Annotated in this window: 50 protein-coding genes, 3 tRNA genes and 5 pseudogenes (2 of these 58 running past the window's edge); 23 read left to right on the forward strand and 35 right to left on the reverse strand. The window is 71.1% G+C overall.

Going from position 1 to position 55,294, the window contains the following annotated elements; translation table 11 throughout:
* On the forward strand, positions 1–534 hold the 3' portion of the coding sequence (locus ACZ58V_RS23220) for a YceI family protein (RefSeq protein ID WP_471291945.1). 288 nt of this gene lie to the left of the window's left edge; 534 of the gene's 822 nt are visible here — the last part of the coding sequence; its start codon lies beyond the left edge, outside the window; the stop codon is at positions 532–534.
* Here ACZ58V_RS23220 and ACZ58V_RS23225 read toward each other — a convergent pair.
* Both ACZ58V_RS23225 and ACZ58V_RS23230 read right to left on the reverse strand, forming a co-directional pair.
* Positions 517–1,227, reverse strand: coding sequence for an ANTAR domain-containing protein (locus tag ACZ58V_RS23225; RefSeq protein ID WP_468196794.1), 711 nt, complete (start codon positions 1,225–1,227; stop codon positions 517–519). The genes ACZ58V_RS23220 and ACZ58V_RS23225 overlap by 18 nt on opposite strands.
* A 58-nt stretch (positions 1,228–1,285) precedes the next feature.
* Complete coding sequence (locus ACZ58V_RS23230; protein ID WP_468196796.1) at positions 1,286–2,008, reverse strand: ANTAR domain-containing protein; 723 nt, start codon at positions 2,006–2,008, stop codon at positions 1,286–1,288.
* Positions 2,009–2,224: 216 nt separating this feature from the next.
* Here ACZ58V_RS23230 and ACZ58V_RS23235 point away from each other — a divergent pair, with 216 nt between their 5' ends.
* Together ACZ58V_RS23235 and ACZ58V_RS23240 are read left to right on the forward strand one after the other, a co-directional pair.
* Positions 2,225–2,578: an STAS domain-containing protein gene (locus ACZ58V_RS23235; protein ID WP_372498763.1), complete on the forward strand. Its 354-nt coding sequence runs from the start codon at positions 2,225–2,227 to the stop codon at positions 2,576–2,578.
* 10 nt (positions 2,579–2,588) lie between these two features.
* Complete coding sequence (locus ACZ58V_RS23240) at positions 2,589–3,059, forward strand: PPOX class F420-dependent oxidoreductase (RefSeq protein ID WP_468196798.1); 471 nt, start codon at positions 2,589–2,591, stop codon at positions 3,057–3,059.
* Here ACZ58V_RS23240 and ACZ58V_RS23245 read toward each other — a convergent pair.
* The 8 genes from ACZ58V_RS23245 to ACZ58V_RS23280 all read right to left on the reverse strand — a co-directional run bounded on the left by ACZ58V_RS23245 (position 3,056) and on the right by ACZ58V_RS23280 (position 13,288).
* Entirely contained in the window at positions 3,056–3,820 is a 765-nt protein-coding gene (locus tag ACZ58V_RS23245; RefSeq protein WP_468196800.1) for a TetR/AcrR family transcriptional regulator, read from the reverse strand. The two genes, ACZ58V_RS23240 and ACZ58V_RS23245, sit on opposite strands and share 4 nt — an antisense overlap.
* Before the next feature lie 150 nt (positions 3,821–3,970).
* Positions 3,971–5,467: an MFS transporter gene (locus ACZ58V_RS23250; protein WP_468196802.1), complete on the reverse strand. Its 1,497-nt coding sequence runs from the start codon at positions 5,465–5,467 to the stop codon at positions 3,971–3,973.
* A 108-nt stretch (positions 5,468–5,575) separates the two neighbouring features.
* A complete protein-coding gene (locus ACZ58V_RS23255) occupies positions 5,576–7,759 on the reverse strand; it encodes an ArnT family glycosyltransferase (protein ID WP_471291950.1) in 2,184 nt (727 codons plus the stop codon).
* Positions 7,756–9,201 carry a bifunctional glycosyltransferase family 2/GtrA family protein gene (locus ACZ58V_RS23260; RefSeq protein ID WP_471291952.1) on the reverse strand — a complete coding sequence of 482 codons (1,446 nt, stop codon included), beginning with the start codon at positions 9,199–9,201 and terminating at the stop codon, positions 7,756–7,758. The genes ACZ58V_RS23255 and ACZ58V_RS23260 overlap by 4 nt, the downstream gene beginning before the upstream one ends.
* 14 nt (positions 9,202–9,215) lie before the next feature.
* Positions 9,216–10,931, reverse strand: a complete 1,716-nt coding sequence (locus tag ACZ58V_RS23265; protein ID WP_471291955.1) for an ATP-binding protein — start codon at positions 10,929–10,931, stop codon at positions 9,216–9,218.
* On the reverse strand, positions 10,928–11,668 hold the full coding sequence (locus ACZ58V_RS23270) for a response regulator transcription factor (RefSeq protein WP_468196813.1): 741 nt from the start codon (positions 11,666–11,668) through the stop codon (positions 10,928–10,930). Before ACZ58V_RS23270 ends, ACZ58V_RS23265 begins: the two co-directional genes overlap by 4 nt.
* 176 nt (positions 11,669–11,844) lie before the next feature.
* Positions 11,845–12,717 (reverse strand): DUF2797 domain-containing protein, encoded by an 873-nt coding sequence (locus tag ACZ58V_RS23275; RefSeq protein WP_471291958.1) that lies wholly within the window; start codon positions 12,715–12,717, stop codon positions 11,845–11,847.
* Positions 12,718–12,901: 184 nt separating this feature from the next.
* Positions 12,902–13,288, reverse strand: a complete 387-nt coding sequence (locus ACZ58V_RS23280; protein ID WP_468196817.1) for an HGxxPAAW family protein — start codon at positions 13,286–13,288, stop codon at positions 12,902–12,904.
* A gap of 104 nt (positions 13,289–13,392) precedes the next feature.
* Here ACZ58V_RS23280 and ACZ58V_RS23285 point away from each other — a divergent pair, with 104 nt between their 5' ends.
* Complete coding sequence (locus ACZ58V_RS23285) at positions 13,393–13,869, forward strand: MarR family winged helix-turn-helix transcriptional regulator (protein WP_471291961.1); 477 nt, start codon at positions 13,393–13,395, stop codon at positions 13,867–13,869.
* On the opposite strand, the gene ACZ58V_RS23290 is transcribed toward ACZ58V_RS23285, so the two are convergent.
* The 4 genes and pseudogenes from ACZ58V_RS23290 to ACZ58V_RS23305 all read right to left on the reverse strand — a co-directional run.
* Positions 13,839–14,363 carry an NUDIX hydrolase gene (locus tag ACZ58V_RS23290; protein ID WP_471291963.1) on the reverse strand — a complete coding sequence of 175 codons (525 nt, stop codon included), beginning with the start codon at positions 14,361–14,363 and terminating at the stop codon, positions 13,839–13,841. The genes ACZ58V_RS23285 and ACZ58V_RS23290 overlap by 31 nt on opposite strands.
* 107 nt (positions 14,364–14,470) lie before the next feature.
* Positions 14,471–14,737, reverse strand: a complete 267-nt coding sequence (locus tag ACZ58V_RS23295) for a hypothetical protein (protein ID WP_468196825.1) — start codon at positions 14,735–14,737, stop codon at positions 14,471–14,473.
* A gap of 99 nt (positions 14,738–14,836) precedes the next feature.
* Positions 14,837–15,097 carry a hypothetical protein gene (locus ACZ58V_RS23300; RefSeq protein WP_471291965.1) on the reverse strand — a complete coding sequence of 87 codons (261 nt, stop codon included), beginning with the start codon at positions 15,095–15,097 and terminating at the stop codon, positions 14,837–14,839.
* Between the two features lie 34 nt (positions 15,098–15,131).
* A pseudogene (locus ACZ58V_RS23305) lies at positions 15,132–15,257 on the reverse strand (IS5/IS1182 family transposase); the annotation flags it as partial.
* A 258-nt stretch (positions 15,258–15,515) separates the two neighbouring features.
* Between ACZ58V_RS23305 and ACZ58V_RS23310 the strand changes: the two are divergent.
* Positions 15,516–15,815, forward strand: coding sequence for a hypothetical protein (locus ACZ58V_RS23310; RefSeq protein ID WP_031102606.1), 300 nt, complete (start codon positions 15,516–15,518; stop codon positions 15,813–15,815).
* A gap of 155 nt (positions 15,816–15,970) precedes the next feature.
* Here the strand turns inward: ACZ58V_RS23310 and ACZ58V_RS23315 are convergent.
* Together ACZ58V_RS23315 and ACZ58V_RS23320 are read right to left on the reverse strand one after the other, a co-directional pair.
* Positions 15,971–16,043, reverse strand: a tRNA-Arg gene (locus tag ACZ58V_RS23315).
* A 184-nt stretch (positions 16,044–16,227) separates the two neighbouring features.
* A tRNA-Ser gene (locus tag ACZ58V_RS23320) sits at positions 16,228–16,318 on the reverse strand.
* Between the two features lie 164 nt (positions 16,319–16,482).
* On the opposite strand from ACZ58V_RS23320, the gene ACZ58V_RS23325 reads away from it, so the two are divergent.
* Positions 16,483–17,004 carry an SSI family serine proteinase inhibitor gene (locus ACZ58V_RS23325; RefSeq protein ID WP_471291968.1) on the forward strand — a complete coding sequence of 174 codons (522 nt, stop codon included), beginning with the start codon at positions 16,483–16,485 and terminating at the stop codon, positions 17,002–17,004.
* Positions 17,005–17,372: 368 nt separating this feature from the next.
* Positions 17,373–22,025, forward strand: coding sequence for a hybrid sensor histidine kinase/response regulator (locus ACZ58V_RS23330; RefSeq protein WP_471291971.1), 4,653 nt, complete (start codon positions 17,373–17,375; stop codon positions 22,023–22,025).
* A gap of 42 nt (positions 22,026–22,067) precedes the next feature.
* Here ACZ58V_RS23330 and ACZ58V_RS23335 read toward each other — a convergent pair.
* Positions 22,068–22,187 (reverse strand): annotated as a pseudogene (locus tag ACZ58V_RS23335) (TetR/AcrR family transcriptional regulator); the annotation flags it as partial.
* 2 nt (positions 22,188–22,189) lie between these two features.
* Between ACZ58V_RS23335 and ACZ58V_RS23340 the strand changes: the two are divergent.
* Positions 22,190–22,372, forward strand: a pseudogene (locus tag ACZ58V_RS23340) (hypothetical protein); the annotation flags it as partial.
* Positions 22,373–22,573: 201 nt separating this feature from the next.
* Here ACZ58V_RS23340 and ACZ58V_RS23345 read toward each other — a convergent pair.
* Positions 22,574–23,251, reverse strand: a complete 678-nt coding sequence (locus ACZ58V_RS23345; RefSeq protein WP_468196835.1) for an HdeD family acid-resistance protein — start codon at positions 23,249–23,251, stop codon at positions 22,574–22,576.
* A 96-nt stretch (positions 23,252–23,347) separates the two neighbouring features.
* Positions 23,348–24,475 carry an AI-2E family transporter gene (locus tag ACZ58V_RS23350; RefSeq protein ID WP_468196837.1) on the reverse strand — a complete coding sequence of 376 codons (1,128 nt, stop codon included), beginning with the start codon at positions 24,473–24,475 and terminating at the stop codon, positions 23,348–23,350.
* A gap of 503 nt (positions 24,476–24,978) precedes the next feature.
* Here ACZ58V_RS23350 and ACZ58V_RS23355 point away from each other — a divergent pair.
* Complete coding sequence (locus ACZ58V_RS23355) at positions 24,979–25,404, forward strand: hypothetical protein (RefSeq protein ID WP_468196840.1); 426 nt, start codon at positions 24,979–24,981, stop codon at positions 25,402–25,404.
* A gap of 291 nt (positions 25,405–25,695) precedes the next feature.
* On the forward strand, positions 25,696–26,241 hold the full coding sequence (locus ACZ58V_RS23360) for a GNAT family N-acetyltransferase (protein ID WP_471291974.1): 546 nt from the start codon (positions 25,696–25,698) through the stop codon (positions 26,239–26,241).
* Positions 26,242–26,285: 44 nt separating this feature from the next.
* On the opposite strand, the gene ACZ58V_RS23365 is transcribed toward ACZ58V_RS23360, so the two are convergent.
* From ACZ58V_RS23365 to ACZ58V_RS23390, 6 genes are all read right to left on the reverse strand, one after another.
* Complete coding sequence (locus ACZ58V_RS23365) at positions 26,286–27,965, reverse strand: long-chain fatty acid--CoA ligase (protein ID WP_471291976.1); 1,680 nt, start codon at positions 27,963–27,965, stop codon at positions 26,286–26,288.
* A 137-nt stretch (positions 27,966–28,102) separates the two neighbouring features.
* The gene (locus ACZ58V_RS23370) at positions 28,103–28,663 is read right to left on the reverse strand and encodes a SigE family RNA polymerase sigma factor (RefSeq protein WP_471291979.1); all 561 of its coding nucleotides are present in this window, start codon (positions 28,661–28,663) and stop codon (positions 28,103–28,105) included.
* A gap of 96 nt (positions 28,664–28,759) precedes the next feature.
* Positions 28,760–29,968 (reverse strand): lipid-transfer protein, encoded by a 1,209-nt coding sequence (locus tag ACZ58V_RS23375; RefSeq protein WP_471291981.1) that lies wholly within the window; start codon positions 29,966–29,968, stop codon positions 28,760–28,762.
* Between the two features lie 235 nt (positions 29,969–30,203).
* Positions 30,204–30,623, reverse strand: a complete 420-nt coding sequence (locus ACZ58V_RS23380) for a MaoC family dehydratase (protein ID WP_471291984.1) — start codon at positions 30,621–30,623, stop codon at positions 30,204–30,206.
* Positions 30,620–31,561, reverse strand: coding sequence for a bifunctional MaoC family dehydratase N-terminal/OB-fold nucleic acid binding domain-containing protein (locus ACZ58V_RS23385; protein WP_471291986.1), 942 nt, complete (start codon positions 31,559–31,561; stop codon positions 30,620–30,622). The genes ACZ58V_RS23380 and ACZ58V_RS23385 overlap by 4 nt, the downstream gene beginning before the upstream one ends.
* A 167-nt stretch (positions 31,562–31,728) precedes the next feature.
* Positions 31,729–32,055, reverse strand: a complete 327-nt coding sequence (locus ACZ58V_RS23390; RefSeq protein WP_215120397.1) for a hypothetical protein — start codon at positions 32,053–32,055, stop codon at positions 31,729–31,731.
* A 359-nt stretch (positions 32,056–32,414) separates the two neighbouring features.
* On the opposite strand from ACZ58V_RS23390, the gene ACZ58V_RS23395 reads away from it, so the two are divergent.
* The 3 genes from ACZ58V_RS23395 to ACZ58V_RS23405 are packed head-to-tail and all read left to right on the forward strand — an operon-like array spanning position 32,415 to position 34,362.
* Entirely contained in the window at positions 32,415–33,281 is an 867-nt protein-coding gene (locus ACZ58V_RS23395) for a bifunctional DNA primase/polymerase (protein WP_468196857.1), read from the forward strand.
* A 34-nt stretch (positions 33,282–33,315) separates the two neighbouring features.
* A complete protein-coding gene (locus tag ACZ58V_RS23400) occupies positions 33,316–33,801 on the forward strand; it encodes a hypothetical protein (RefSeq protein ID WP_468196859.1) in 486 nt (161 codons plus the stop codon).
* Between the two features lie 9 nt (positions 33,802–33,810).
* Positions 33,811–34,362 carry a DinB family protein gene (locus ACZ58V_RS23405; protein ID WP_471291989.1) on the forward strand — a complete coding sequence of 184 codons (552 nt, stop codon included), beginning with the start codon at positions 33,811–33,813 and terminating at the stop codon, positions 34,360–34,362.
* On the opposite strand, the gene ACZ58V_RS23410 is transcribed toward ACZ58V_RS23405, so the two are convergent.
* Positions 34,347–34,781 (reverse strand): GNAT family N-acetyltransferase, encoded by a 435-nt coding sequence (locus tag ACZ58V_RS23410; protein WP_471291991.1) that lies wholly within the window; start codon positions 34,779–34,781, stop codon positions 34,347–34,349. The two genes, ACZ58V_RS23405 and ACZ58V_RS23410, sit on opposite strands and share 16 nt — an antisense overlap.
* Positions 34,782–34,865: 84 nt before the next feature.
* On the opposite strand from ACZ58V_RS23410, the gene ACZ58V_RS23415 reads away from it, so the two are divergent.
* Positions 34,866–35,438: a GNAT family N-acetyltransferase gene (locus ACZ58V_RS23415; protein WP_468196865.1), complete on the forward strand. Its 573-nt coding sequence runs from the start codon at positions 34,866–34,868 to the stop codon at positions 35,436–35,438.
* Positions 35,439–35,617: 179 nt separating this feature from the next.
* Here ACZ58V_RS23415 and ACZ58V_RS23420 read toward each other — a convergent pair whose 3' ends face one another.
* Positions 35,618–39,742, reverse strand: a complete 4,125-nt coding sequence (locus ACZ58V_RS23420; RefSeq protein ID WP_471291994.1) for a WD40 repeat domain-containing protein — start codon at positions 39,740–39,742, stop codon at positions 35,618–35,620.
* Positions 39,743–40,145: 403 nt separating this feature from the next.
* On the opposite strand from ACZ58V_RS23420, the gene ACZ58V_RS23425 reads away from it, so the two are divergent.
* From ACZ58V_RS23425 to ACZ58V_RS23435, 3 genes are read left to right on the forward strand one after another with little or no spacing between them, the layout of a single operon-like run.
* Positions 40,146–40,616 carry a hypothetical protein gene (locus tag ACZ58V_RS23425; RefSeq protein ID WP_468196870.1) on the forward strand — a complete coding sequence of 157 codons (471 nt, stop codon included), beginning with the start codon at positions 40,146–40,148 and terminating at the stop codon, positions 40,614–40,616.
* Positions 40,617–40,659: 43 nt separating this feature from the next.
* A complete protein-coding gene (locus ACZ58V_RS23430; RefSeq protein ID WP_468196873.1) occupies positions 40,660–40,872 on the forward strand; it encodes a ferredoxin in 213 nt (70 codons plus the stop codon).
* Between the two features lie 15 nt (positions 40,873–40,887).
* Positions 40,888–41,655: a PIG-L deacetylase family protein gene (locus ACZ58V_RS23435; RefSeq protein WP_471291998.1), complete on the forward strand. Its 768-nt coding sequence runs from the start codon at positions 40,888–40,890 to the stop codon at positions 41,653–41,655.
* Positions 41,656–41,674: 19 nt separating this feature from the next.
* Here the strand turns inward: ACZ58V_RS23435 and ACZ58V_RS23440 are convergent.
* From ACZ58V_RS23440 to ACZ58V_RS23455, 4 genes and pseudogenes are all read right to left on the reverse strand, one after another.
* Positions 41,675–42,016 (reverse strand): annotated as a pseudogene (locus ACZ58V_RS23440) (glycosyltransferase family 2 protein); the annotation flags it as partial.
* 201 nt (positions 42,017–42,217) lie between these two features.
* A complete protein-coding gene (locus ACZ58V_RS23445; RefSeq protein ID WP_468196877.1) occupies positions 42,218–42,517 on the reverse strand; it encodes a hypothetical protein in 300 nt (99 codons plus the stop codon).
* Positions 42,518–43,139: 622 nt separating this feature from the next.
* Positions 43,140–43,484, reverse strand: a complete 345-nt coding sequence (locus ACZ58V_RS23450) for a hypothetical protein (protein WP_471292718.1) — start codon at positions 43,482–43,484, stop codon at positions 43,140–43,142.
* Positions 43,485–43,555: 71 nt separating this feature from the next.
* A pseudogene (locus ACZ58V_RS23455) lies at positions 43,556–44,287 on the reverse strand (ice-binding family protein); the annotation flags it as partial.
* 613 nt (positions 44,288–44,900) lie between these two features.
* Here ACZ58V_RS23455 and ACZ58V_RS23460 point away from each other — a divergent pair.
* A complete protein-coding gene (locus ACZ58V_RS23460; RefSeq protein WP_471291999.1) occupies positions 44,901–45,125 on the forward strand; it encodes a hypothetical protein in 225 nt (74 codons plus the stop codon).
* 530 nt (positions 45,126–45,655) lie between these two features.
* Here the strand turns inward: ACZ58V_RS23460 and ACZ58V_RS23465 are convergent.
* Positions 45,656–45,742 (reverse strand) — tRNA-Ser (locus tag ACZ58V_RS23465).
* 63 nt (positions 45,743–45,805) lie between these two features.
* Entirely contained in the window at positions 45,806–47,248 is a 1,443-nt protein-coding gene (locus tag ACZ58V_RS23470; RefSeq protein WP_468196882.1) for a S1C family serine protease, read from the reverse strand.
* A 288-nt stretch (positions 47,249–47,536) separates the two neighbouring features.
* Between ACZ58V_RS23470 and ACZ58V_RS23475 the strand changes: the two genes are divergently transcribed.
* From ACZ58V_RS23475 to ACZ58V_RS23485, 3 genes are all read left to right on the forward strand, one after another.
* Positions 47,537–48,364, forward strand: a complete 828-nt coding sequence (locus ACZ58V_RS23475; RefSeq protein ID WP_468196884.1) for a glycerophosphodiester phosphodiesterase — start codon at positions 47,537–47,539, stop codon at positions 48,362–48,364.
* 153 nt (positions 48,365–48,517) lie between these two features.
* Positions 48,518–49,156 (forward strand): ATP-binding protein, encoded by a 639-nt coding sequence (locus ACZ58V_RS23480; RefSeq protein WP_359891353.1) that lies wholly within the window; start codon positions 48,518–48,520, stop codon positions 49,154–49,156.
* Positions 49,157–49,292: 136 nt separating this feature from the next.
* Positions 49,293–50,258, forward strand: coding sequence for a DUF5926 family protein (locus ACZ58V_RS23485; RefSeq protein ID WP_468196888.1), 966 nt, complete (start codon positions 49,293–49,295; stop codon positions 50,256–50,258).
* A 243-nt stretch (positions 50,259–50,501) separates the two neighbouring features.
* On the opposite strand, the gene ACZ58V_RS23490 is transcribed toward ACZ58V_RS23485, so the two are convergent.
* Both ACZ58V_RS23490 and ACZ58V_RS23495 read right to left on the reverse strand, forming a co-directional pair.
* Positions 50,502–51,146, reverse strand: coding sequence for a hypothetical protein (locus ACZ58V_RS23490; protein WP_468196890.1), 645 nt, complete (start codon positions 51,144–51,146; stop codon positions 50,502–50,504).
* Positions 51,147–51,201: 55 nt separating this feature from the next.
* Complete coding sequence (locus ACZ58V_RS23495) at positions 51,202–51,867, reverse strand: bifunctional DNA primase/polymerase (protein ID WP_184593751.1); 666 nt, start codon at positions 51,865–51,867, stop codon at positions 51,202–51,204.
* A gap of 503 nt (positions 51,868–52,370) precedes the next feature.
* Between ACZ58V_RS23495 and ACZ58V_RS23500 the strand changes: the two genes are divergently transcribed.
* Together ACZ58V_RS23500 and ACZ58V_RS23505 are read left to right on the forward strand one after the other, a co-directional pair.
* Positions 52,371–53,921, forward strand: coding sequence for a PP2C family protein-serine/threonine phosphatase (locus ACZ58V_RS23500; protein WP_468196893.1), 1,551 nt, complete (start codon positions 52,371–52,373; stop codon positions 53,919–53,921).
* Positions 53,922–54,006: 85 nt separating this feature from the next.
* Positions 54,007–55,294: the 5' portion of an aminopeptidase P family protein gene (locus ACZ58V_RS23505; protein ID WP_471292004.1), read on the forward strand. It continues 173 nt past the right edge of the window; only the first 1,288 of its 1,461 coding nucleotides appear in the window; the start codon lies at positions 54,007–54,009; its stop codon lies beyond the right edge, outside the window.

The raw sequence follows: 55,294 nt of genomic DNA on the forward strand, positions 1-55,294 counted from the left end.
TGGACCGTCGACCCGGTGCACTCCAGCGTGGCCGCCGTGGCCCAGCACCTGGGCATCTCCAGCGTGCACGGCCGGTTCACGGAGTTCTCCGGCTCGATCGAGATCGCCCCGGACGACGTCGCCAAGTCCCGTGTGGAGGCGGTGATCCGGGCCGCGTCCGTCGACACCGGCAACGGCATGCGCGACGGGCACCTGAAGTCGCCGGACTTTCTGGATGTCGAGCGGTTCCCCGAGATCACCTACCGGTCGACCGGGCTGACGGCGGCCGGTTCCGACCGGTGGACGGTCCACGGCGAGCTGGGCATGCACGGTGTCGTACGGCCGGTCGACCTCGATCTGGCCTACCTCGGCACGGGCCCGGACCCCTGGGGCGGCACCCGCGCGGCGTTCCGCGCCACGACCGAGCTGCACCGCGAGGACTTCGCGATGAACTACAACCAGGTCCTCCAGGCGGGCATCGCCGCCATCGGCACGACGCTCAAGGTGGAGCTGGACATCCAGGCCGTGCAGGGCGAGTCACTTCCGGCTGTCTGAGGCCGGGCCGGACGGCCGGGACACTCTGGCCACCAACTGGTCGCACAGGTCGCGGAGTTTGACGTTCCGGTCCTGCGAGACCCGGCGCAGCCGCTCCAGCGCGATGCGTGCGTCGATCCGCTCCCGGGCCATGAGGATGCCGATCGCCTGGTCGATGACGCTGCGGGAGAGCAGCGCGGTGCGCACGTCGGCCGCCGACTGGCGCCGGCGTTCGATCCGCAGCGCCACGTCGATCGCCTCCCCTGCCCGTGCCGCGAAGGCCCGGGCCACCTCCAGGTCCGCGCCCAGCGCCCCGGGCCGCTCGCCGTAGAAGTTGAGCGCCGCGCCCGTCTCGCCCTCGACCTCGATGGGCACGGCCAGCACACAGCGGACGCCCGTGGACAGGGCGTACCGCGTGTACGACGGCCAGCGGGACTCCGCCGACAGATCGGGGGCGTACTGCTCGGCGCCGGTCTCGGCGGCCTCGACGCAGGGACCCGAACCGTTCTCGTACTGGCGCAGGTCCAGGCCGCTCGGCAGGCCTGCGCTGCCGGCCAGGGTGAGCAGCCGCCCGGCCCGGCGCACCGTGATACTGCACGCGGCGGCGCCGGGCACCTCCATCACCGCACGGTCGGTCAGATCGTGCAGCAGGGTGTCGAGACCACTGCTGCGCACCATCGCCTGGTCCAGCGTGTCGGACGTCTCGGAACTCATGACCGTACGTGTATCCCGTCGTCCCGCGCCCACGCCCCCGGACGTAACCGGGCTCATGTCAGGTGCTGTTGTGCGTGCCGACGATCCGGCGGGCGATGTCGCGCAGTTTCACGTTCTCCCGCTGGGAGGCCCGCACCAGGCTCTCGAAGGCCGCGGCCGCGTCGATGCCCTGGCGCTCCATCAGGATGCCCGTGGCCTGGCCGATCAGGTCCCGGGTGTGCATGGCCTCGGTGAGCTGCTCGCGCACGGTCGCGGAGTCCAGGGCGATGCTGACGTGCGCGGTGAACAGCCGGCCGATGCGCGTCGCGTCCTCGTCGAAGACGCCCGGCTTGCGCGCGTAGGCCGTGAGCACGGTCAGCCGGCGGCGGTCGGCGCGCAGCCGCAGCGACAGCGCCGAGCGCAGCCCCAGGGCCGACAGCACGTCCCAGCCGTCGTCCGCCTCGCTGTCCCCTGTCCGCGCGACCGGGCTGTTCCACAACCGCTCCCAGTGCCCGTGCGGTTCGCGGCCGGTGTGCCGGGCCTCGGCGGAGCGCACGACCTCGTCGGTCCAGGCCAGCGTTCGGAGCCGGCTGCCGCGCTCGAGTACGGAGACGCCGGCGTGCTCGGCCCCGGGCATGAGATGCACGGCCAGCCGGACGGCCGTACGCAGGGTGTTGTGGGGCGTGAGCGTCTCGTGCAGTTGCTGAGACGCCACCGTCAGGGCTTCGGCCAGCTCGGAGCCAACCGGAAAACGGGGCAAATCAGGAAACTCGGACGCAGCCACCACGAACCTCTTCGGCATGCACGGCCATGGCCGTGCGCAGGAGAGCTCCGCAGCACATTCCCGACTGCGAGCACAGGACGGACAGCACTCTAGCTGCTCGGTTGCGTCCAGGTGACGTCCGGCCGACGGCCGCGACAGGCGCTTCCGCAGCCGCGCCCCGGCGTGGTGGAATGGGCCCAAGGGTCAGGAAGCGGCCTTACCGGAATCCGGACGAACGTCTGCCAGGTGAGTGCTGTGACTTTCATCCCGAATCCCACCGAACCACGGGACCTGCCCGGCCGTGTCTGCCTCACGATGCCCGCGGAGATCGACTTCTGCAACGCCGCCGAGCTGCTCCCGCTCATCATGTCCGCGGCCCGGGACCGTGGCGACCGGCTGGAACTGCTCGTCCTCGACCTCTCCTGCACGTCCTTCATGGACTCCCAGGGCGTCCGGCTCATCAACGACATCCGCCACCGGCTGCGCCCCGAGGCCCGGGTGCGTCTGGTGGCCCGGCCCGACGGCGTCACGAGCAGCGTCCTGGAGCTGACCGGACTGCGCCGGGACGTCCCCGTGTACGACAACCTCGCGGAGGCCATGGCGTCGTAGGCTGCCGCCCATGGCACCGAACATCGCGACGAACACCCGTGTCTCCCTCAACGAGTTGCTCGACTTCGTACGGCCCCGGCACCACGCGATCCTGCTGACCCGGCGGGCCGACGACGGCCCCCAGGGCTCGCCGCTGACCTGCGGTGTCGACGACTCCGGCCGGATCGTGGTCTCCACGTACCCGGAGCGGGCCAAGACCCGCAACGCCAAGCGGGACCCGCGCGTGAGCCTGATCGTCCTGAGCGACGACTGGAACGGCCCGTGGGTACAGATCGACGGCACCGCCGAGGTCATCGACACCCCCGACTCCATCGAACCGCTCGTGGAGTACTACCGGAACATCGCCGGTGAGCACCCCGACTGGGACGAGTACCGCGCGGCCATGGTCAAGCAGGGCAAGTCGATCATCCGGATCACACCGGAACGGTGGGGTCCGGTGGCGACGGGTGGGTTCCCGGCGCGGCTGGTGGAAGGGGACTAGGAGTTCGCTTCCCGGGCGACGATCGTCTCGATGCCGGCGATCAGCAGTTCCAGCGCGAACTCGAAGTCCCGCTCCAGCATCTCCGCCACCGTGTCGCCGCCGCGGGCCGCCATCATCTCCTGGGAGTCCCGGATGAGGTCGGCGGCCTGCGAGGACTCGGTCGCCGCGCTCATGGCGTCCTGGAAGTACTCGTCCAGGGTCATGCCCGTGGCCGCGGCCCGGGTGGAGAGATGGCCCTCGAGCGTGCCGTACCCGTAGACGAACTGGAAGACCGCCGAGATCGTGCTCGTCAGCCGGTTCGCGGGCAGCCCGGTCCTGCGGACCACGCGCTGCACGGCCCTCGAGTACGCCAGGTTGTTGGGACCGATGTTGAGGTAGGTGCCGACCAGCTGCGACACCCAGGGGTGGCGCACCAGCAGCCCGCGGTACTCCCGGGCGAGGGCACGCACCTGGTCGCGCCAGTCCTCGTCGGCTTCCGCCTCGGGCAGCCGCATCTCGCCCATGGCCTCGTCCAGGGCGAGTTCGAGGAGGTCGTCCTTGGTGTCGACGTACCAGTAGACGGACATCGCGGTGACGTTCAGCTCGCCGGCCAGGCGCCGCATCGAGAACTTGGCCAGCCCCTCGGCGTCGAGCAGCCGCATGGTGACCTCGATGATGCGGGTCCGGTCCAGCCCGGAGGGCTGTCCCCCGCCGCGTCGCCGGTGCGCCTTGCCGTCCAGCCACACACTGCTCCGCGCGGCTTTGTCGGCTGCTTTCGCCATGGCGCACCTTCCTCGACTTGCTGATGCCGATCATGCTAGGCGCCCAGTCTTTGCCTGGGGCGCGGGCTGTGCCGACATGCGGCTCCGCCGCGTGAGCGCGATCAACCGCAGCGGACCCGCACCCGCCCGACCACCCATCGGCCCGAGCTCCTAGGCGGACTCTGCCCGCTCGGCCCGCCGCAACAACGCCGCCGCGACCAAACCACCCAGCAGAACGGCCGCCGCCCCCACCAGCTGACTGCTCTCCAGGCCGGAGGCGAACGCGTCGGATATCCGGGCCTTCTCCTCGGCCGAGTCCGCCGCCGCCAGCGCCGCCGGCAAGGACGCAGCGGACACGGCGACCAGGGACGCGAACCGCGAGTTGAGCACGGCGCCGAGGACCGCGACACCAAGGCCGTTGCCGAACTCCGCGAGCGTCCCGTTGATGCCCGCTCCCACACCCGCCTTCTCGGGCGGAATCGCACTCATGATCGCGTTGGCCATGGCCGGCATGGACAACGCCACACCCCCGCCCATGATGATCAGACCGAGCAGCATCCCGCCGTACCCCTGCCCGCCGAACAGCGCGATCGCCGCCAGCCCCGCGGACACCAGCGTCATCCCGAGCGCGATGGCCGCCGGCGTACCGGCCTTGAGCACCAGCTTCGCCCCGAGCCCGGAGAAGTTGAGCACGACGACGGTCAGCGCCAGCGGCGCGGTCCGCAGCCCGGCGTCCAGCGGCTCGTAGCCGAGGACGAACTGGAGGTGCTGCGTGAGCAGGAACAGCGACCCCGTCATGCCGAACGCCACGAGGATCGTGCCCGCGACCGCGCCGACGAACTTCTGGTTGCGGAAGAAGTGCATGTCGAGCATGGGGTTGTCGACGCGCAGCTCCCACATCACGAACACGCCGAGTACGGCCGCGCCGATCAGCGCGGAGACCAGCACCTGGCCGGACGTCCAGCCGTGCTCGGGCCCGGTGATGATCGCGTACACGCACGCCGTCATGCCGATGGTCGACAGCACCGCGCCGACCAGGTCGGGCCGGTCGCCCTCCTTGTGCTTGGACTCCGGGACGAGCGCGGCGACCGCGACCAGGCCGAGCACGGCGACCGGGATGTTGATCAGGAAGATGGCGCCCCACCAGAAGTGGTTCAGCATCACACCGCCGATCAGCGGCCCGGCCGCGAAGCCGAGCGAACTGACCGTCGACCACAGCGCGATGGCCTTCACCCGCTCCTTGTCGTCGAAGATCTGCATGACGACGGCGAGGATCGTGGTCATCAGCAGCGCGCCGCCGACGCCCATGCCCGCACGGGCCGCGATCAGCTGGGCCGGGCTCTGGGAGAGGCCGGCCGCCAGCGAGCCCACGCCGAAGATCGCGAGGCCCGACATCAGCAGCAGCTTGCGGCCGTAGCGGTCGGCGGCGTTGCCCGCCGTGAGCAGCAGGCCGGACTGGACCAGCGCATACGCGTTCATCATCCACTGGACGTCGGCGGTCGTCGCGTCCATCTCGCGGGTGAGCGAGGGGATCGCCACGTTCAGGATGGTGTTGTCGAGCAGCACGGTGAGCTGCGCGAGGCAGATGACACCGAGGATCAGCCAGCGTTGGGGGTGGCCGCCGGAAGCCGTCCGGGGTGGGGCCTGTTCCTGTGGGGATGTCGTCATGCTGTACACCGTAGAACAGTTCCCATACGGCGTACAACAGAGTTACGGCGAGGGGGGGTGGCACTCGGCCACCGCCCCTCGCCCTACTGGGCCGTACTCAGGTGACTGTCAGCCGCTCGCCTTCTGCGTGAGGTCGTAGAAGGTGGACGAGCCGACCGTGACCTTCTTGAAGGTGGACTCGATCCAGGAAGTGATCTGGGAGGACGTGCCGTCGCTGTTGCCGCCCATGCCGCCGCCGCTGCCCGAGCTGATGAAGTAGTGGATCTTTCCTTCCGCCACGTACTGCTTGAACTGGGCCAGCGTCGGGGACGGGTCCGTGCCGTTGAAGCCGCCGATGGCCATCACCGGGTCTCCGGTGGACAGCTGGTAACTCGCCGCGTTCTGGGCGCCGATGGCCGCCGCGACCCAGGTGTAGTCGTCCGCGTTCTTCTCCAGGAGCGCCTTGGCCTCGGAGCTGACGCTGGCGCCGTTGAGCAGACCGCCCATGCCGCCACCGCCGCCGCCCATGCCGCCCATACGGCCGTCGCCGTTCTGCTGGCCCTGCTGGTTCTGGCGGCCGCCGGGGAAGCCGTTGCCGTTGCCATTGCCGGGCGGCTGGCCCTGGCCTTGGCCTTGGCCCTGCTGACCCTGCTGGTTCTGGCCCTGCTGGTTCCGGCCGCCGCCAGGGAAGCCGCCCCCGCCGGGGCCACCGCCCATGCCGCCACCACCGCCGGGGCCACCACGGCCGCCCGAGACCGCCGGGCCCGCGGTGACGATCGAGCCGGAGTGTCCCTCGTTCAGCGTGGTGAGGGTGTACGCCGCCGGACCGGCCAGCGCGGCGACGAGGCCGAGCCCCGCAGCGCCCAGGGCCAGTCGATGGCCCAGCCGCCCGGCGAAGACCAGGCCGAGGGCCGCGGTCAGACCGCCGACCAGGACGAGCCACTTCAGCCAGGGCAGGTAGTCGGAGGAGCGATTGAGCAGGACGTATCCCCAGGCCGCGGTGGCCGTCATCGCGGCCGCCAGGGTCAGCGACGCCCACGCCTTGTCGCGCTTCTCCCAGAGCAGCGCCGCGCCCATGCCGACGAGCGGGGCGATGTAGGGGGCGAGGGCCACGGTGTAGTACTCGTGGAAGATGCCCTGCATATAGCTGAAGACCACCATGGTGATCAGCAGCGAGCCGCCCCACACCAGGAACGCACCGCGCGTCGCCGAGGTACGGCGGGCCTTGCGTGTCGCCACCAGGCCCGCGACGAGCAGGATCAGCGCGGCCGGGATCAGCCAGGAGATCTGGCCGCCGATGGAGGAGCTGAACATCCGGTCCCAGCCGGTCTCGCCCCAGGCGCCGCCGCCGTTGCCGCCTCCTCCGCCGCCCCCGACGCTGCCGGTCTCCTCGCCGTTGAGGCGGCCCAGGCCGTTGTAGCCGAAGGTCAGTTCCAGGAAGCTGTTGTTCTGCGAGCCGCCGATGTACGGCCGGGACGACGCGGGCCACAGCTCGACGATCGCGACCCACCAGCCGCCGGAGACGACGATCGCGAGCAGGCCCGCCGCGAGCTGGCCGATCCGCTTCCTCACCGTCACCGGGGCGCAGACGCCGTAGACCAGCGCCAGCGCCGGGAGGATCAGGAAGGCCTGGAGGGTCTTGGCGAGGAAGGCGAAGCCGATCGCGGCACCGGCCCAGAGCAGCCACTTCGTCCGGCCGTCCTCCAGGCCCCGGATGACGAAGTAGCAGGCGGCGGCCATCAGCAGCGCCAGCATCGCGTCGGGGTTGTTGAAGCGGAACATCAGCGCGGCGACGGGGGTGAGCGCGAGCGCCGCGCCCGCGATCAGACCGGCCGCGGGGCTGAACCGGCGGCGCACCGCCGCGTACACGACCGCGACCGTGCCGACGCCCATGAGGACCTCGGGGACGAGGATCGCCCAGGAGCTGAGTCCGAACAGCCGCACCGACAGGGCCATCGGCCACAGCGCGGCCGGGGGCTTGTCGACGGTGATGGCGCCCGCCGCGTCCAGCGAGCCGAAGAAGAACGCCTTCCAGGACTGGCTGCCGGCCTGGACGGCCGCCGAGTAGAACGAGTTGGCGTAGCCGGAGGCGCTCAGGTTGTAGAGGTAGAGCGCGGCGGTCACCAGGAGCAGGCCGAGGAAGGCCGGGCGGGCCCAGCGGGGGTCCTCGGGGCGGCCGTGCCACAGGCGTCGTACGAAGGGCTTCTTGGGTTCATCGGCTCCGGGAACGGATGCCGGTGGGGTCGGCGGACGGGTCCAGGCACTCGTACTCGTGTCTCTGTCCGCGGTCTGCTGGTCGTAGTGGATCGTCATCGGGAGTCCCTCGGGTCGGTGTCGTTCGGGCGCACCGGCTGCAGCCGCATGGTGGCGTCCCTCCCCCACTGGGCGGTGTCGTGCGCGTACTGGGGGGTGCGCTGCGGGAGCGGCCCGTACGGGTCGTGGCGCGCGGTGGAAGAGGTCGGCGAGGACAGCGGGTGGACCGGGGTGTGCGAGGCGGCCACCGCCGGGTCGCCGTCGCGCCGGTCCGGGAACACCCACGCCCGGAAGAGCAGGAAACGCAGCACCGTCGCCGCGAGGTTCGCGGCGATGAGCACCGCCAGTTCGGTGGAGTGCGTGGGCTCGGACGTGGCCGCGTTGAGCGCCGCGAGCGAGCCGCTGGTCAGGGCGAGTCCGATGCCGAAGACGACCAGGCCCTGCGCCTGGTGCCGTACGGCCCCGCCGCGTCCGCGCACCCCGAAGGTGAGCCGCCGGTTGGCCGCCGTGTTGGCGATCGCCGAGACCAGCAGGGCGAGCGCGTTGGCGAACTGGGACCCGGTGAAGACGCGGAAGCCGCTGTAGAGGAGCAGGTAGAAGAGGGTGGACAGGGCGCCGACCACGCAGAACCCGACGAGCTGGCGGGCCAGGCCCTTCGGTACGTCCTTGATCTCGCGGTCGCGCGGGTCGTCCCCGAACGGCCTGGCGATGCGGTCCAGCGGCAGCGAGCCGGTGGCCAGGGCCCTGCCGATCCGCCACACGCCCTTGAGGTCGTCGGTCGCGGTCTTGACGATGTGCACGGTCGAGTCGGGGTCGTCGACCCAGTCGACCGGCACCTCGTGGATACGGAGCCCCGCGCGCTCGGCGAGCACCAGCATCTCGGTGTCGAAGAACCAGCCGGTGTCCTCGACGAGGGGCAGCAGCACCTGCGCCACGTCACGGCGGATGGCCTTGAACCCGCACTGGGCGTCCGAGAAGCGGGCCTGGAGCGAGCCGCGCAGGATGAGGTTGTAGGCCCGGCTGATGAACTCCCGCTTGGGGCCGCGCACCACGCGCGAGCTACGGGCGAGCCGGGAGCCGATCGCGAGGTCCGAGTGGCCGGAGATCAGCGGCGCCACCAGCGGGAGCAGCGCGTTGAGGTCGGTGGACAGGTCCACGTCCATATACGCCAGCACCGGGGCGTCGGAGGCCGACCAGACGGCCCGCAGGGCCCGGCCGCGGCCCTTCTGCTCCAGCCGGAAGAGGGTGACCTCGGGGATCTCCGCCGCCAGCCGCGCCGCCACCTGCGGAGTCGTGTCCGTGGAGGCGTTGTCCGCGATCGTGATGCGGAACGCGTACGGGAACGTCCTCTCGAGGTGCTCGTACAGTCTGCGGACGCACGGCTGGAGGTCCTTCTCCTCGTTGTAGACGGGGATCACTACGTCCAGGACAGGCGTACCGGCTGGCGCGGCCGGGAGGTGCTCCCGCGCCGGCAGGGTGCCGGGAGAAGAATCGGTTCGCATGGAACCGACTCTCGTCAGGCGCCCTGTTGTACCGATGTGGTGACGCTGTGGCGTGCCTGTGAGTGCTGTTGCCAGCTCATTTCCGGCTGCGGCTGGGCCGGGAGCTCGGGCAGGTGCACCGTGAAGACGGTCCGCCCGGGCACGCTGTCGACGGTCACGGCACCGCCGTGCGCGGTCGCCACGGCCTGCACGATGGCGAGGCCGAGACCGGTCGATCCGGTGGTGCGGGAACGCGCGGAGTCGCCGCGCGCGAACCGTTCGAAGACATGGGGGAGCAACTCGGCCGGAATGCCCTGCCCGTTGTCCTCCACGTCCACGCACAGCCAGGGCCCGCGCCGCTGCACCCGCGCGGTGACGGTCGTACCGTTCGGGGTGTGATTGCGGGCGTTGCCGAGCAGGTTGACGAGGACCTGTTGCAGCCGGGCCGCGTCCGCAGACACGAGCGCGGGCTCGTCGGGCAGGTCCAGGCGCCAGTTGTGGTCCTGGCCGGCGGCACGGGCGTCGCTGATGGTGTCCACGACGAGCGGTACGAGGTCGGTCTGCTCGAACTGCAGCGGCCGCCCGGCGTCCAGGCGCGCGAGCAGCAGCAGATCCTCCACGAGCAGCGTCATCCGCCCGGCCTCGGACTCGATCCGCCCGAGCGCGTGCCGGGTGTCGGGCCCGACGTCCTCTCTGCCGCGCCTGGTCAGCTCGGCGTACCCGCGAATGGAGGCGAGGGGGGTGCGCAGCTCGTGACTGGCGTCGGCGACGAACTGCCGGACCCGCGTCTCGCTCTGCTGCCGCGCGTGCAGCGCGCCGTGGACGTGATCAAGCATCCGGTTGAGCGCGGCACCGACCTGTCCGACCTCGGTGTGCGGGTCGGTCTCGGAGTCGGGCACGCGCTCGCTGAGGTTCACCTCGCCGGTGTGCAGGGGAAGTTCGGAGACGCGGGTGGCGGTGGCCGCGACCCGTCGGAGGGGGCGGGTGGCGACGCCGATGAGGACGGAGCCGGCGATGGCGGCGGCGACCAGTCCGGCGCCGGTGACGCTCACCTCGACGAGGATGAGGGTGTTGATGGTGGTGGTGACGGATTCGGTGGGCAGGGCGACGTAGTAGCTGCCACTACCGTCGACTTCGGTGACGTACTGCACGCGGTACTCGCCGAGGTCGGGGATGTCGATGGTGTACACGCCGTGCGTCTTCGGCACCTCGGCGAGGGCGGCCTGCTGCTCGTCGCTGAGCTCGACGGGCAGGTTCCGCTGGAAGGGGCCGTTGTCGTTGGAGGTCTCCTTGGCGAAGACCGCCTGGGTGACGCTGCCGTCGGCACCGACCTCGGCGGCGACGGTGCCCGGCTGCGCGGGTCCCTCGGCGAAGCCGGTGATCCTGTCCTTCGATCCGGCGTCCTGCTGTTCCGCGCTCTGCCCGCTTCCGGAGTTCCCGGTCCCGCTGTTCCCGGTCCCGCTATTCCCGGTCCCGCTGTTCCCGGTCCCGTCCTGCCCGTCTCCGTCCTTCCCGCCCCCGAGTTTCATGGGTCCCGACAGCCGCTTGCCGGCGTCGTCGACCTTCGCGTCCAGCTGCTCGTACAGATGCGACCTGAGCGCGAGGGTCGTCACGGTCCCGATCACCGCACACACCACGGCGATCAGCACCACGGACGCGACGACGAGCCGCGTCCGCAGAGTGCGCGGCTTGCCCGCTCGCGCCTGCTTGCCCGCTCTCTGCTGCGTACGCGTCCGTCGTCGTCCGCTCATGACGCCGCGGGCTTGATCAGGTAACCGGCACCACGCCGGGTGTGGATCATCGGCTCGCGCCCGGCGTCGATCTTCCGCCGCAGATACGAGATGTACAGCTCGACGACATTGGCCTGCCCGCCGAAGTCGTACGACCACACGCGGTCCAGGATCTGCGCCTTGCTGAGCACGCGCCGCGGGTTGCGCATCAGGAACCGCAGCAGCTCGAACTCGGTCGCGGTCAGGTGGATGTTCGCACCGGCCCGGGTCACTTCGTGGCTGTCCTCGTCGAGGGTGAGGTCGCCGACGACCAGCGTGGAGTCGGAGCGCCGGTCGGCCGCACCGGACCGCCGTATCAGCCCGCGCAGCCGGGCGACGACCTCTTCGAGGCTGAACGGCTTGGTGACGTAGTCGTCGCCACCGGCCGTCAGCCCGGCGATCCGGTCCTCGACGGCGTCCTTGGCGGTCAGGAAGAGCACGGGCACGTCGGGCAGCTCCCGCCGCAGCCGCCCGAGAACCGCCAGCCCGTCCATGTCGGGCAGCATCATGTCGAGCACGACGGCGTCGGGCCGGAAGTCGCGCGCGGTCTGGACTGCGCCCTGGCCGTCCCCCGCGCTCCGGATCTGCCAGCCCTCATAGCGAAGGGCCATGGACAGCAGTTCGGTGATCGACAGCTCGTCGTCCACCACAAGCACGCGGACGGGGCTCCCGTCCGGCCTGAGCAGTTCGGTGCGCCCGTGGGGCGAGGTCGTGGTCATGTGAACACGATGTCGGGGACCTCTGAGAGCACCCTTTCGGCAACCTGTGAATTCCCTGAGAAACCCACAGGCGGTTCTCAGGGAACGCCTGGGCAACGCCTGGGAATGTCGGGGTCCGGTGGGGTGAGGGGGGTGGGGGAAGCTGTGGGTCCGCTGGGCAAATCAGGAGGGGCTGATCAGAACAACCCCTCCTGCACCCCCGCATCCTCCTTGAACTCCCGCACGGGAACGGTCAGTTCCGCGCCTCCGTCGGGCACCAGCTCCCACCCGGTCATCAACCGCGTATCGAGCACGACGACCCCACCCCCGGTGGACAGATGCAGATCGGGCCCGGCAGCGGCCACGAGCTCCCCGCTCACGACCCCGCCGGCAACCAGCTCACTCACGCCCCCGACGGCACCGGACAACCCGGCGAGCCCGAACACCCCAACGTGATCGACAACCCGCAGCGGCTCCCGCACCAGCGACTCCGGCCACCCCCCTAGCGCCACCGCCCGCGTATGCAACTCGGCGACCTCACCGGCCCGATCGGCCGCCGCCTGCGGCAACGCGGCCCGCACGGCCCGCTTCTCGGCGTATGGAATCCGGTCGGGCACCCCCAGCGCGGCCCGCAGCAGCTCCTCGGTACGCCGCGCGGCCATGAGCGGCCCGGCACCCAGCCAGCTGAAGCAGACGGCACCCTGCTCCAGAAGCCGGGCCGACCCCCGCTCCACCGCCGTGATCCCGACCTTGACCATGCCGGGCCCGAACCACGCCAGATATACGTGATACGGCCGCGGATCGTCCGCGATCGTGTCGGCGGCCACGGAGTGCGCCCGGTCCAGCCGCGCACACTCCTCGCACCGCGCCCCCGTACTCCGCCCCGGCACGGCCACCCGCGCCGGACACGCATGCCCCCGAGCCCCCACACACGTCCGCACGCCCCCCTCCGCGACCCCGAAGGCCACGCGCTTCCCCCAGGTCAGCGCACTGCGCCGCCCGCCGTCCCACACCAGCACGGGACCGTCCGCCGACCATCGCAGCCCCGAGCACTTCCATGCCTGTGCCATCTCTGCCGAGACTAGAGGGCACCACTGACAACGGCACCGCGGCGCCCGGCCGGGGCGGTCAACGGGGACGACGACGAACGGGCGACGGGAGGGGCACCTCACGGAGGGAGGAGTCACCTCACGGAGGGGGATCACCTCACGGAGGGGGATCACCTCACGGAGGGGGATCACCTCATAAGGAGCATCACCTCACGGAATCGGCCCCCACGGCAGCAGCGGCCTCCGTCTCCCCACCCGCACGCACGGGTACAGCCCCGGCCGCACCCACGGGCCGCCGCCGCCCGGCCAGCCGGCACCCCAGACACTCGTCGTGCCCACCCGCCGCCGACGAGTCCCGCACCCGCCAGCCCCACTCCTCCCGGGGCCGGAGGCCGGGCCCCTTGCCCCACCCGGAGAGGTGCAGCGCCCAGGTGACGAGCAGAGCCACGACCCCGATGGCTATCCCACCGGCGATCAGCAGGCCCGAGACCATGACCACCCCGGCACCCGCCACGCCGGCCGCGACGCTCCCGATCGCGCATCCGACCCATCCCGCGAACGTGTGCCCGTGGTCATACTGATGTGCGCTCACGCGCTGCCCCCTCATCACACCGATGGAATCCGGGGGCGCACCCCGAACCCCTCACCACCCAGCTGTCAAGGACCCAAACCTCTCACGAACTAAGGGAATTGGGAATGCAAGCCAAGCCGCGTCCGGCCGCCACGCCGGAGCAGGCACTGTCGGCGATGGACCACCTCATCGCGACCCACCTGGTCGGACAGCACGAGATCGCCCAGCAGGTCGGCATGAACGTGACCGACCTCACCTGCTTCGCCTACGTGATGGAGGCCGGCGAAAACCTCCTCACCGCAGGCGACTTGGCAACCCGCGTCCACGTCACGACCGGCGCGGTCACCGGCATCCTCAACCGCCTGGAACGCGCCGGATACATCACCCGCCGCCCCGACCCGACCGACCGCCGCCGCATCCGCGTAGCCGCCCGCCCCGACGCGGTCGCCCGCGTCCTCGAGGTCTACGAGCCGTACTACGCCCGCCTCACGGAACTCTTCGCGGACTACTCCCCCGCCGAAATCGCGGTCCTCAACGACTGGTTCACCCGCGCGAGCACCCTGGCGGCGAACTACTTGGAGGAACACTGCCGCCCCGACTGACCGGGGGCCGGCCGAGCCAGATAGCGCCTGAAGACTTCGACCTCATCGCCGACGAACGTCCACTGCCTGAATGCCTCCCGCAACTCGCCCTCGGTGCCCCATCCGTGCCAGGCGATCTCCGACGGATCGGGCGCGAGCACCTCGGTGACCACGGCTTCGTGCAGACCCAGCCAGTAGGGACTGATCAGCCCGTCACACAGGAACTTGAAGACGAACCGCACCGGCACCCGGACGCCCAGTTCCTCGGTGAGTTCACGCGCCGCCGCCTCCTCGTACGTCTCCCCGACCTCGGCGGCGCCGCCGATCAGCCAGTTGTACTGCCCCGGGAACCGGGACACGCCCTCCTGTCTCCGATGCACGAGGAAGCGCCCTTCCGGATCACGGCAGACGGTCGTCGCGACACGGTGCGGCCAGCGCCTCTCGATGGCCTCGCCCCGCTCCACCACACCGAGCACGCGATCCCGCTCGTCCACCCGCTCCACCAGTTCACTCATGGCCCCACAGTTCACTCATGGCCCCACGATCGCAGCGGGGCGTCCGCCGACGACGCGACGCGTCTCCTGGACGAAGCGACTCGCTGGCCTTCTCCTACCCCGGCTGCCTACCCCGGCCGCCGTGAGTGCCGGTTCGACCGGCGGCGCACGGTGAAGAGGGAGGCGATGATGCCGAGAGCCCAGGCGATCAAGAGGGCTCCCCACAGGGGCATGGTCACCATCGGGATGAGAAGGCGGATCTCGACACTCGTGCGGTTCTCGAAGATGAAGACCAGAGCGACCGCGGTGATCAGAACGAACGGTATGAAGCGGCGGACGCCGGGGCGGGAAAGGAACGGCTGTCGCGCCTTGTGGTCTCGGCTGGTCTGGGCCATGGGGTGCCTCTCCCTCACGTTGCCCCTGACTCCAGCGTCCTCTTTCCGCACGTACCCCGCCACCGAAACGCAAGGCGCGTCGGGGGTGCCGGGTGCGGGTCAGGCCACGCCGAGGGCGTTCAGCATGGCCGCGGCAACGTGGTCGGCGGCGTTGCGATGGCCGCGGGCGTGGGGGTGCACGAAGGCAGGCTGGTCAGGGAAGCGGGTGTGGATGCCTTCCACCCACTTGCCGGTGTCGCAGACGCTGTGGTTCTGGGAGGAGTCGTAGAGGTCGACGAAGCTGGCGGCTTCCTGTGTGCCGGTCGACTTCTCGATGGTCTTGTTGAGGGGGTCCAGGACGTCCTGGCGCAGCCAGTCCAAGTCGCCGGCTGCCGGCCATGACGGCCTCGAAGGCCGGTGTGTCGCTCGCCTGCCCCGTGGTGACGCGGAGGGCCAAGGGCCGTGCACGGCCCTCGCTGAGGAGATGGACTTTCGTGCTCAGGCCGCCGCGCGAGCGGCCGAGCGCGTGGTCGTCGGGCTCGGCCCGACCCGGACCCCTATCGCATCAGTGATCACTAGCCGGACGGACACATCCGATCAACCGATGAGCAGATCAAGGAGACACGCTCTAGACGACTTTGGCCCGTGGACCAGCCAGGAAGCGCACGGTCTCCCGCTGTCCGAAAGGCGATCACTCGTTTGCGGGACTTCGGCATACGGGGCCGATTTCGTGACAAGGCTCCCGTCGGCTGCCGGAGGCGGTCGAGCGATCCAACCCCCCACTCGAAGGAAGTCGACGATGAGCTTCATCCAGACCGGCAAAATCGACCTGAGGTCTGACAACCCGATCGAGACGAGCGGCGGTAACACCTCGACCTTCACACGCGTCACGTTCCCCACCCCGTTCCCGGCGGGTGCCAACGTCGTCGTCCTCCCGCTGACCCAGACCTTCAACGGCCCGGAGACGCCGGGGATCCGCGTCCATGACGTCACCAACACGGGCTTCCTGATCCGCCTGAACGAGGTGTACGCCGGCGCCACCAAGAGCGATGGGAAGCACACCACCGAAACCATCGGCTGGCTGGCCGCGACCGTCTGAGACCCGCGCTCCGGCCGAGCACAGAAATCCCCGCTTCTTCAAGCAGTACGCAGCTAGAGCACTCCGCGCCTTCTGATGCGGTTGCCGTCAAACGCTGCCGTCAAGACATAAGCCAGAGGCCCTGTGGATCACTCCACAGGGCCTCTGATCTGCTGTGCACTCGGCAGGATTCGAACCTGCAACCTTCTGATCCGTAGTCAGATGCTCTATCCGTTAAGCTACGAGTGCTTGTTCTGTTTTATCGCCGCTCTCGGGCCTTCCGGCTCGCTCGCGGCGACAGGAAGAACATTACATGACTGCCGCCGCCATGTGAAATCCGTTTGCCATACCCCTTGTGAGCTGGGGAAACGGCTGTTCCGGCCGGGATGACAGCGAAGCCCCGGTCGGGTGACCGGGGCTTCGTGATCAGGTGCGGAGGCGGAGGGATTTGAACCCTCGATGGGCTTTAAGACCCAAACCGCATTAGCAGTGCGGCGCCATAGACCGGACTAGGCGACGCCTCCACGCACATCCTCCCGCGCGAGCGCGAGTCGGTGCTTGCCGATGATGACACAGTCGAGCGCCGCGTCACCAATCGCCCCCCACGGTACTAGGCAGGAAGGTCGCAGGGCAAAAGCCTTCTCGGGCTGTCGCGCAACGTCCCGGGGCGCGTCGCGTTAGTCAGGGCATGTCGACTGCCTTTTCCCGGGCCACCGCCCGAACCGCGCCCCGGACCACCCCCCGCACCGGTCTGCGGCGCCTCGTCCTCGGTGCCGCCGCCTCCGTCGCCGCCCTCGGGGCACTGGCCGCGGTGTCGCCGGCCGCGTACGGCCAGGCCGGGCTCGGCGACGGCAAGAGCAAGAGCAAGGAGCGGGATCACCTCACCGTCACCGTGCGGAACGCGGGCGGCGGGGCCGACGGGACCTTCGAGCTGTACTGCGCACCCGCCGGCGGCAGCCATCCCGACCCGAGCGGCGCCTGTGCCGCCCTGGAGCGGGACACGCGGTGGGGGCAGGAGGCCTTCGCTCCCGCCCCGAAGGGCGGCTTCTGCACCATGCAGTACGGCGGGCCCGCCACCGCGCACGTCACCGGCACCTGGGCCGGGCGCCCCGTCGACGCCACGTACGACCGCCGCGACGGCTGCCAGATCTCCCGCTGGGACCGGCTCGTGCCGCTCCTGCCGGACATGAGGGCCGGGCAGGGCACCTGAGGCCCGCCGCCGTCCCTGCTTCGACTCCGGCACCGGCCTCTCCCCGCGCTCCCGCCCCGCTTTCGTCCTCCGTACCTCGTCCGGATTTCGACCCTCCCCGTCCTCCTTCTATCCGGCCCGGCCAAAAGGTACAGAACCACCGCCGTCGTAAAGGTCCCGCGAAGGTCCCGCGACGTCGTCGCAGGAGGGCGGGCGTTTGGCGGTTACTCGGTCGTCAGTTCGGGGTCACTTGCTCGTGCGACCTCGCTCTCATCCGGCGTCGCGAGCGCAACCGCAGCCCTTAGACTCCCTCGCGTGACACGCTGCGGGACGGTTGGCAAGATGGCCCGAGCGGTCGGCAAGGTGCGGTAACAGGGAGGAAGCGTCTCGTGAGCAGCAGGCCATCCCGAGGCGCTGCTCGCCTCGCAGCCATACTGGATGCGCTCCCCGACGCGTTGGTGCTGGTCAATGCCAACGGGACGGTCGTCAACGCCAACACCATCGCCCTGGAGGCCTTCGAGACTCCGGGCACCGCTCTGGTGGGGCGCGGGCTGCTCGATCTGCTGCCGCAGTTCGACTCCAAACTCATCCCCGGCTCCATGCGACGGCCGGAGCACCTCGATCCGCATGCCCGGACCAAGCCGACCCGGATGATCGCGCGCAGGACGGACGGGACCGAGTTTCCCGTCGAGGTCACCAGTGCGAATCTGGAGAACGGGCAGCAGGCCTACGACGGTTACGGCTACACCGGCGACGAGCTGCTCATGCTCGTCGTACGCGATCTGTCCGGGACCGTGGACACCGAGGCGGAGCTCGCGCGGTCGCAGCGGCAGACCGAGATGATTCTGCGGGCCGCTTCCGAGGGCGTCGTCGGGACCGACACCGACGGGCGGATCGTGCTCGTCAATCCGGCCGCCGCCCAGATCCTGGGCTTCCGGGCCAGCGATCTCGGCGGGCGTGAACTGCACGAACTGGTGCTGCACTCGCGTGCCGACGGGTCGGACTTCCCGTACGAGGAGTCGCCGCTCGCCGACACCCTGCGCTCCGGGCGCAAGCACCGGGTGCGCGGCCAGGTGCTGTACGCCAAGGACGGCGGCAAGGTGCCGGTCGATCTGACGACCGCGCCCGTGCGGGACGGCGACCAGCTCGTCGGCGCCGTGATGACCTTCACCGACCGGCGGCCGTACGACGCGGTCGTCGAGGAGAAGGAGGCGGCGGCCAAGCGCCACGAGGAAGAGCTGGAGCGGGTCGCCGAGGAGCACGCCTCCGAGCTGACCGCGCTGCGCCAGCGGCACGTCACCGAGCTGGAGGAGCTGAGCGAGCGGCACGCCGAGGAACTCGGCGCGAACGAGGATCGGTACGCCGCGCTCGGGGAGCGGGAGAAGGACCGGTACGAGGCGCTCGCCGCCCGGCACGAGCAGTTGCTGACCCTGCTGGGACGGTCGCTGCGCGGGCCGCTGGAGGAACTGCGCCGCGAGCTGGCCGCGCTGGCCGCCGACGACGCCGGGCAGCTGTGGCCCGAGGCCAACCAGGTGCTGCACCACCTGTCCGCCGGCTATTCGCGGATCACGACGCTCATCGACAACGTCCTCGGCTACCAGCGGCTCGACACGGGCAGCGAGAACATCACCCGTACCAAGGTGATGCTCGACGCCGTCGTCGCCTCCGGGGTCGACGGGGCCGTCGAGCTCATCGGCCCCGGGCGGGTGCAGTTCGCCGTGCACGCGCCGCCCATCGAGGCCGAGGTCGATCCCCGGCTGCTCGCCACCGCCCTCGCGCATCTGGTCGCGGACGTGGCGGGGGTCGACGCGACCGGCAACACGCCCCTGTCGGCGGGCGGTTATCTGGACAACACCGTCGTGGTGGCGGCGGCGCAGCGCGGCGAGGTCGTACGCATCGAGGTGCGCGGGCCGTACGCCGGTGGCGACACCGTGCACGAGCCGATCGTGCGGGGGATCGTCCGGGCTCACGGCGGCGTGCTGCAGACGCATGACGTGCCGGGGATGAGCGGGAGCGCGTACGTCCTCGAGGTGCCGATCGGGGGCGGGGCCGGGGCTGTCGCCGCGGATGCCGCCGAGGCGGTCGACCAGGCGGTCGACGAGGGCCTCCCCGGGGCCTCGAGTGAGCAGACCTCTGGTGGGGGGCGGCGCCGGGCGCGGCGCGCCACCACCGATGCCTTCCTGGACGGGGATGTTCCGGCCGAGGGCGACGAGGCCGACGGTTCGGGTGGTTCCGGTGCTTCCGGTGCTTCCGGTGGTGCTACCGGGCGGCGCAGGAGGCGGGGCGCCGGGGAACCGGCCGCTCTTCCGGCGCGGGCTTCCGGTGAGAGCGCCGGGTCGGGCGGTACCGGGCGGCGGCGCGGGCGTCCGGCCGAGGGCGCCGCCGCGGAGGCCCTCGCCATCGAGGCCGTCGGGAGTGCCGTCCAGGGTGTCGCCGAAGGGGCCGTCGTCACGGCCGCCGAGCATGCGGCCGGGACCGCCGCCTCGGGTACGGGGCTGGGCGGGACCGTTCCGCCGCAGGGCGTGCCCGAGGCCTCCGGACGGCGGGCCCGGCACGACCCGGGGGAGCAGCGCGCGCTGCCGCCGGCGCTGCCCGCGCCGTCCGCTGACGCCGGCTCCGGTTCGGCCGACGCCGCGCAGGGACAGGCCCAGCAGCCGACCGGGCGCCGGCGGCGTGCGCTGGCCGCCGCCAACGAGCGGGCGGCGGCGCAGCAGGCCGCGGGGCCGCGTCCGGTGTTCGCCCTGCCGCCTGCCGAGGCCGATCAGACGACCCCGGACGAACCGGCCCACCAAGGCGTTCCGGCCGGACAGGGCGTTCCGCCCGGACAGACCGACCAGGGGCAGGAGGCCGTGGCGGTCGCCGCGGCGGCCGCCTCCGGTGACGGGGTGGCCGAGGAGGGGCGGCACGACGCCGTACCGCACGACCAGTCCGCCGATCACACCCCGCCGCAGCCGCATCCCACGAGTGCGCCGACGGGCCGTCGCCGGCGGGCCGTGGTGCCGCAGCAGGGCGAGGCGACCGCCGCGGTGCAGGCGCCCGGTGCGGCGGGTGCCGCGCCGGCAGGTGCCGTACCGGCGGGTGCCGACCCGGCTGCTGCCGTACCGCCCGGTTCCGTGCCTGCGGGGCCCGGGCAGGGGGTTCCCGCGCGGCAGGACGCCGCGGGTCAGGTCCCGCCGGGGCAGGGCGCGCCCGTCCAGGTCGGGGTGGCCGCTGCCCAGGTCGCGCCGGGTGCGGCCGTGCCGCCGCAGGGCAACGCCGTTCAGCCCCAGGGGAACGCGGCCGCCCAAGGAAGCGCCCCGCAGGGCGTGTCCGTCCCCGCGCAGGGCGGGCTCGGGCACAGTGTGCGGGCGGCCCTCCCGGGGCAGGCGATGCAGCCTCCGGCCCAGGGCGCGCAGCCCCTGCCGCAGCAGGGCGTCGCCCCACCGGCGCAGCAGCCCTCCGCCGGGCAGCCACTCCCCGCCGAGGCCGCACCGGGACAGGGAACACCGGCCCAAGGCACCCCGGCTCAGGGCGCTCCCGCCCAGGGGACCCCGGCTCAGGGCGGCACCCCCGCCCCCCAGTCCTGGCCCGCCGCCGACGACGACAGCACGGGGGCCGGTTTCGCCGTACCGACGAACGGCACACCCCCTCAGGCGCCGCAGCCGAAGACCCCGGCCCCGAACAGCCCGGCCCCGAACACTCCGGCCCCGGGGGCCCCGTTGCCGCCGGAGGGCGCGGCGCAGGCGCAGCGGGCGGCTCAGCCGTTGCCCGCGGAGGCCTCGGCGCCCGTCGATCCGAACTCGACGCAGGGGCGGGCGATCAGCGTGCGGACGCTGGGGCAGGGCGTGCCGTTCAACCGGCAGGCGGCCCAGGTCCAGCAGCCGCCGGCCATGTCCGTCCCCCTGCCGACGGCGACGCCTCCCCCGCACCAGCCGGGCGGGTCGGGCCGGCGCCGCAAGCTCGGCACGCCGCCCGACCCGGCCACGCGTAGCGATCAGGCCACGCGTACGGAACCGGCGTCCCGTCCGGAACAGGGTCAGCGCCCCGAGCAGGCGGCGCGTCCGGAGCAGGCCGCGCGCCCGCATCCGACGACCGAGCCGACGCCCCCGCCGGTCGCCGCCCAGGTGCCCGCCCCGGCGTCCGCGCCCGCCCCGGCGCAGCCGTCCCTCGCCGGTCAGTCCCGGCTCTCGCAGCTGACCGAGGGCGGCGGGCGGTCGTACGCCATAGGCGCCCCCGACGAGAACGCCGCCGAGGGGCCCGAGCCGCTGGACGGGCCCGGGGGCGCCGTCGAGGTGGCCGATCCGCCGCGGCCGCAGCCGATGGACGACGAGCTGCCGCCGGAGCCGCTGGACAACCCGCGGCGGCTGCTGGTGTGGCCCGCGCCTGACGTCAGCACCCAGCAGGCGCTGAGCGACCGCGGCTACCGGCCGGTGATCGTGAACTCGCGCGAGGAGGTCAACGCGCAGATCGCGGCGTTCCCCGCCGCGCTGTTCGTCGACCCGCTGACCGGGCCGATCACCCGTACGGCGCTGCAGTCGCTGCGCCAGGCCGCCGTGGCCGCCGAGGTGCCCGTGCTCGTGACGGCCGGGCTCGGACAGGCCTCGCGGGACGCGGCCTACGGTGCCGATCCGGCCGTGCTGCTGAAGGCGCTGGCGCCGCGCGACAGTGAGCAGCACCCGCCGCGGGTGCTGCTGATCGAGGAGCACGCGGAGATCGCGCTGGCGCTGACGGCGACGCTGGAGCGGCGCGGGATGCAGGTCGCGCGGGCCGCGAGCGACGCGGACGCGGTGACGCTGGCGAGCGACTTCCGGCCGAACCTGGTCGTGATGGACCTGATGCAGGTGCACGGGCGGCAGGCCGGGTTCGCCGGGATCATCGACTGGCTGCGCGCGAACGGGCAGCTGAACCGCACCCCGCTCGTCGTCTACACCGCCGCCGTCGACCAGGCCGACCTGCCGCGGCTGGCGTCCGGGGAGACGGTGCTGTTCCTCGCGGAGCGGTCCACCAGCGGCGAGGTGCAGACCCGGATCGTCGAGCTGCTGAGCCGGATCGGGACCAACTGACCGGGTTCGGGACCGGCTGAGCCGGCGGTCGGCCGACCGGTCCTACCGGGCCGTCAGCCTGCGCGCCGCCTCCTTGACCGACGCGCGCAGGCGGTCCCGGGCGTCCTCGCCGTCGCCGACCAGGATGCGCCGCATCTGCGGGACGACGGCGCTCCAGTCGGCCTGTGGACAGCATCTTGGCGCTCGCCACGCGAACGAGCCTGAATACGGCCACGCTTGAAGCCTTCCGCTCCTCCATCAAGGACTACTGGCGACGAGACGACCAGCACGGCGGCGAAGCACTGCGGCCGGCCATCGTCGGCCAGCTCCGGCATGTCGTCGGCCTCTCCCTCACCGAGGGGCACCCCTTCTGTAAGCGGCTTGTCTCACCTTGATCCGGCTCTGTCGTGTTGTGGATCAATGCGTGTGGACCAGGCGTGGCCCACGGGCGAGCGTAAAGCAGCCGGCCCGCTCGACGGTCAAGCGCTCATCCCGCCTGACCGAGGTACCCGCGCACCGCACACGTGCCGCTTTCCGCTCGTCCGGGACTGGCCGGTCCGGCCCCGCGATCAGTGCTGGGGGTGCGGGCGGTGGAACAGGGGCCGCCGCTGGGGGGCAGTGCCGCCCGTAGCGAGGCGACCGACTTCGACGCGCATCCTGATGGCCTGGAACACCTCGACCACCCCCAGGACCACGGCCATGATGCCCGCCGCCAGGGTGAGCGCGCCGATCGAGGTGAACGGCGAGACGATCAGTACGATGCCCGCCAGGATGCCGATGATCCCGGTGAAGAACATCCAGCCTCGCGCCGGCGTTTCCGGGGCCGAGGCCGCCGTGACCGTCACCATGGTGCCCCGCAGCAGCCAGCTGAAGCCGATCCACAGGGCGAGCAGCAGGATCGACTGCATCGTGCCGCGGAAGCAGATCAGCCCGAGCAGGACGGAGAGCGCGCCCGTGAGGAAGTGCAGCGCCCGAAGATGCCGGGGGATGTGCGTGCCGAAGGCGGCGGCCAGCTGGAAGACGCCGGTAACCAGCAGGTAGATGCCGAAGAGTACGCCGACGACCCGCAGCGTCTCCTCAGGCCAGGCGAAGACCACGACGCCGAGGGCGATCGTGGCCAGGCCCGTGGTGAGAAGAGCCTGCCAGCTCACGTTCGCCAAGGCGCCCAGGTCTTCGGCCAAAGCGGCGTCTTGTGGTGAGGTGTCGCGCGGAGCGCCGGTGCCCGAGGAACCGGAGGGATGTGTCATGCCGTTGCCTCCTCCTGGAACAGCACGGTCTGGCGTACACCTCCATCGTCACGCACCCGGCCCAATTTCACCTGGCGGAGACCTTCGCAAGCCCGGTCAGGACCGATCGCGGCGGTGCAGCAGGCCGCGCAGCCGCGCGCGCAGCGTCGCACCGTCCCCGCGCGGGTAACGCCGGTCGTCCTGTACCCGCAGATCATCCGCCACGTCGTACCGCTTCACATACGCACCGAGGAACGTCTGCACCGTGGCCACCACCGGAATGGCGATCAGCGTGCCCGCCGCACCGAGCAGTAGCGTGCCCGCGACCACGGAGCCGAAGGCCACCGCCGGATGGATGTCCACGGTCCTGGACGTGAGTCTCGGCTGGATCAGGTAGTTCTCGAACTGCTGATAGACCACGATGAAGACCAGCACCCACACCGCGTACCAGGGGTCGACGGCGAAAGCGGCCAGCATGGGCACAGCCGCGGCCAGATAGGTGCCGATGACCGGGATGAACTGCGACACCACGCCCACCCACACGGCGAGCGCCGCGGCGTACGGCACGCCCAGCAGCGCCAGGATGATGAAGTGGGCGACCGCGGAGACCAGGGCCATCAGTCCCCGGGAGTAGAGGTATCCGCTCGTCTTGTCGACCGCGATCTCCCAGGCCCGTAGCACCTCGGACTGCTTGGCCGGTGGCAGCAGCGAGCACAGCGTGCGGCGTAGCCGGAGGCCGTCCAGGGCGAAGTAGAAGGCGAACAGGAAGATCGTCAGCAACCGGGCCAGACCGCCGAGCACGGAAGCCGAAAAATCGAACACCCCGCCCGCGCTCTTCTGCACGTACGTCCTCAGCCAGTCGGAGCGCAGCAGCCGGCCCTGGATGTCGACCCGCGACAGATCCGTGTGGAACGTCCGGTTGATCCAGCCGATGACGGAGTCGAAGTACCGCGGGAAGTTGTCGACGATGCCGCTGATCTGGCCCGCCAGGAGCGAGCCGAACAGCGCGAAGAACCCCGCCGCCGCGAGGACGACGACGAGACACACCAGGAGTGCGGCCAGGCTCCGGCGCATACCCCGGGCCACCAGCCGGCCGACCGCCGGCTCGATCCCCAGCGCCAGGAAAGCCGCGACCAGAATGCCGACCAGCAGACCGGTGAGCCTGTGGAACGCCCAGCTGCCGAGCTGGAAGACGCCGACCAGGGCAAGCGCGAGCACCATGGCACGCGGCAGCCACCGGGGCATCCGGGCGGCAGACCCCGCTTCTGCGGACTCGGCTTTGGAGGGCGGGGGCCCTTCATGCTGCGGCTCCTGTCCGGGGTCCGGCCGGGTCATCGACGCTCGCAGGAGAGACAAAGAGGCGCGACAGCCCTCTGGGCGGCCTGAACAGACAGTTCCGGCGGAATTCCGACATCACACGGTCTGTTGACCATCACCCTTCTTGTCTAACCTCTGCCACGCCCTTGCGCATGTCCGCGGCCTCGCCCACCGAGCCCGGCAACGTACAACGGCGCGTCAGGCCACGCCTCTGAAACGCGCCGCAGGACTCGGTCCGCCCTCAGGCGCCCGGTAGCGAACCATCGAACCCAGTCCACACCGATCCTCGTCAGCCAACCCGGTCCTCGTCGGAACCTCGCGCGGAATTCCTGGCGTGCAGGGTCGAGTTGGCGTGCGAGTGGCAGCCCCATGCCGGATATGTTCGAATTGATGAGAATCCTCCTTTTATGGGTAATCGGAAGGGGAGGACCATGACGGAGATGACCGACCGCATCACCCAACTGACGGATTGGTCGAAGCAGGCACAAGAGCAGGTGCAGAGTGCCATCGCCAAGAACCAGGAGGAGCTGTCGGCCGCGATCGAACAGGTTCAGCGGGAGACGGAACAGCGGGCAGAGCAGCTCAGCCGTGACGCAGCCGAACAGAAGGCCGCCACCGCTGCGTCACTGGAAGAGGCAAGGAACAAGTGGCAGGAGCATGTAGCGACGGTCAAGAGCCACATCCAGGAGCGCAAGGGCGAGCTTGACGTGAAGCGTGCCGAGCTCAAGGCGGATGATGCGGAGGGGTATGCGTCGTTCGCGATCGACTTCGCCGGCTCCGCAATACTGGAGGCGGAATCCGCTGCACTGGAGGCATTGCGGACCCGGGCAGAGGCCGAAGCTCTGGCCAGCAGGTAGGAGCGCTGGGCAGGAGGCTCTCTTATGCCCGTCTCGGCCGAGAATCACCCAACCGAGTCCCCCGATGTGGCTTCCAACGCGCGTTCGATCTGTTGGTTCGCACGCTGCTGAGCCGAAGGGAACGGTCTTGAAAGCCGTGGTTGCGCCAACACGTCGTTCGAAACGACCGCAACGACTGCACACAGGCATTCCCGATTGAGCACTTAGACGAGAGGCACCCCGGAGCGCTCCGGGGCCGCTGGCGTCTCATTGTCTCTGCGTTGCTCCGCATCGAGTGGACATGATCGTCCCATGAAGCCCGATCCCGTGACCCTCGACAAGATCGCCCCGGAAGACTGGCCCGCCGTTCACTCATGGGCGTCCCTGGCCGAGGCCTGCCGCTACCAGCCGTGGGGACCGAACACGCCGGACGAGACGCGGGAGTTCGTTACGGGCGCGGTCGCCGCCTGGTCGGACAGGCCCCGGCGTCGGTTCCCCTATGTGGCCCGCCTCGGGCGGGAGGTCGTGGGGATGGGGGAGGTGCGGCGGGTGCGCGACGCACCCCGGCGCCAGGGCGAGATCTCCTGCATCGTGCACCCGCGCGTCTGGGGGCAGGGCATCGGGACGGAGATCGGGCGGCTGCTTCTCGCACACGCCTTCGGCGAATTGCGGCTCCACCGCGTCCATGCCACCTGCGACCCGCGGAATCTCGGCTCCGCACGGGTGCTGGCCAAGCTCGGCATGACGCTGGAGGGACGCCTGCGGCACACCCAGCTCATTCGTGACGGCTTGCGGGACTCGCTGGTCTTCGGCGTGCTCGAGGACGAGTGGGACGCATGGAGCGCCGTGCAGGGGTGAGCCCCCTGGCGGGTGGCCAGGGGGCTCCGGGGTGTTCGGCGGGGTCAGCCGAGCTTGGTGATGTCCAGGTCGCCTTCCGCGTACTGCCTGCGCAGTACCTTCTTGTCGAACTTGCCGACGCTCGTCTTCGGGACCGCCTCGATGACCGTCCAGCGCTCCGGGAGCTGCCACTTGGCGATGTGGCCCTCGTCGGCGAGGAAGGCGCGCAGGGTCTCGAAGGTGGCGGTGGAGCCCTCCTTGAGGACGACCGTGGCCAGGGGGCGCTCGCCCCACTTCTCGTCGGGGACAGCGACGACGGCCGCCTCGGCCACCTCGGGATGGGCCATGAGCGCGTTCTCCAGATCCACCGACGAGATCCACTCGCCGCCGGACTTGATGACGTCCTTGGCCCGGTCGGTGAGGGTGAGGTAGCCGTCGGGGGAGATGGTCCCGACGTCGCCCGTCTTGAGCCAGCCGTCCTCACTGAACTTGTCGGCGGGGCGGAGCGGGTCGGCTTCCGGGCCGTTGTAGTAGGCGCCCGCGATCCAGGGGCCGCGTACCTCCAGCTCACCGGCCGACTCGCCGTCCCAGGGGAGGCGTTCGCCGCCGGGGCCGGTCAGGCGGCCCTCGACGCCGGCCGGGAAGCGGCCCTGGGTGAGGCGGTAGGCGAGTTCCTCCGCCGTGCCGATCGCACTGGCCGGGGGGCGGGCGATCGTGCCGAGCGGGGACGTCTCCGTCATGCCCCAGGCGTGGCAGACCCGCATGCCCAGCTTGTCGAAGGCCTCCATGAGCGACGGCGGACACGCCGCGCCGCCGATGGTGACCTGGCCGAGGGAGGAGACGTCACGCGGGTTCGCGGTCAGCTCGGCGAGCAGGCCCTGCCAGATGGTGGGGACGGCGGCCGCGTGGGTGGGCTTCTCGCTCTCGATCATCGCGGCGAGCGGGGCCGGCTGGAGGAAGCGGTCCGGCATCAGCATGTTCACGCCGGTCATGAAGGTCGCGTGCGGCAGACCCCAGGCGTTCACATGGAACTGGGGGACGACGACCAGCGAGGTGTCCTCGTCGGTCAGGCCCATCGACTGGGCCATGTTGACCTGCATGGAGTGCAGATAGATGGAGCGGTGGCTGTAGACCACGCCCTTGGGGTCGCCGGTGGTGCCGGAGGTGTAGCACATGGCGGCGGCCTGGCGTTCGTCCAGCTCGGGCCAGTCGTACGACGTCGGCTTCCCGGCGATCAGGTCCTCGTACTCGTGCACCCGCGCGGTGGCGTCCGCGAGCAGGGAGCGGTCCCCGGGGCCGGTGACGACCACGTGCTCGACCGTCTTCAGGTGCGGGAGCAGCGGGGCGAGCAGGGGGAGCAGCGAACCGTTGGCGATGATCACGCGGTCGGCGGCGTGGCTGACGATCCAGGCCAGCTGCTCGGGCGGGAGGCGGAGGTTCAGGGTGTGCAGGACCGCGCCCATGGACGGGATCGCGAAGTAGGCCTCCACATGCTCCGCGTTGTTCCAGGCCAGAGTCGCGACGCGCTCGTCGCCGACGACGCCGAGGTCCTCCCGGAGCGCGTGGGCCAGCTGGGCGGAGCGGGCGCCGATCTCCGCGAAGGAGCGGCGGTGCGGCTCGTCCTCACCGGTCCAGGTGGTCACCTGCGATGTCCCGTGGATCGTGGACCCGTGGGTCAGGATCCTCGAGATCAGCAGCGGTACGTCCTGCATCGTGCTCAGCACGGCGTCCTCCCGGGGCGACATTGCCTACGCGGTGGTAAGGGTTGCGCTGATTCTGCGCACATACCGCGCGGTATGTCACTAGGACCGGGCGATCGATCACATCACGCCAAGCGGAACGAGAGGTTCAGTGGCGGCCGAGGCGGCGTGCGAGGAGGGGCTCACTGGCGGACAAGCCCCAGCTCAGCGTCCTCGCGGAGCTTTCCCAGCGCTCGCGAGACGGCCGACTTCACCGTGCCCACCGAGACGCCGAGCACTTCGGCCGTCTGGACCTCGCTCAGGTCCTCGTAGTACCTGAGGACCACCATCGCCCGCTGCCGGGCGGGCAGCCGCATGATCGCCCGCCACATCGCGTCGCGCAGCGCCTGCCGCTCGGCCGGGTCGTCGCTGCCGGTCACCGGCTCCGGCTCGGGCATCTCGTCGCAGGCGAACTCGTCGACCTTGCGCTTGCGCCACTGCGACGTCCGCGTGTTCAGCAGCGCCCGGCGCACATAGCCGTCGAGGGCGCGGTGGTCCTCGATACGCTCCCAGGCCACGTACGTCTTGGTGAGCGCGGTCTGCAACAGGTCCTCCGCGTCGCTCGGGTTGCCGGTGAGCGAGCGGGCGGTACGCAGCAGCACCGGCTGGCGGGCCCTGACGTACGACGAGAACGAGGGATACGGAAGGGTCTGCGCCGCTGGTGCAGCGGCCTTCGACGCGCTGGTGCAGACGAGTGTGGTCATGGCTCAACGCTATGAGCGGGCCAGGTCCAGCGGATCGGCCGCAGGTCCCGAAGCGAAGTCCCCCTCAGGTTGTAGTGGTAGGGCCTGCTGCACCTCCTACAGGTGGAGCGGTGGGACCGGGGTACTGCGGGTTGTCCCCTGCGGGTCGGCGGTGAGCACGAGTCCCGACGTGGGCACGCCCGTCCCCGCCGTCACCAGGACCCGTTCCGCTCCGGGGATCCGGTTCACCGCCGTACCCCTGATCTGCCGGACGGCCTCCGCGATCCCGTTCATCCCGTGCAGGTACGCCTCCCCCAGCTGTCCCCCGTGTGTGTTGAGCGGCAGGCGCTTCTCGGCCACGAAGTCGGGGGCCTCGCCGGGGCCGCAGAAGCCGAACTCCTCCAGCTGCGTCAGCACGAACGGCGTGAAGTGGTCGTAGAGGATCCCCACGTCGATGTCGGCCGGTGCGAGTCCGGAGGTCCGCCACAGCTGCCGGGCCACCACCGCCGTCTCGGGCAGGCCAGTCAGGTCGTCGCGGTAGAAGCTGGTCATCTGCTCCTGCGCCCGGCCCGCGCCCTGGGCGGCCGCCGCGATCACGGCGGGCGGATGGGGCAGGTCGCGGGCCCGCTCCACGGAGGTGACGACGAGGGCCTGTCCGCCGTCGGTCTCCTGGCAGCAGTCCAGCAGCCGCAGCGGCTCGACGATCCAGCGGGACGCGGCGTGGTCGGCCAGGGTGATGGGCCGGCCGTGGAAGTACGCCGCCGGATTGGTCGCCGCGTACGCGCGGTCGGTCACGGCCACGTGCCCGAACACCTCCGGCTTCAGCCCGTACGTGTGGAGGTAGCGCTGGGCCGCCATCGCCACCCAGGAGGCCGGGGTGAGCAGCCCGAACGGCAGCGACCAGCCGAGCGCGGTGCCCTCGGCCGACGGCTCTCGGTGCCGGACCCCGGAGCCGAAGCGGCGGCCCGAGCGCTCGTTGAACGCCCGGTAGCAGACGACCACGTCCGCCACGCCCGCGGCGATCGCGAGGGCCGCCTGCTGGACGGTGGCGCAGGCCGCGCCGCCGCCGTAGTGGATCCGGGAGAAGAAGGAGAGCTCGCCGATGCCCGCCGCCTGGGCCACGGTGATCTCCGGGCTGGTGTCCATGGTGAACGTGACCATCCCGTCGACGTCGGCCGGCACGAGCCCGGCGTCCGCCAGCGCCGCCCGCACCGCCTCGACGGCCAGGCGCAGCTCGCTGCGGCCCGAGTCCTTGGAGAACTCGGTGGCCCCGATGCCGGCGATGGCCGCACGCCCGCCGAGGGTGTCGTGCCGACGGGGACTCATGACGGGCCTCCTGGGGGCATTGCCGGGCCTCTTGGGGGCATTGCCGGGCCTCCTCGGCTCACGCCGGGCCAGGCACCTGGGGTCCCGCGAGCGCCCGCGGGACCGGCCGGGGCGGCCGGGGCGGCCAGGGCGGCCGCGGCGGCCGCGGAGACACGGCACACGGCGGCCCGGGTACCACGGCGTACGGCGGCCGGGGAGACACTGCACGCGGCAGCCGCGGATGCGGTGTCGTCGGTCATGACGGTCCGGCGGGAGCCGTCGCCGTCCCGGCTTCCGCCGGAACCGTGACCGTCACCGTGCCGGTGACGTGCTGGCCGATGCCGTTCGCGCCGACGACCCGGACCGTCACCATGGCGCCGTCGACCTCCTCGACCGTGCCGGTCAGCACCATCGTGTCGCCGGGGTGGTTGGGCGCGCCGAGCCGGATGGCCACCCGGCGCAGTACGGCCCCCGGACCGAAGTGGTCCGTGATGTACCGGCCGACCAGGCCGTTGGTCGTCAGGATGTTCATGAAGATGTCGGGGGAGCCCTTCTCCCGGGCCAGGTCCGGGTCGTGGTGCACGTCCTGGTAGTCGCGGGAGGCGATCGCCCCGGCGACGATCAGGGTGCGGGTGACCGGGATCTCCAGGGGCGGGAGGCGGTCGCCGACGTTCATTCCGTAACCCCCTGGAAGACGGGCAGCACCAGCTCTTCGTCGTAGCGCCGGAACTCGAGCCGGACCGGCATGCCGATCCGCACCTTGTCGTACGGCACTCCCACCACGTTGCTGACGATCCGCACGCCCTCCGCGAGCTCGATCAGCCCGACCGCGTAGGGAGGCTCGAAGGCCGGGAAGGGCGGGTGGTGCATGACCACGTACGAATAGACCGTGCCCTCGCCGCTCGCCTCCACGGTGTCCCACTGAGGGCAGCCGCAGCTGTTGCAGCCCGGCAGCCAGGGGAAACGCAGGTCGCCGCAGCCGGTGCAGCGCTGGATGAGCAGTTCGTGGCGGGCCACGCCCTCCCAGAAGCCGGCGTTGTCGCGGTTGATCACGGGGCGCGGGCGGGGTTCCTTCGGGCGCCGCGACCGGTGCGCGGGGGCGTACTTGAGGATGCGGAAGCGGTGGGTGCCGGCGAGTTCGCCGCCGGCCCGGATGTCCGTACGGGTCGTGACGAAGTGACCCGCCCCCAGCTTGGTGGTCTTCAGGTCCGAGACCGACTCGATCACCGAGTCGAAGGTGATCTCGTCGCCGGGGCGCAGGGGGCGTAGATACTCCTGCTCGCAGTCGGTGGCGACGACCGCGTGGTAGCCCGACTCGTCGAGCAGGCGGAGCAGTTCGTCGTAGGCCGCCGTGCGTTCCGGGCGGCGGGAGAGGCCCGCCATGGTCCAGGCCTGGAGCATGGTGGGGGGAGCGATGGCGTCCGGTCCGGTGTAGGCGGGGTTGGTGTCACCCATGGCCTCGCACCAGTGCCTGATCATCGGCTCGTTGACGGGGTCCCGGCCGGCCCCGGTGGCGGCGGCCGGGCGGCCCTCGTAGGCCTTCAGGCGCGCCTCGAACTCCTCGGATTTCTCCGACTCCTCGGACTCCTCGTGGACCTCCGGCTCACCGTTCACGATTTCTGACTGTCCGTCAGATACGCGGCGGCGTCAAGGCATCGCACCCCACGGACGCGAAAACGCCTGCGCGGCGGCACCGAAGTGCCGCCGCTCAGACGCTTGTCACCCCACGAAGCACACCCACACGGACGGCGGGCCGATGCCGGTACACCGGCCCGCTCAGCTCACCACCACAGCGGGGTGAAGCTGACGGCGGTGTTGTCGTTGCCCTGGTTGACGGCCGTGAAGGCGGAGCCGTTGACCTGCGCGGTGTTGCTCTGGTTCGAGGCGCCCTCGCCGACGGCCTGCTGATTGGTGGTGGACGAGGTGCCGAAGTTGTCACCGCCGACGCCGCTGCCGAGGACACCCGCCTCGGCCTCCGTGACGGACGCGATCGATCCGTTGTCCGCGAAGGAGCCGTTGTCCGCCGTCGCGATGCCGGTGAAGAGGGCGGCCGCGAGCGGAAGGGCGGAGACGGCGGCGATGACGCGGGCGGTACGGATGCTTGCCATGTTGTTGTCCCTCCAAGGACTTCAGAGACTTCGGAACCAAGGACTGCGTGAAGAAGTGCTGCTGTCTCCAGGGAAGTTGGCCGACCGCCCTGGTCCGTTGCTCGACGTCGCGAGTCCAGAGTTGCCCACCGAATCCCCGGCGAACCACACCGGAAGCCTCTATTCGCACTCAAGCGTGATGACATGTCGATAAACCCCTTTGCGTCACTTCAGTACCGGACAGGGGCGGAAAGGGCGGATCGGACCCTGGTGCCGCAAGGGGCGAAGCGTTCCAGCACTTTTCGCGCACAGGCCTCCATACCGGCGCGCCACACCCGCCCCCTCTTTCCTTTTTCGAACGTACGTACGAAACTAGAACCATGGCCACCACCGACCGGCAGGCCACGACGCTGGCCCTCGCACACGCCCTGTCAGCCGCCGAACGCGGACTGGCCGTCATCCCCCTGTCCCGCACCAAGCTCCCGGCACTGCGCTCCCCGCACCGCGACGACCCCGCCCCCTCCCCCTGCCACGGCGCGTGCGGCCGGCTCGGCCACGGCGTGTACGACGCCTCCAGCGACCCGGCCCGCATCCGCGAACTCTTCGCCGCGGCGCCCTGGGCGACCGGCTACGGCATCGCCTGCGGCCTGCCCCCGCACCAGCTGATCGGCATCGACCTGGACGTGAAGACCGGCACGGACTCCTCGGCCGCCCTGCGCGAGCTGGCCCTGCGGCATCTGTTCACCATCCCCCCGACGGTGGTGGTCCTGACCCCGTCCGGCGGGCGTCACCTCTGGCTGAGCGGCCCGCCCGACGCGGTGGTCCCCAACTCGGCGGGCCGTCTCGCCCCCGGCATCGACATCCGGGGCGCCGGCGGCTACCTCGTCGGCCCCGGCTCCCGTACGGACCAGGGGGTGTACGCCGCGGCTCCCGGGACCGCGCACCTGGTGCCCGCCCCCTGCCCGCGCTCCCTGCTGCGGCTGCTGCTCCCGCCGCCGCGCGTCCACCACCCCACGCCCCCGTCGGCCGGCGGGCACGGCCAGGGCCTGGTCCAGTTCGTCCTCGCCGCGCACGAGGGGCAGCGCAACACCCGGCTGTTCTGGGCGGCCTGCCGGGCGTACGAGGACGGAATCGGCCCGGCGCTCGTGGATCCCCTGGTCGAAGCGGCTCTCCACACCGGCCTGTCCGAGCGTGAGGCCCGGACGACGATCGCGTCCGCGGCCCGGATGACGGGGCACCGGCCGTGAGCAGGGCCTCGTCCACCAGCACCGAAAGACCTCCATGCACCAGCACGCCCGACCGCCGGCCATGGCGCTCGCCCGCCTCGTTCTCGCCTCCGGCCGCTCGGTGGACCTCGCCGAACTGCGGTTCTCGTCGACGTACGGCGACCTGCTCTCGGCCTGCGGCGACCCGCTGGGGGGCTATCCCTGCAAGCCGGTCAACGATCTGCGGATCCGCGAGCTGCTGCGCGCCGCCGAGCGGTCCCACCCCGGCACGCCCGTCCACCTCGTCCCGCCCCCGCGCGAGCGCCCCGACCAGTACGCGGGCGGACTCGGTCCCGTCGAGGTCCTGCCCGCCGTGGCCTGCCTCGGCACGTTCCACTCCGCCGCCCTCGATCCGGCCCACGACCCGGTCCTGTACCGCTCGCGCCTGGCCGTCGTCTGGTTCCAGTCGGCCCCGCGCCTGCCGTCGGGCTGCGACACGGAGCGGGGGCTGCGGGACATCGACTGGCCGGGACTGGCCCGGGACGCCCGAGCGGTTGCGTAGGGTCGCCCGATGAGCGTTTCCCGTACGGAACTGCCGCGCTGGCAGTTCGAGTTGACCTGGTCGTTGTTCGAGTACCACCTGGAGCGGCTGGAGCCCGAGGACTTCCTCTGGGAGCCCGCGCCCCTGTGCTGGACGATGCGCCGGGCGCCCGACGGCGCCTGGGTACCGGACTGGGCGGACACCGAGCCCGACCCGGTGCCCGTCCCCACGATCGCGTGGGTGAGCTGGCACATGGGGTGGTGGTGGAGCGTAGCCCTCGACCACATGCAGGGCAGGCCGCCCCGCGACCGCACGGACATCGCATGGCCCGGCGAGGGCGCCCCGACCGTCGAGTGGCTGCGCGACCTGCGCACTCAGTGGCTGGCGGTCCTGGACGACCTCACCGACACCGACCTGGACGCCACGGCTTCGTTCCCGTCGCAGGGCGACCCCAAGTACACCGTCGCGCACATGGTGGCCTGGGTGAACGCCGAGCTGATGAAGAACGTGACCGAGATCGGCCAGCTGCGGATGCTGCGGGCGGCGTCGGCGTCAACGTCGACGGCTCAGTCCACTGTGTAGCGGTGGACCGTCGACTCCCGGGCCTGGAAGCCGAGACGCTCGTAGAGCCGGTTCGCCGCGGCGCGGTCCGGCCGGGAGGTGAGGTCGACGGTGCGGGCCCCGGCCCGGCGGGCGAGGCGCAGGGCCTCCTCGATGAGCAGGCCGGCGATGCCCTGCCCGCGCGCCGCGTCGTCGACGACCACGTTCTCGACGCGCCCCCGCGGCCCGGACGGCAGCGGCAGCAGCACGAGCGTCAGGGTGCCGATGATCGTGCCGCCGGACCGGGCCACGAGCACGGTGTTCGCATCACAGCCCACCAGGCGATCGACCGCCGCGCGGTCCAGAGGCCGGGCCGTCGTGGACAGCTGCGGGAGCAACCGCCCGAAGGCGTCGACGAGTTCCTCGCTCGGCTCGCGGATGATCTCGACACGGACGTCCATGCCGGGAGCGTATCCCCGCACGTCGGGCCATCAGCCGGAAAGAACCGAGCGGCGAACGCGCCGAGGCCGTGCCATCGTGGTGCCATGAGCATCGACGTCCGCCCGGCCACGGATTTCGACGACGTCCGTGCCGTGCTCGGGCCGAAGTCGCCCGGGGCGAATGTCTGCTGGTGCCTGAGCTACCGGATCCCCTCCAAGCTCAACAAGGAACTGCGTGGCCCGGCCCGGGGTGACCACGTCGCGGAGTTGTGCCGTGCGGACCCTCCCCCGGGCGTGCTCGCCCACGAGGGTGACGAACCCGTCGGCTGGGCAGCCGTCGCACCGCGCTCGGACACGGCCTTCGCCCGCAACCGCAAGATCCCGCACGTCGACGACCTGCCCGTCTGGTCGCTGTGGTGCGTCCGGGTCCGCCCCGGCCACCGCAAGCAGGGCATCTCGCACGCGCTCATCGCCGGCGCGGTCGACTTCGCCCGCGCCCGGGGCGCACCGGCGATCGAGGCGTACCCCCTCGACAACGGCGACGCCAAGGTCGACCTGACGATGGCCTACGCCGGGCTGAGGAAGAACTTCGAACGAGCCGGCTTCACCTACGCGGCCCCCACCACCTCGGTCCTGGCCGGCCATCCCCGCATCCTGATGCGCCTCGACCTGCGCTGAGCGGACCACATGCGAATGCCCGACCGCTGGCGACGGGGGATGCACCAGCGGTCGGGCTATGGCCAAGGGTAACAAGCGCTTGCGCGGGAGGAGCCGACTGCCCGTCAGGAAACGCCGGGTTGTGACTCGTATCACTCAACTGCCGTACAGGACCGCCCTGTTGCCGTATCGCGGTCTCATCAGCCTGCGCACGGCACATCGTAGGAGAGCCGGGGCAAGTACTCGCGCCAGGTGTCCGGCGTCAGAACACCCCGGGTCATCGAGCAGATGCGGCGTACGGCCTCGTCGGTGTCCAGGTTCCAGAGCCGGATGCTGTCGGCGCCGCTCGACACCCCGAGCATGTGGCTGTTCGGGCTGAACGCCAGGAAGTTGCCGGTCTTGGCGTTGGGTCCCATCGACTGGCCGATCGCGGTGGCCCCGGAAGGGTCGGATACGTTCCACAGCCGGACGGTGCTGTCGTTGCCGCCGCTGGCCAGGGTGCGCCCGCTCCGGCTGAACGTCAGTGACACGACCGCTTCCTTGTGACCTGTCAGGCGCGCCTGCTCGGAGGCCTCGGCGGGGTCCTCGATGTCCCAGAGGCGGACCGAGTTGTCGTCGCCGGCGCTGGCCAGGGTGCGGCCGTCGGGACTGTAGGCGAGGGCGTTGACGGCTCCGAGATGGCCCTTGAGAGGCGCGCGGAGCAGGGTCGGCCGGCCGGGGTCGGCCGCGTTCCACAGCCGGATGGTGCCGTCCGCGCTGCCACTGGCGAGCGTACGGCCGTCCGGGCTGAAGACGAGGGCGTTGACGTACCCCTTGTGACCGGTGAGGGGCGCGCCGAGCGTGCGGGGACGGGCCGGGTCACCGACGTTCCACAGCTGGACGGTGCGGTCGTCGGAGGGGGTCGCCAGGACCTGCCCGTCCGGGCTGAACGCCAGCGGGTCGGCGAGACGGGTGCGCAGGGGGATGGAAGACCCGTGCGGGACAGGGCGTCGAGGTTCGTCGACCTTCCACAGCTGCAAGGCCAGGCTGCCCGTCACCACCGCGAGGGTACGGCCGTCCGGGGAGAACTCCAGGGTCCGTACGCCGCCCTCCGGCCGGAACGGTTCGCCCATCCGCACGGGCCTGCCCGGCGTCCGCACGTCCCACAGCCGCACCCGCCCGTCGAGCGCCGCCGTCGCGAGCACCCGCCCGTCCGGGCGGAACGCTCCGGTCCGGCCGATCATGTCCGACGTCGGCAGCGACCACAGGCGGACCTTGTTGTCGCCCGCCCCGGTGGCGAGGGTGCGCCCGTCGGGGCTGAAGCCGAGCGCGTACATCTCGCCGCTGCTGCCCGCCAGGGGCCCGCCGACCTGCGACGGGTACTCCGGATCACCGACCTTCCACAGGCTCGCGGTGCTGTCCGCGCTGGCGGCGGCGAGCATGTTCCCGTCGGGGCTGAAGGCCACGGACCACACCGGCCCGGTATGGCCGGTGAGCGGCGTACCGATCGGTTCCGGGTGGCGCGGATCGGCCGTGTTCCACAGCCGTACGGTGTTGTCCGAGCTGCCGCTGGCGAGCGTACGGCCGTCCGGGCTGAAGGCCACGGAGTGCACGGTGGCGGTGTGACCGGTCAGCTGCTCCCCTGCCTCTTCCGGGCGCCGGGGGTCGGTCACGTCCCACAGCCGGATCGCCCCGTCGTCGCCACCGGCGGCCAGCGTCCTGCCGTCCGGGCTGAACGCCACCGAGCGCACGGCGGCCTCGTGCCCGGTCAGGGGCTTGCCCAGCGCCCGCGGCCGGCGCGGATCGGCCACGTCCCACAGCCGGACGGTGCGATCGTCGCCCACGGAGGCGAGCGTGCGTCCGTCCGGGCTGAAGGCGACCAGGTAGATCGTGCTGTCATGGCCGGTCAGCGGCTTGCCGAGCCGCTTCGGCCGGCCGGGGTCCGTCACGTCCCACAGCCGGATCGTGCCGTCGTCGGACGCGCTGGCGAGGGTACGGCCGTCCGGGCTGAAGACCGCGCTGCTCACCCAGCTCGTGTGGCCGGTGAGCGGCTCGCCCAGAGGCTTCGGACGCTTCGGGTCGGCCACGTCCCACAGCCGTACGGTCCGGTCGTAGCTGGCCGTGGCCAGGGTCCGCCCGTCCGGGCTGAACGTCGTGAGGTAGACGGCGCCCGTGTGGCCGACCAGCGGCGTGGCCAGCGGGGCGTTCACGATGGACATCAGGCGGCTGTTCGCGCCCTTGTCGTCCGGCCGCAGCCGGTGGGCCACCAGATCGAGCTGCGCGGACAGCGACGGATCCGTGTACTGGACGCGGTCGGCCTGGGCGAGGACCTGCTCGAACACGGCCTCGTCCCGCTGCTTCGAGGCGATGACGGCCGACCCGACGGCCAGCATCGCCAGGACGACCAGCGTCGCCACCGCGCCCCGGCTGATCCAGATGATGCGCCGGCGCAGCCTGACCGAGGCGGCCAGGAACTCCACCGCGCTCCGGGTCAGGAACGTGTCCCCGGCGGATTTCGCCCAGCCGTGGGCCTGTTCCAGCCGGGAGCCCCGGTAGAGCAGTGACGTGTCGCGGTTCGATTCCTCCCAGGCCCGGCCGTCCTCCTCCAGGCGCTGGCGCAGCAGATTGCCCTGCCGGTCGTCGTCGATCCAGTCGCGCAGGCGCGGCCAGGCGTGCAGCAGCGCCTCGTGGGTGATCTCCACGGTCTCCGCGTCGAGGGTCACCAGCCGGGCACGGACCAGCGCCTCCAGGGACTCCTCGGTCTTGCCCGGGTCGGTCGACTCCTCCGCCAGCTTCCGCCGGGTCCCCCGCCTGCGGGTGGCCTGGGTGTCCTCGCCGAGGCGGACCAGCCGGAGCAGGAGCAGCCGCGCCGCCGTGCGCGCCGCCGGGTCGAGGCCGGACCAGGCCCGCTCGGCGGTCGCCGCGACGGCGCCCTGGATGCCGCCGGCCGCGCGGTAGCCGGCCAGCGTCAGCCGGCCCGCCTTTCTGCGCTGCCAGGTGGCGAGCAGGGCGTGCGAGAGGAGGGGGAGCACGCCCGCGTCGTGCGCACCGCGCGGGCCGTCGGCGCTGACCTCCCGGACGATCAGCTCCGCCAGGCCCGGTTCCAGCTCCAGGCCGACGGCCTTGGCCGGGCCGGTCACCGCGTCGCGCAGCTCCGCCGAGGTCAGCGGCCCGAGCACCATGTGCCGGTGCTGGAGCGCGTCGGCCAGTTCGGGATATCTGAGGCACCGCTCGTAGAAGTCGGCGCGTATGCCCAGGACCACCACCGCCGGGGCCGGTTCGCCCCGTCGGGCGGGTGAGCACACGGCGTGCAGGACCTCGATGAAGGTACGCCGGTCCGCCTCGTCGGGGCAGAGCGTGAACGTCTCCTCGAACTGGTCCACTATGACGACCGGACGCGCACCGGAGGGCGCCTCGCGCCGCGCCCAGGCTGCGACGGCTGCACGGACGGCGTCCGCGGTGGGGGGAGCGCCGGGTTCCGCCGGTTCCTCGTGCTCTACGGCTGAGCCGTCGGCCGCCTCGGCCCCCGCTTCCTGGTCCTGTTCCTGTCCCTGGTCCTGTTCCTGTCCCTGTTCCGTGGCGGACGGGACATCGGACTCCCCTGCCCCGGATATGAGGACGGGCGCCAGTTCGGGGATGCGGCGGGTCAGCTCCGTCAGCGGATCACCGCCCGGGACGAGTTGCGCGACCTTGCGCGCCCGGCCGTGCTCCGCACCGTCGTCGCCGCTCAGCGCGCCGTCCCGCAGGGCGGGCACCAGACCGGCGTTCAGCAACGAGGACTTCCCCGCTCCCGACGCGCCCACGAGCATGACCAGGCCGCCCGCCTCCGCCACGGCCCCGAGCTGCGCGACGAGCGCGTCCGTGCTCCGCTCCCGGCCGAAGAACCAACGCGCGTCCTCCCGGCGGTAACAGGCCAGCCCGCGGTACGGGCTCACCCCGCCGGGCGTGGGCGGGGCCTCGGCCGAAGGCCCTTCCTGTGCCGGGGACGCCTCGGGGCGCTCGGCGACCGGGTCGGCCACCGCCCGCTCCCACAGCCGCTGCCACTGGCCGAGGTCGTACAGGCCCGGGGACACCGGCGTGGGCCGCGAGCGTCGCGCCTCGGGGATCAGTACGTGCAACACGGCCGCGAGAGCGGCGAACTGGGCGGGTACGTTCCTGGCCCGCCGCCAGTCGCTGATGCGCTGGGCGGACACCCGCACGGGCCGCCCGCGTTCGTCGACCCGCTGGAGCCGGGCGACCGCTTCGGACACACGCTTGAGCGGAGGGTTACCGGCTTCCTTGTAGAGCAGCGCGAGGCGTTCCGCGAAGGCGGTGCGTGCCCCCGAGTCGGAACTCAAGGTCTCCACTCCTTACTTGTCACGCCTGGACGTCCGGACCGGAAAACTCACTCTATACGGCTGACCTGCGGTAATGCCGTCCGTCCGGCACCGGAATCTCCTCTTCAGCAGCCTGAACTGGCAGGATCCGGACGCAGCAACGCACGATTCCGGACAGCTTCCGTCCGCTTCCATCGGCTTCCGTCCGCTTGCGTTCGCTTGCGTCCGCGCCGGACGACGGCAGCTCCACCGTTCGGCACCGGTCCCCACGAGGGGAGGGACCGGTGCCGGACGCCGTGGTCGTCCCTCCGGTGGCTCTCCCCGTCTGCAACGCGCCCTGCGACCCTGGATAACTGACGGTCCGTCAGTTATGGTCGGCGCCTGCCGTACCGCTTCCGGAGCGACGTACCAGCGACGTACAGGGGTGAGCGCGATGGAGACACGTCCCGAGAGCCCGGAGCCGCAGGGCGATCCACGTTGGGTGGCGATGCTCTACCGGCCGGCCGCGAAGTCCTGGCGGGCCGTCGCGGAGTCGCCCCACCGCGCGCCCGTGCTGTACGCGCTCGGCGAGATGACCCAGACCATGCGTGCCCGTGGCGACGAGGTGACCGTCGCGCTCTGGGGGCCGGAGGACGGCGCGTGGCAGCTGTTCGACCCACCGCTGAAGCAGACGGCTTCACCACAGCCGACGAGCCCTGACACGGAGTCCCCCGGCGAACCGACCGTGCTCGCGGAGCGGATGACCGGCCGCCGCCACCAGGTCCTCATGGCCGGGCTGGGCAAGGCGGGCCTCTACGACCTCACCCCCGAGGACGACACGACCGTCCAGGCGCTCGTCGAACGGCTCGACGAGCCCGCCGTCCGCCGGGTCGCCCACTGGCTCGCCGCCGCCGGCACCCGCTAGCCGGGCCGGTTCGGCCGGCGGCGCGCTGGGCAGAGACAGGGGCATGAAGGTCTCCGTCGACCGCGAACTCTGTTACGGCTCCGCCGAATGCGCCCACCGGGCCCCGGCGGTCTTCGAGTTCGTCGACGGATACGGCGTCGTCCGCCCGGGCCGGTCCAGCGAAGGCGACGCCCCGGAGATCCTGGAAGCGGCGGAGAAATGCCCGAGCCAGGCCATCACGATCACCGACGCGCCCTCGCAGCCGGGCCGGCCGTAGCGAAGGCTGTCGCCGATGCCGTCACCGTCACCGAGCCTGCTCGCGGTCTTCGCCCACCCCGACGACGAGTCCCTGGTGGCGGGCGGCGTCCTCGCCCGTTCCGCGTCCGCGGGCGCTCGCACGACGGTCGTCACCGCGACCTGGGCGGCGGACACCCCACGCGCCGCGGAACTGGCCGAGGCATGCCACATCCTCGGCGCCGGCCAGCCACGCATGCTCGGCCACGCCGACTCTCGCGTGCCGCACTCGGCCCCCGGCAGACCGCGCTGGTGCGACGCCCCGCTCGACGAGGCGGTGGGGGAACTGGTCGCACAGATCCGCGACGTCCGCCCGGAGATCGTCGTCACCCACGACGCGTACGGCGGCCTGACCGGTCACGAGGACCATGTGCACACCCACCGCATGACCCTGCTCGCGGTCCACGCCGCCGGACTCGAACGCCTCTACCCCGACGCCGGCGAGCCCTGGCAGCCGAGCGCCCTGTACCTGGCCACGCACCCGCACTCCGCCGTCCGGGGGTGGGGCGGGCACCTGGCCGCCACGGGCAAGACGATGCACACCGTCCCCGACGACCGCATCACGGCGACCGCCGACGTCACCCCCTGGCTGGAGCAGAAGACCGCGGCCGTCCTGGCCCACCGCACCGAGGTGGCACGGGGAGCCGCCCCGGGCCTGATCGCCGCCCTGCCGGCACCCGAGCGGGAGCGGCTGCTCGGCACCGAGTGGTACATCCGCCACGACCTCGCGGGCACGGCACCGCCGCACACGGAACTCCGGCCCTAGGCCGGTGCCCGCGCGCCGGTCAGTGCCCCACCGGAGAACTCCACCGCAGCCCCGACAGCGCCCGGGCCCGGGCTACCACGACGGCCATCCGGGCATCCCGCTCGACCCGGTCTACATGGGCCGCCGGCCCGGTCACCTGCCCCTCCCACTTCCGGTACAGCAGCCCCGCCCCCTCCGAAGCGGGCAGGGCCATCCACCCGCCAGGGCCGGCCGGGACGCACAGCGACGCCGGACGGACCTGCGCGAGGAAGCCGTTCGACTTCCAGTGGTCGAGCACGGCCCCGCGCTCGATCGGCCCCTGGTCGGGGTCGCCGGGAAACCCGGCCGTCGACCCGTCGGGCATGAGGTCCAGCACCCGCGAAATCACTGCTCGCGCCCCCACTCCACGACGAACACGCGAGAGGGGCTGCCGAGCACGCTCGACAGCCCCTCCCTTCGGCCGCTGGGGCAACCCACCTCCTGCCCCCGTCCACCAGGGCCTCGCGGGGGCCGTGGTCTACACGGGGTTCACTGCTTTCCTTGATGCTGCGGTGCCCCCGACGAAGCCGGGGGCACCGAACTGTCAATCCTGGTCCAGAATCACAACGTCATCGTCGTCCACGTCAGTGTTGTTCAGGACGCTGGGGTTGTTCAGGACGCTCGGGTTGTTCAGAACACTCGGGTTGTTCAGAACGTTGGGGTTGTTCAGAACGCTGGTAGTGTTTTCCACTTTAATGGGGATCAGAGCGACGATGTTATCGTCGGCGATTGCCGGGGATCCGAGGGCAGCAACAAGAGCCCCTGATGCGATCAGCACGCTGGCGCTTCGACGCATTTCTGTCTCCTTGACGCGGATGGACGCCGATGGAATCGGTGAAGCCATGGCAGTCTCATGCTTCCCCTACCTGGGCGGATTATCGGCCTTATCACCCGAATACCCGAGAAAGATCGTGCGGCCTCATCGGCCGAAAGGAGGAGAGGCCCCTGCTTGGTCCGCCCAGGACCGCCCGCAGAAAGGGGTCGAAGAATCGGTCCGCACAGCCTCGTTCCCCTCACCGGAGGGGCCCGCAGCCTTCTGATCCGTGGAATCGGGCATCACGCCACGAGGAGTGCCGACGGCCTCCTGTTGCAATCACTCAGGCAGCGACCAGGCGGGTGCATGACGCTTCGCTCCAGCGATGCTCACACCCCCCGGCACGGCTACGGCGCGCGACGGAATCGATGACGATCCGCCGCGCGCCGTTTGTTCCACTGGCTGCTGATCCCTATGCCAGAAGCCAGGCAATCCCTACCAGGCACATGGCCGGGTCAGCTACCGCCCAGACCACGACGGGACGTCTGCCCAGCCATGGCTGTCATGCCCATCGTGCTTCTTGCCCTCGTCGTGATGGCCGTGCTCATCGTGCTTCTTGCCCTCGTCGTGATGGCCGTGCTCATCGTGCTTCTTGCCCCCGTCATGATGGCCGTGCTCATCGTGCTTCTTGCCCCCGTCATGATGGCCGTGCTCATCGTGCTTCTTGCCCCCGTCGTGATGGCCGCCGTCCGTGGGAGTGCCCGTCGGAGTCCCAGTCGGAGTCCCGGTGGGAGTGCCCGTCGGAGTCCCAGTCGGAGTCCCGGTGGGAGTGCCCGTGGGAGTGCCCGTCGGAGTCCCGGTGGGAGTGCCCGTCGGAGTCCCAGTCGGAGTGCCCGTCGGAGTGCCCGTCGGAGTCCCGGTGGGAGTGCCCGTCGGAGTCCCAGTCGGAGTGCCCGTCGGAGTCCCAGTCGGAGTCCCAGTGGGAGTGCCCGTCGGAGTCCCAGTCGGAGTCCCAGTGGGAGTGCCCGTCGGAGTCCCGGTGGGACTGGTCCCGCACTCACCCTGGAAGATCGTGTTGGTGTCCAGATTCACGGCGCCGTTGCGGGCCAGCAGCCGGCCGTTGACGGTCGTATTCGTGTTGGCAGTGATCGTGGTCAAGGCGAGAACGTTGCCCACGAACCTGGTGCCGGTACCGAGAGTGGCCGAGCTGCCGATCTGCCAGTACACGTTGCACGGGTTGGCGCCATTGGTGAAACTCACCGAGCTCGCGGACGCCGTCGTCAGCGTCGAACCGACCTGGAACACCCAGACCGCGTTGGGGTTGCCCTGGCCGTTCAGGGTGAGGGTGCCGGTGATCTGGGCACTGACGGGCACCTTGTAGACGCCCGGAACCAGCGTCTGGCCACCGAGCTCAACGGGGTCTCCGGTGTACGTGACGTCCGGTGCCTGCCCGGCAGCCTGGTTGTACGCCGTGGTCAGATCGCTCTGGGCCTGGAGAGCCTCGGCGTCAGCGGCGTGGATGGTTCCGGGCGGCAGCACCGCGCCGGGCGGGAACCCCACGATCGCCGTACCCGGACTCACCCCGACGTTACGCTCGACCGTCGTCGGGCCGGTGTTGGTGACTGTCGAACCCGCCAGTACTCCGTAATCGCCTGCCGTACCCAGAGGCACAGGCGTGGCAACGGCTTCAGCGCGTGTCGGCGACATCGCGATCACAGCAGCGGCGATCAGCGCGGTTACTACCGCAGCGATCCAAAGCGACATGGAGCGCCATCGTGACGCACCAGGGAAATTCAGTGTCATCGAGGGGCCAATTCCTGTGAGGGGTGATGCCTGCATCGGCGGTTCTGACGATGGCATATTATTCGAGGAAGCGATCGATTCACGGTCGCCTCAAGGGCCTTCGCTGGAATTGACCAACCAATCACGAAATGCTTAATAATGCTTAATGGGCCGGACGGCGCTGACTGCTGCACTCCGGACGGGGGACTGGGGAACGTCACCAAATCGCGATTCCCCGCCGTTGACTTGCACGGGGGCGAAGCTGCTTCCCGATCTCAGATTCTGTGAAAATGGGTTGGCAGCCGCTCTCACCTATTTGGGGGCTAGAGCCTCGCCAGATGCCCGCCTGCAACCCGCCGAATACGACGCCACCGACACCGATACCGACCATCCAGGGTTGGGCGTTGGATGCGATCAACGGCGAAACGACGAGCCTGGAGAAGACCCTGAGGCCGAGCAACAGGCGCCGTACCTCATGCCTGGTCGAGCTTGCCCTGGCCCAGCCGCGTCCGCGCCGGCCAGTCGGCCATGGGCAATACCCGTGTCCACAGAGCTTCGGCTCATCGAAGTACGCCACCATGACGGGACCGGATCGCTCGCCTGGGTCTGCTCCGATCGGCGGTGCGCTTCCCCGATCGCCTGGTGAGTGTCGTCCCGGTCGCCGAACGTGGCGTGGGCGAAGGCGTTGGCCATGAACTGGCGGTCGACCCTCTGGTATGCCCCCCGGATCGCGATGCTCCTTGCGTGGCGGGCAACCAGCAGACCAGCCATCGGTGCACTGGCGAAGGACACCGTCAAGGGACGTATCGGCATCGTCATGGGTGAGCTTGGCGGCCGTGTGCAGGCCCGGCTGGGAGTCGGTTCTGTGGAAGACCTCCGACAACCCCAAGAACAACAAGGGGTCACCCTCAAGTGACCGAACCTCAGACCGCCGACGCCTGTGGTGCGGAGTGCTGAAGGATGCGTGTCGCTGCCGGGCTGTGCCCGTTGGACCAGTGATACTGGCGAGGCGTAGCGGTCCAGGGCCTGTTCCCCTCATACAGGCGGGGCCGCGCTTCTCTCCGGTTAACTGACTGGTGACCGGCGGCCTCGGGATCGCGTGGTTCGGGGCCCCGAGGCCGTGGGCCAGCGGGCGTCGGCGCGTTTGGGCTGGGCCTTGGCATGAGCCGGGCAGTAGGAGCCGGTTCCGGTGGCCAGGGATGTGCCCCACGGGCAGCCCACCCACGTCGCTCGGTCTCCGAGCGTCCAGCGATCAGCCCCGCCCGTCACCTGCGGATCACGGCCGATGCCAAGCGGCTGCACCGCACGCGTTCTTGGTCCACGCCTGGTCCACATGCACTGATCAACAACGCGACACAGCCGGATCAAGGTGAGACAGACCCCATGCGGAAGAGGCGCCCCTCAGCGAGAGGCGCCCCTCCTGACCTGCAATATCTATGACCTGCGCGGAGGCGGTGGGATTTGAACCCACGGTGACATCGCTGCCACGACGGTTTTCAAGACCGTTCCCTTCGGCCGCTCGGGCACGCCTCCCCGCGCCGGCCGTGATCGGCGGCGCGGGGACAAGGGTAACGGGTCGGTGCGCGCGGGTGGGTGTCAGCTGTCGCCGGTGCGCGAGCCCAGGGTGACGTCGACCGTCTGCTGCTTGCCGCCGCGCTCGTAGGTGATCGTGACCTTGTCGCCGGGCTTGTGGGTCCAGATCTCGCCGATCAGGGTGGGGCCGGAGTCGATCACCCGGTCGTCGAGCTTGGTGATGACGTCGCCGGGCTTGAGGCCCGCCTTGGCGGCCGGGCCGCCGGGCTCGACCGGTGCCGCGCCGCCCGCGCCCTGGTCGGTGATCTGCGCGCCGTCCGAGCTGTCGTCCAGGGAGACGGACGCGCCGATCTTCGCGTACACCGGCTTGCCGTTCTTGATCAGCTCCTGGGCGACGTACTCGGCCTGGTTGATCGGGATGGCGAAGCCCAGGCCGATCGAGCCGGACTGGCCGGTGCCGAAGCCGCCGTTGCCGGTGGACTGGATCGCGGAGTTGATGCCGATGACGTTGCCCTGCCCGTCCAGCAGCGGACCGCCGGAGTTGCCCGGGTTGATCGAGGCGTCGGTCTGCAGGGCGCTCATGTACGACGCCTGGCTGCCGCTGCCGTCGCTGGAGGCCACCGGGCGGTTCTTGGCGCTGATGATGCCCGTCGTCACCGTGTCGGACAGCCCGAAGGGGGCGCCGATCGCGATGGTCGCGTCGCCGACGGCCACCTTGTCCGAGTCGCCGAGGGTGAGGGGCTTCAGGTCGGAGGGGGCGTTCTTGAGCTTGATGACCGCCACGTCGTAGCCCTGCGCGTGGCCGACCACCTCGGCGTCGTACTTCTTGCCGCTCGGGAAGGTCGCCGTGAGCTTGCCGCCGTCCACCGCGCCCGCCACCACGTGGTTGTTGGTGACGATGTGGCCCTGCTTGTCGAAGACGAAGCCCGTACCGGTGCCGCCCTCGCCGCTGTTGCTCTCGGCCTCGATCGTGACCGTGCTCGGCAGCGCCTTGGCGGCCACGCCCGCGACCGTGCCCGGGTCGCGCTTGACGTCGCCGCCGCTGGTGGAGGCGGAGACCGTCGTGGAGCCGGAGGTCTCGTCGTTGTTCTTCGCCAGGGTGTAGCCGAGGCCGCCGCCCAGACCGCCCGCGACCAGCGCGGCAGCCAGGATCGCGACGACCAGACCACCGCGGCCGCGGCCGGGCTTCGGCGCCGGCTGCTGGTAGGAGGAACCCCAGCCGCCCGCTCCGTAGCCGGCACCGCCGTCGCCGTACGACGATCCGGCACCGCCGTCGCCGTACGACGGGGTGGCCGGGGGCGGGGGCGGCGGCCAGGAGGGGTCGGGGGCGGAGGAGGAACCGCCGGGATGCCCGGCGGCACCGGAAGCGCCCTCTCCATGAGCGGCCTGCCCCTGGGCGTCCTGCCCGTACGGCCCCTGGGGCGCCGGAGCAGCGGGAGCATCCACCGGCACGGGGGGTGCGGACGGGGCGGGGGGTACCGCGGTGCCCTCGTTCTCGGTGCTCACAGCTTCTCTCCTCGATCCACGGCTGCTTTTCCTGGGTCGCACTCGGTCACGCTTTTTCACGCTGGCGACGGTCCGGCGCGATACAGCTGTGCTTGTCCCTTTGTATGCCGTCAGCTTTTCCCACGGGACGTCAGAGCACCATAAGCGGTGGCTGTGGGTCCGCGGCCATTCTTTATATAGGTCATTACTGGCGAAAAGGATGCAATTCCGGCGCCTCCGTACGGGCCTGTGAATCCGTCGGGTCCGTACGACCGGACGCGTACCCGGACTCGGTGGCACCATGACGCGGTGACCCACGCACGGCAGCATGTGATTCAAGTCGTCGCCCACCGCGGAGCCTCCGAGGAGGCCCCGGAGCACACCCTGGCCGCGTACACCAAGGCGATCGAGGACGGTGCGGACGCCCTCGAGTGCGATGTGCGCCTCACCGCCGACGGCCACCTCGTGTGTGTGCACGACCGCCGGATCAACCGTACGTCCAACGGCCGCGGCGCGGTCTCCGCCCTGGAGCTCGCCGACCTCGCCGCCCTGGACTTCGGCTCGTGGAAGACGCGCGAGGCCTGGAAGGGGCGCGACGAGGAACCCGACTGGGAGCACCCCCCGGAGGACCGCGAGGCGACCTCCGTACTCACCCTGGAGCGGCTGCTCGGACTCGTCGCCGACGCCGGGCGCCGGGTGGAACTGGCCATCGAGACCAAGCACCCCACGCGCTGGGCGGGACAGGTCGAGGAGCGGCTGCTGGCCCTGCTGAAGCGCTTCGGCCTCGACACCCCGGCCACCGCCGAGGAGTCCCGGGTGCGGGTGATGAGCTTCTCGGCCCGCTCGCTGCACCGGGTGCGGGCCGCCTCGCCGACCCTGCCGACGGTCTACCTGACGCAGTTCGCCTCGCCCCGGCTGCGGGACGGGCGACTGCCCCTGGGCGTGGGGATCGCCGGCCCCTCGATCCGGATCGTGCGCAACCACCCCGTCTATGTGGAGCGCCTGAAACGGGCCGGCCACCAGGTGCACGTGTGGACCGTGAACGAGCCGGAGGACGTGGATCTCTGCATCGACCTCGGCATCGACGCCATCATCACCAACCGTCCGCGTGCCGTGCTGGACCGCCTCGGCCGCTGAGGCCGACCACACAAGTCCCACCAGACCCACGCACACCCCTTGACCTCACGCCTTGACGGGCGGGATCCTCCCGTCTCGGCCACACCGACGAAAACAAGCCATGCGATTACGGGGAGTGCTCCGGCGCGTTCGGTCCGTATTCGATCGTGGTGAATGCGTCACAGGACGTTGATTGGCCGGTTTCCGGTACAGGCCAATGGGGCATCCACACCGTGGCGTGGGGCGAAGGAGGTCTCGGGGGTGGCGTTGGTGGTGGCACAGGAGGTGCCCACGTCGTCGAGCATGGCCGTACCCCATGGCCCTGCGGGCGTGGGGAAAGCAAGGCACCGTATGCGTTCACAGTTGCGCAGCGGTGGCGTAGCGGATTCGGTCATCGACGACGCCGTACTGATCCTTTCCGAACTTTTGAGCAACGCGTGCAAACACGGCAGGCCACTCGGCGACGCCCTGTCCGGTGACGGCGACGTGCTTGCCGCGTGGCGTGTGGACCCGGCCGGCAGGCTCATCGTCGAGGTCACGGACGGCGGCGGCCCGACCCGCCCCGCCCCGGCGACCCCGTCGGTCACGGCGCACGGCGGCCGCGGGCTGAACATCATCACCGCGCTGGCCGACGACTGGGGCGTACGCGACGACATCCGCGGCGAGGTCACGGTGTGGGTCATCGTCCACGACGACGTGTACGACCCGGACGCCGGCCACCGCCGCGACGACTTCGTGACGCGCGTCGCGGCCCCGGCGGTGTCCCAGATACCCGGGCTCGACTTCGCGGACGCCTTCGAGGACATGGACTGAGCGCTGGACCGAGTGCTGGGCACCGAGCGCCCGTACGCGGCGCTGCACCGAGTGTTGTCCACAGGATCCCGTCGCCCGAGGCCCGAACGGCTAGGCTCGCGACCGTACGAGACGAGCCGTAACCGGGAGACCATCGATGGCCAAGAAGCGACCCCAGACGAAGGCCAAGCGCCCGCAGATCACGGATGGCGAGGTCCCGGTTGTAGGCGCCCGCGAGCCCTGCCCCTGCGGCAGCGGCCGCCGCTACAAGGCCTGTCACGGCCGGGCCGCGTCCCACGCCGCGACCGAGCTGGTGCACCGCCCCTTCGAGGGCCTGCCCGGCGAGTGCGACTGGGTGGCCCTGCGCGAGCTGGTCCCGGCGGCCACGGTCGAACTGCCCCTCAAGGACGGCCTGCCCGAGGGCGTCCCCGCGGTCACACTGGCCACGGTCCTGCCGATGGCCTGGCCCGCCCTGCGCCGTGACGACGGCTCGGTCCTGCTCGGCCTGCAGAACGACACCTCGTCCGGCGACATCAGCCGCGACCTCGCCGACACCCTCCAGCGCGCCCTGGAGGCCCAGCCCGGTACGCCCGTGCAGGGCCGCCGCGCCCCGGCCGGCGGTCCGCGGCTGCAGGATCTGCTCGACCCGGAAGGCACCTTCGCGCCAGAAGTGCACAGCGGATTCGAGTTCTGGGTCCCGGACACGGAGAACGCCACGCCGGAGGTGACCGCCTCCCTGGAGCGGGCCAACGCCGCGGCCATCCCGACCGTCAAGCTCCAGAGCGTGGACGCCGCCTACTGGTGCGAGACGCCGGAAAAGAACCATTTGCGTTGGGTCATGCCACACGCCGAGGAGCAGCTTCTGGACGCTCTCGCGCGGCTGCACGCCGCGGGCGGCTCCAGCCTCGGCGAGGGCACCCGCCTGGTGGGCTCCTTCCGCGCTCACGGGCTCACGGTGCCGGTGTGGGACCTGCCGAGCGGGGTCACGGCCGAGGACGTGGAGAAGCCGGCGGCGGAGTTCGCCGAACGCCTCGCCACCGCCCTGGCCACGGAAGCGCCGCTCACCCCGGACGAGCGCCGCGCCCGCGGCGGCCTCACCAACCGGCAGGTCACGCTCAGCTGACGTTCGCCGACGGGTCCGGCCGGCCGCCACCCCGGCCCGCCGGACCCGCACGCCTCGGGACGGGTGACTCCCCTCACAACTCCCGCTGGAGACAAGCCAGTCGGTGACTGGAAAGGGCGAGAGCGAATTTGCGAACCGCCGATCTCTTGTTACCGTTCCTGTAGCCCGGTTGCTGGTGCATCCCCCGTCGCCAGCAACCGGGTCTTTTCGTCCGTGCGACCGTTCACCGAGCGCAGCCGCTCGTCAACTACCCGTCCACGCGGGTGAGTTGCTTCCCGAGCGCAGCAGCAGCGGCCCCTGTCCCGCCCGCCGGGCGAACTCCGCGACCGCCGTGTACGCCGCCAGATTCCCCCGCACCGGCTCCCGGGGCGTCTCGCACGTCCGCGGCTCGTCCTCGGGGCTCACCGCGCACGTCATCCGCACGGTCCGGGCACCGGGCTCCATCAGGGTCAGTACGGCGTCCAACGCCTCGCCGGTCGCGTTGCGGTAGTAGGTCCGCGCCCAGGTCCGCGCACCCTGCGTCACGACACAGGTCTGCGCCTCGATGCCGTCGGGGGAGGAAACTTCGGGACCGCAGCGCACGGCGGTCGCCAGGCCCTGGCCGAGCGTGGGCAGGGTGGGAACGGCGGAGGGCGCGCTCTTGGACACCCCGAGCGCCTTGTCGTCGGCACCCGGGGAGGGACGTACCTCGTCCTGCACGGAACCGGAGGCGGGGCCACCGCGTTCGGCGGCGCCCTCCGAACGAACGGAATGCCGATCGGAATGCACGGAGCCCGCGGACGCCACCGCCAGCGGCAGTGCGACCGCACATACCGCCACGACGCCCGCGAGGGCGAGCAGTCTGGTCTTTCGGGGGTCCCGGGAGCGCCCCCGGGCATGACGCGGCATGAACCCGGAACTTAACGCCCCGGGGCCGAGGCCGGGCCCGGCGCGCCCGACGGTCCTAGAACTCGGGCGCGCTCACACCCGTACGAGTGAGGGCTTCGACCACGGCGTCCACCACGGCCTCGACATCGGGCACCCACGGCGAGGCGGAGCCGGGCAGCGGCGCCCGCTCCCAGCGGATCTCGCCCTGGCCCGTCTCGGACGGCGGCAGGGCCAGATAGCCGCCCTCGCTGTGGAAGCGGAGGGAGCCGGGCACGAAGTCCTTGGCGTAGAGCAGTTCGCCGAGCTGCTCCATGGAGTACGGCTTCACGAGGATCGCCCAGCGGGCGGGGGAGGCGACGACCGGGCCGAGCCGCATGCCCATCCGGTCGAGCGCCTCGAGGGCGCGGGCGGCCGGCAGGGCGGGCAGCGACACCGCGCAGGGTGCCTTGCCGCCGGTGGCCATCACGATCGGCGCCGTGGGCCGATTGCCCCACCACCAGCGGACCATGCGTCCGTCGGTGGTGGCCGCGAGGAGGCCGGGGTCGAAGGGGTGCGCGCCGGGCACCGTGCACTCGGGGTCGGGGCAGCCGCAACGGCCCGTCCCCTGCGGGTCCGCCGCCACGCCCGGGAGTACGGGCCACTGCCATTCCGTCGCGTAAGTCAGGGCCGCGCCGATCAGCTCAGGCGTCCCGTCACCGCGCTTGGACAGGAGCCTGCGTCGCCTTCCGAGGATCTCGCGCATGAGCGCTCGTTCCTTTCCGTTGCACGCCTGGCAACACCGTGGTCCACATCACAACATGTGTCGATCACTTCACTGTGCGTACCTGTTGGCGCATCACACCCCTGCCGCGAGCAGGGGGAACCCCTATGGGTCGAGCTTTGGCTGCCTCCGCGGCCGTCCCGCCCGTACTGCGTGTATCAAAAACACGGGCGTGGCGTAGGGGTGGCGAAGTATGGCGTTTGCCGTCGCGCGTATTTCTCTCCGCCTCCGCCACGGGAGGATGGGGCACGGTCGTCGGTGGATAGGACGCCCGGGTCCGTCGCCAGGTTCCGGGTGATTCCCAACCACCCCTGGCCTTCACCGAGTACGTACCCATCACGACCGTCGTGACGCTCCGTCGAGCAAGCCCAGTCGACCGCAATAAGCCGTCCACTGCGGCAGTTTTAAGCCAACTTTGCATTTCTGCAAGAGGAAGGGGAGTTGTTCCCTCGGGGCTCACGGACACCAGGAATCCCGGCAGGACAATGCTGGACATCTCCTCACGAGTGCGTGTACATGTGGAGACACTGCTGGCGGCGCAGAATGACATGGGGGTTTGCGATGCTTTTGAGCAGTACGCGCCGGTCGGAAGGCCGGAGACCATGAACGCCCCGCACCCTCCGAAAGTGGCCGGAATCGATTCAACGGTTCCGGCACCCGCACACACTGTCGCGCCCAGCGCGCCGGGTACCTCCCCGGCTGTCCCCGCAAACCCCCCGGCCCCACCCGGCGCGGTACTGCAGGACCGTCTCGCCGGCTGGGTCTCCGACCTCACCACCCTCCACGAACTGACCGAGCGCCTGGCCCGTACGGCCACGCTCGACGAGGCACTCCAGGAAGTGCTGCGGGCCGGCGCCGCCCTCGTGGGCGCCCGGCGTGGACTCGTCGTGCTGGAACCCGGCGACGGCCTCGGCCCGGACACCACCATCGGCCTGGGCCTGGCCCGCGCCGACCTCGGCCACATCGAGACCGTGCCGCGCAGCGCCCTGTCCTACGGCCGGATCCTCGACGGGCTGCCGGGCGGTGAGGACGGCATCGCCGAGCCCGACCTGTTCGCCGCGGAGGGACTCGACCCCCGCCACCGCGAGGTCGCGGCCCGTCTCGGCTACGCCGCCAGCTACGCCCTGCCCCTGTCCACCGGGACCGCGGGCCGCCTCGGTGCCGCCGTCTGGCTCTACGACGAACCCGCCGAGCCGGACGAGCGCCGGCGCCACCTCGTCGGCCTGTACGCCAAGTACGCCGCCGAACACCTCGCCCGGCTCCTCGAGCTGGAGCGCACGCGCACGGCCATGGCGACGATGTCGGACGAGCTGCTCCCCTCGCGGCTGCCGCGGGTGCCCGGTGTCCAGCTCGCCGCCCGGCACCGCACCGGCCCGCGCGGCGGCGGCGACTGGTACGACGCGCTGCCGCTGCCCGACGCCGCCCTCGGCCTCGCCGTCGGCTCCGTCACGGGGTCGGGGCCCAGCGCGGTCGCCGCCATGGGACGCCTGCGGGCTTCCCTGCGCGCGTACGCCGTGATGGAGGGGGAGGATCCGGTCGCGGTCCTGTCCGACCTGGAGCTGCTGCTGCGGCTGACCGAGCCGGCCCGCTCGGCCACCGCGCTGTTCGGCTACTGCGAACCGGCCGCCCGCAAGATCACGCTGGCCGGCGCCGGGCACAGCCCGCCACTGCTCATCGGGCAGCGCCGCACGGAGTTCGTGGAGACGTCGGTCTCCGCCCCGCTCGGCATGCTCGCGTGCTGGGAGGCGCCGAGCGTGGAGATCCTCGCCGAGCGTGGAGAGACGGTTCTGCTGTACACCGACGGGCTGCTGCACCGCACCGGCGAGGCCACCGACCGTGCCTTCGCCCGGCTGCACGCGGCGGCGGCCGGAGTGCCGCGGGCGCTGCGCTGCGACCCGGGCGCGATCGCCGACCACGTCCTGCGGAGCGTGCTGCCGGCCGGGCTGGACGGGGGGGTACCTCCCGGTCGAGCGAATTCGAGACTGGGGGAGGACGGTACGGAGGATGTCGTGCTGCTGGCGGTGCGGTTCGAGTAACGCTCCTCGTCATCGCCCTGAGGCCTCTTCCGCGCCGCCGTACAGTGGACGATGGCCCAGAGCCGTAACGAGGAGGTTGACCGCCGTGGCAGAAGAGCTCTCGGAGACCCCGGAGACTGCCGAAGAAGAGCCGATCAAGCAGCGGAAGAACGGACTGTACCCCGGCGTGTCCGACGAGCTTGCCGAGAACATGAAGAGCGGCTGGGCCGACACCGAGCTGCGTGACCTCGAGCCCGTCCCCCAGGCCGCCGAGACCGCCGCCCGCCGGGCCGCGCTGTCCGCGCGCTTCCCGGGCGAGCGTCTGGTGATCCCCGCGGGCAACCTGAAGACCCGCTCGAACGACACCGAGTACGCCTTCCGCGCCTCCGTCGAGTACGCCTACCTCACCGGCAACCAGACGGAGGACGGTGTCCTGGTCCTGGAGCCCGAGGGCGAGGGCCATGAGGCGACGATCTACCTTCTGCCGCGTTCCGACCGGGAGAACGGCGAGTTCTGGCTGGACGGCCAGGGCGAGCTGTGGGTCGGCCGCCGCCACTCCCTGACCGAGGCGGAGCAGCTGTACGGCATCCCCGCCTCCGATGTGCGCGAGCTGGCCGGGGCGCTGGGCGAGGCCACCGGTCCGGTGCGGGTCGTACGCGGGTACGACGCCGGCATCGAGGCCGCGCTGACCGACAAGGTCACCGCCGAGCGCGACGAGGAGCTGCGGGTCTTCCTCTCCGAGGCGCGGCTGGTCAAGGACGACTTCGAGGTCGGGGAGCTGCAGAAGGCGGTCGACTCGACCGTGCGCGGCTTCGAGGACGTGGTGAAGGTCCTCGACAAGGCCGAGGCGACCTCCGAGCGGTACATCGAGGGCACGTTCTTCCTCCGCGCGCGTGTGGAGGGCAACGACGTCGGCTACGGCACGATCGCCGCGGCCGGGCCGCACGCCTGCACGCTGCACTGGGTGCGCAACGACGGGCCCGTGCGGTCGGGCGATCTGCTGCTGCTCGACGCGGGTGTGGAGACGCACACGTACTACACGGCGGATGTGACGCGCACGCTGCCGGTCAACGGGCGGTTCAGCGAGCTCCAGAAGAAGATCTACGACGCGGTGTACGAGGCTCAGGAGGCCGGGATCGCGGCCGTGCAGCCGGGTGCGAAGTACCGGGACTTCCATGATGCCGCGCAGCGGGTGCTGGCGGAGAAGCTGGTCGAGTGGGGGCTCGTCGAGGGGCCGGTGGAGCGGGTCCTGGAGCTGGGGCTGCAGCGGCGGTGGACGTTGCACGGCACAGGTCACATGCTCGGGATGGACGTGCACGACTGCGCTGCCGCGCGGACCGAGACGTATGTCGACGGTGTGCTGGAGCCGGGGATGTGTCTGACCGTCGAGCCCG

Source organism: Streptomyces sp. NPDC040589 (assembly GCF_055594445.1).

Coding starts and splice junctions, on each gene's coding strand:
- ACZ58V_RS23225 (WP_468196794.1), bottom strand. CDS start 1,227: ATGAGTTCCGAGACGTCCGACACGCTGGACCAGGCGATGGTGCGCAGC.
- ACZ58V_RS23230 (WP_468196796.1), bottom strand. CDS start 2,008: ATGCCGAAGAGGTTCGTGGTGGCTGCGTCCGAGTTTCCTGATTTGCCC.
- ACZ58V_RS23240 (WP_468196798.1), top strand. CDS start 2,589: ATGGCACCGAACATCGCGACGAACACCCGTGTCTCCCTCAACGAGTTG.
- ACZ58V_RS23245 (WP_468196800.1), bottom strand. CDS start 3,820: ATGGCGAAAGCAGCCGACAAAGCCGCGCGGAGCAGTGTGTGGCTGGAC.
- ACZ58V_RS23250 (WP_468196802.1), bottom strand. CDS start 5,467: ATGACGACATCCCCACAGGAACAGGCCCCACCCCGGACGGCTTCCGGC.
- ACZ58V_RS23255 (WP_471291950.1), bottom strand. CDS start 7,759: ATGACGATCCACTACGACCAGCAGACCGCGGACAGAGACACGAGTACG.
- ACZ58V_RS23260 (WP_471291952.1), bottom strand. CDS start 9,201: ATGCGAACCGATTCTTCTCCCGGCACCCTGCCGGCGCGGGAGCACCTC.
- ACZ58V_RS23265 (WP_471291955.1), bottom strand. CDS start 10,931: ATGAGCGGACGACGACGGACGCGTACGCAGCAGAGAGCGGGCAAGCAG.
- ACZ58V_RS23270 (WP_468196813.1), bottom strand. CDS start 11,668: ATGACCACGACCTCGCCCCACGGGCGCACCGAACTGCTCAGGCCGGAC.
- ACZ58V_RS23275 (WP_471291958.1), bottom strand. CDS start 12,717: ATGGCACAGGCATGGAAGTGCTCGGGGCTGCGATGGTCGGCGGACGGT.
- ACZ58V_RS23285 (WP_471291961.1), top strand. CDS start 13,393: ATGCAAGCCAAGCCGCGTCCGGCCGCCACGCCGGAGCAGGCACTGTCG.
- ACZ58V_RS23290 (WP_471291963.1), bottom strand. CDS start 14,363: ATGAGTGAACTGGTGGAGCGGGTGGACGAGCGGGATCGCGTGCTCGGT.
- ACZ58V_RS23295 (WP_468196825.1), bottom strand. CDS start 14,737: ATGGCCCAGACCAGCCGAGACCACAAGGCGCGACAGCCGTTCCTTTCC.
- ACZ58V_RS23310 (WP_031102606.1), top strand. CDS start 15,516: ATGAGCTTCATCCAGACCGGCAAAATCGACCTGAGGTCTGACAACCCG.
- ACZ58V_RS23325 (WP_471291968.1), top strand. CDS start 16,483: ATGTCGACTGCCTTTTCCCGGGCCACCGCCCGAACCGCGCCCCGGACC.
- ACZ58V_RS23345 (WP_468196835.1), bottom strand. CDS start 23,251: ATGACACATCCCTCCGGTTCCTCGGGCACCGGCGCTCCGCGCGACACC.
- ACZ58V_RS23350 (WP_468196837.1), bottom strand. CDS start 24,475: ATGCCCCGGTGGCTGCCGCGTGCCATGGTGCTCGCGCTTGCCCTGGTC.
- ACZ58V_RS23355 (WP_468196840.1), top strand. CDS start 24,979: ATGACGGAGATGACCGACCGCATCACCCAACTGACGGATTGGTCGAAG.
- ACZ58V_RS23360 (WP_471291974.1), top strand. CDS start 25,696: ATGAAGCCCGATCCCGTGACCCTCGACAAGATCGCCCCGGAAGACTGG.
- ACZ58V_RS23365 (WP_471291976.1), bottom strand. CDS start 27,965: ATGTCGCCCCGGGAGGACGCCGTGCTGAGCACGATGCAGGACGTACCG.
- ACZ58V_RS23370 (WP_471291979.1), bottom strand. CDS start 28,663: ATGACCACACTCGTCTGCACCAGCGCGTCGAAGGCCGCTGCACCAGCG.
- ACZ58V_RS23375 (WP_471291981.1), bottom strand. CDS start 29,968: ATGAGTCCCCGTCGGCACGACACCCTCGGCGGGCGTGCGGCCATCGCC.
- ACZ58V_RS23380 (WP_471291984.1), bottom strand. CDS start 30,623: ATGAACGTCGGCGACCGCCTCCCGCCCCTGGAGATCCCGGTCACCCGC.
- ACZ58V_RS23390 (WP_215120397.1), bottom strand. CDS start 32,055: ATGGCAAGCATCCGTACCGCCCGCGTCATCGCCGCCGTCTCCGCCCTT.
- ACZ58V_RS23395 (WP_468196857.1), top strand. CDS start 32,415: ATGGCCACCACCGACCGGCAGGCCACGACGCTGGCCCTCGCACACGCC.
- ACZ58V_RS23400 (WP_468196859.1), top strand. CDS start 33,316: ATGCACCAGCACGCCCGACCGCCGGCCATGGCGCTCGCCCGCCTCGTT.
- ACZ58V_RS23405 (WP_471291989.1), top strand. CDS start 33,811: ATGAGCGTTTCCCGTACGGAACTGCCGCGCTGGCAGTTCGAGTTGACC.
- ACZ58V_RS23410 (WP_471291991.1), bottom strand. CDS start 34,781: ATGGACGTCCGTGTCGAGATCATCCGCGAGCCGAGCGAGGAACTCGTC.
- ACZ58V_RS23415 (WP_468196865.1), top strand. CDS start 34,866: ATGAGCATCGACGTCCGCCCGGCCACGGATTTCGACGACGTCCGTGCC.
- ACZ58V_RS23425 (WP_468196870.1), top strand. CDS start 40,146: ATGGAGACACGTCCCGAGAGCCCGGAGCCGCAGGGCGATCCACGTTGG.
- ACZ58V_RS23430 (WP_468196873.1), top strand. CDS start 40,660: ATGAAGGTCTCCGTCGACCGCGAACTCTGTTACGGCTCCGCCGAATGC.
- ACZ58V_RS23435 (WP_471291998.1), top strand. CDS start 40,888: ATGCCGTCACCGTCACCGAGCCTGCTCGCGGTCTTCGCCCACCCCGAC.
- ACZ58V_RS23445 (WP_468196877.1), bottom strand. CDS start 42,517: ATGGCTTCACCGATTCCATCGGCGTCCATCCGCGTCAAGGAGACAGAA.
- ACZ58V_RS23460 (WP_471291999.1), top strand. CDS start 44,901: ATGAACTGGCGGTCGACCCTCTGGTATGCCCCCCGGATCGCGATGCTC.
- ACZ58V_RS23480 (WP_359891353.1), top strand. CDS start 48,518: ATGCGTCACAGGACGTTGATTGGCCGGTTTCCGGTACAGGCCAATGGG.
- ACZ58V_RS23485 (WP_468196888.1), top strand. CDS start 49,293: ATGGCCAAGAAGCGACCCCAGACGAAGGCCAAGCGCCCGCAGATCACG.
- ACZ58V_RS23490 (WP_468196890.1), bottom strand. CDS start 51,146: ATGCCGCGTCATGCCCGGGGGCGCTCCCGGGACCCCCGAAAGACCAGA.
- ACZ58V_RS23495 (WP_184593751.1), bottom strand. CDS start 51,867: ATGCGCGAGATCCTCGGAAGGCGACGCAGGCTCCTGTCCAAGCGCGGT.
- ACZ58V_RS23500 (WP_468196893.1), top strand. CDS start 52,371: ATGCTGGACATCTCCTCACGAGTGCGTGTACATGTGGAGACACTGCTG.